53 protein-coding genes (2 of these 53 cut by a window edge) are annotated in these 56006 nt (G+C 63.8%); 22 read left to right on the top strand and 31 right to left on the bottom strand.

Going from position 1 to position 56006, the window contains the following annotated elements:
- The 4 genes from ACEN42_RS00785 to ACEN42_RS00770 all read right to left on the bottom strand — a co-directional run.
- Window positions 1-742, bottom strand: partial view of an ABC transporter ATP-binding protein gene (locus ACEN42_RS00785; protein WP_035499377.1) — the 5' portion only. It extends 20 nt beyond the left edge of the window; 742 of the gene's 762 nt are visible here — the first part of the coding sequence; its start codon is at window positions 740-742; the stop codon falls past the left edge of the window.
- Window positions 739-1518, bottom strand: a complete 780-nt coding sequence (locus ACEN42_RS00780; protein WP_035499379.1) for an ABC transporter ATP-binding protein — start codon at window positions 1516-1518, stop codon at window positions 739-741. Before ACEN42_RS00780 ends, ACEN42_RS00785 begins: the two co-directional genes overlap by 4 nt.
- A 373-nt stretch (window positions 1519-1891) precedes the next feature.
- On the bottom strand, window positions 1892-3568 hold the full coding sequence (locus ACEN42_RS00775) for a GMC family oxidoreductase (protein WP_371880418.1): 1677 nt from the start codon (window positions 3566-3568) through the stop codon (window positions 1892-1894).
- Window positions 3569-3614: 46 nt separating this feature from the next.
- Window positions 3615-5138, bottom strand: a complete 1524-nt coding sequence (locus ACEN42_RS00770; RefSeq protein WP_371880417.1) for a CoA-acylating methylmalonate-semialdehyde dehydrogenase — start codon at window positions 5136-5138, stop codon at window positions 3615-3617.
- Between the two features lie 105 nt (window positions 5139-5243).
- Here ACEN42_RS00770 and ACEN42_RS00765 point away from each other — a divergent pair, with 105 nt between their 5' ends.
- Both ACEN42_RS00765 and ACEN42_RS00760 read left to right on the top strand, forming a co-directional pair.
- Window positions 5244-6146 (top strand): LysR family transcriptional regulator, encoded by a 903-nt coding sequence (locus tag ACEN42_RS00765; protein WP_187608102.1) that lies wholly within the window; start codon window positions 5244-5246, stop codon window positions 6144-6146.
- Between the two features lie 116 nt (window positions 6147-6262).
- Window positions 6263-6793, top strand: a complete 531-nt coding sequence (locus tag ACEN42_RS00760; RefSeq protein WP_187608103.1) for a class IV adenylate cyclase — start codon at window positions 6263-6265, stop codon at window positions 6791-6793.
- Here ACEN42_RS00760 and ACEN42_RS00755 read toward each other — a convergent pair.
- Both ACEN42_RS00755 and ACEN42_RS00750 read right to left on the bottom strand, forming a co-directional pair.
- Window positions 6751-7254: an Lrp/AsnC family transcriptional regulator gene (locus ACEN42_RS00755; protein ID WP_187608104.1), complete on the bottom strand. Its 504-nt coding sequence runs from the start codon at window positions 7252-7254 to the stop codon at window positions 6751-6753. The two genes, ACEN42_RS00760 and ACEN42_RS00755, sit on opposite strands and share 43 nt — an antisense overlap.
- A 249-nt stretch (window positions 7255-7503) precedes the next feature.
- Window positions 7504-7734: a DUF3717 domain-containing protein gene (locus ACEN42_RS00750; RefSeq protein WP_187608229.1), complete on the bottom strand. Its 231-nt coding sequence runs from the start codon at window positions 7732-7734 to the stop codon at window positions 7504-7506.
- 179 nt (window positions 7735-7913) lie between these two features.
- Here ACEN42_RS00750 and ACEN42_RS00745 point away from each other — a divergent pair, with 179 nt between their 5' ends.
- Together ACEN42_RS00745 and ACEN42_RS00740 are read left to right on the top strand one after the other, a co-directional pair.
- Window positions 7914-8600, top strand: coding sequence for a response regulator transcription factor (locus ACEN42_RS00745; protein WP_035499390.1), 687 nt, complete (start codon window positions 7914-7916; stop codon window positions 8598-8600).
- Window positions 8601-8680: 80 nt separating this feature from the next.
- A complete protein-coding gene (locus tag ACEN42_RS00740; protein WP_238210493.1) occupies window positions 8681-10135 on the top strand; it encodes a sensor histidine kinase in 1455 nt (484 codons plus the stop codon).
- 54 nt (window positions 10136-10189) lie between these two features.
- On the opposite strand, the gene ACEN42_RS00735 is transcribed toward ACEN42_RS00740, so the two are convergent.
- From ACEN42_RS00735 to ACEN42_RS00700, 8 genes are all read right to left on the bottom strand, one after another.
- Entirely contained in the window at window positions 10190-10654 is a 465-nt protein-coding gene (locus ACEN42_RS00735) for an SET domain-containing protein (RefSeq protein ID WP_187608105.1), read from the bottom strand.
- Window positions 10655-10833: 179 nt separating this feature from the next.
- Entirely contained in the window at window positions 10834-11946 is a 1113-nt protein-coding gene (locus ACEN42_RS00730; protein ID WP_250482794.1) for an NADH:flavin oxidoreductase/NADH oxidase, read from the bottom strand.
- A 110-nt stretch (window positions 11947-12056) separates the two neighbouring features.
- Window positions 12057-12782 (bottom strand): glutamine amidotransferase, encoded by a 726-nt coding sequence (locus ACEN42_RS00725; RefSeq protein WP_250482795.1) that lies wholly within the window; start codon window positions 12780-12782, stop codon window positions 12057-12059.
- Window positions 12783-12915: 133 nt separating this feature from the next.
- Entirely contained in the window at window positions 12916-13560 is a 645-nt protein-coding gene (locus ACEN42_RS00720; RefSeq protein ID WP_035499399.1) for a MarR family winged helix-turn-helix transcriptional regulator, read from the bottom strand.
- A 729-nt stretch (window positions 13561-14289) separates the two neighbouring features.
- A complete protein-coding gene (locus tag ACEN42_RS00715; RefSeq protein WP_187608108.1) occupies window positions 14290-15402 on the bottom strand; it encodes a YbdK family carboxylate-amine ligase in 1113 nt (370 codons plus the stop codon).
- Window positions 15403-15444: 42 nt separating this feature from the next.
- Window positions 15445-16647, bottom strand: coding sequence for a cation:proton antiporter (locus ACEN42_RS00710; RefSeq protein WP_035499403.1), 1203 nt, complete (start codon window positions 16645-16647; stop codon window positions 15445-15447).
- A gap of 821 nt (window positions 16648-17468) precedes the next feature.
- The gene (gene mnmC / locus ACEN42_RS00705) at window positions 17469-19271 is read right to left on the bottom strand and encodes a bifunctional tRNA (5-methylaminomethyl-2-thiouridine)(34)-methyltransferase MnmD/FAD-dependent 5-carboxymethylaminomethyl-2-thiouridine(34) oxidoreductase MnmC (RefSeq protein ID WP_250482796.1); all 1803 of its coding nucleotides are present in this window, start codon (window positions 19269-19271) and stop codon (window positions 17469-17471) included.
- An 18-nt stretch (window positions 19272-19289) separates the two neighbouring features.
- Entirely contained in the window at window positions 19290-20312 is a 1023-nt protein-coding gene (locus ACEN42_RS00700; RefSeq protein WP_250482797.1) for a VTT domain-containing protein, read from the bottom strand.
- A 297-nt stretch (window positions 20313-20609) separates the two neighbouring features.
- Between ACEN42_RS00700 and ACEN42_RS00695 the strand changes: the two genes are divergently transcribed.
- Window positions 20610-20888 carry an HU family DNA-binding protein gene (locus tag ACEN42_RS00695; protein ID WP_008352404.1) on the top strand — a complete coding sequence of 93 codons (279 nt, stop codon included), beginning with the start codon at window positions 20610-20612 and terminating at the stop codon, window positions 20886-20888.
- 110 nt (window positions 20889-20998) lie between these two features.
- On the opposite strand, the gene ACEN42_RS00690 is transcribed toward ACEN42_RS00695, so the two are convergent.
- Both ACEN42_RS00690 and ACEN42_RS00685 read right to left on the bottom strand, forming a co-directional pair.
- Window positions 20999-22267: a GTP-binding protein gene (locus ACEN42_RS00690; RefSeq protein ID WP_371880416.1), complete on the bottom strand. Its 1269-nt coding sequence runs from the start codon at window positions 22265-22267 to the stop codon at window positions 20999-21001.
- A 141-nt stretch (window positions 22268-22408) separates the two neighbouring features.
- Window positions 22409-22852 (bottom strand): lytic transglycosylase domain-containing protein, encoded by a 444-nt coding sequence (locus ACEN42_RS00685; RefSeq protein ID WP_371880415.1) that lies wholly within the window; start codon window positions 22850-22852, stop codon window positions 22409-22411.
- Window positions 22853-23455: 603 nt separating this feature from the next.
- Here ACEN42_RS00685 and gspD point away from each other — a divergent pair.
- The 12 genes from gspD (at window position 23456) to ACEN42_RS00625 (ending at window position 34920) form a co-directional block, all read left to right on the top strand.
- A complete protein-coding gene (gene gspD, locus ACEN42_RS00680; protein ID WP_187608112.1) occupies window positions 23456-25858 on the top strand; it encodes a type II secretion system secretin GspD in 2403 nt (800 codons plus the stop codon).
- Window positions 25855-27342, top strand: coding sequence for a type II secretion system ATPase GspE (gspE, locus tag ACEN42_RS00675; protein ID WP_035499413.1), 1488 nt, complete (start codon window positions 25855-25857; stop codon window positions 27340-27342). The genes gspD and gspE overlap by 4 nt, the downstream gene beginning before the upstream one ends.
- Window positions 27343-27346: 4 nt before the next feature.
- Window positions 27347-28564, top strand: coding sequence for a type II secretion system inner membrane protein GspF (gspF, locus tag ACEN42_RS00670; RefSeq protein ID WP_035499414.1), 1218 nt, complete (start codon window positions 27347-27349; stop codon window positions 28562-28564).
- Entirely contained in the window at window positions 28564-28977 is a 414-nt protein-coding gene (locus ACEN42_RS00665) for a general secretion pathway protein GspC (protein ID WP_187608113.1), read from the top strand. The genes gspF and ACEN42_RS00665 overlap by 1 nt, the downstream gene beginning before the upstream one ends.
- A 157-nt stretch (window positions 28978-29134) precedes the next feature.
- The gene (gspG, locus tag ACEN42_RS00660; RefSeq protein ID WP_035499417.1) at window positions 29135-29605 is read left to right on the top strand and encodes a type II secretion system major pseudopilin GspG; all 471 of its coding nucleotides are present in this window, start codon (window positions 29135-29137) and stop codon (window positions 29603-29605) included.
- Between the two features lie 80 nt (window positions 29606-29685).
- Window positions 29686-30108, top strand: coding sequence for a GspH/FimT family pseudopilin (locus tag ACEN42_RS00655; RefSeq protein WP_222946715.1), 423 nt, complete (start codon window positions 29686-29688; stop codon window positions 30106-30108).
- The gene (gene gspI / locus ACEN42_RS00650) at window positions 30108-30494 is read left to right on the top strand and encodes a type II secretion system minor pseudopilin GspI (protein WP_187608115.1); all 387 of its coding nucleotides are present in this window, start codon (window positions 30108-30110) and stop codon (window positions 30492-30494) included. The genes ACEN42_RS00655 and gspI overlap by 1 nt, the downstream gene beginning before the upstream one ends.
- Window positions 30472-31146 carry a type II secretion system protein J gene (locus ACEN42_RS00645; RefSeq protein ID WP_187608116.1) on the top strand — a complete coding sequence of 225 codons (675 nt, stop codon included), beginning with the start codon at window positions 30472-30474 and terminating at the stop codon, window positions 31144-31146. The genes gspI and ACEN42_RS00645 overlap by 23 nt, the downstream gene beginning before the upstream one ends.
- The gene (gspK, locus tag ACEN42_RS00640; protein ID WP_371880414.1) at window positions 31143-32261 is read left to right on the top strand and encodes a type II secretion system minor pseudopilin GspK; all 1119 of its coding nucleotides are present in this window, start codon (window positions 31143-31145) and stop codon (window positions 32259-32261) included. Before ACEN42_RS00645 ends, gspK begins: the two co-directional genes overlap by 4 nt.
- A 36-nt stretch (window positions 32262-32297) precedes the next feature.
- On the top strand, window positions 32298-33644 hold the full coding sequence (gspL, locus tag ACEN42_RS00635; RefSeq protein ID WP_250482806.1) for a type II secretion system protein GspL: 1347 nt from the start codon (window positions 32298-32300) through the stop codon (window positions 33642-33644).
- Window positions 33641-34144, top strand: a complete 504-nt coding sequence (gspM, locus tag ACEN42_RS00630; RefSeq protein ID WP_250482807.1) for a type II secretion system protein GspM — start codon at window positions 33641-33643, stop codon at window positions 34142-34144. The genes gspL and gspM overlap by 4 nt, the downstream gene beginning before the upstream one ends.
- A complete protein-coding gene (locus ACEN42_RS00625) occupies window positions 34141-34920 on the top strand; it encodes a type II secretion system protein N (protein WP_187608120.1) in 780 nt (259 codons plus the stop codon). The genes gspM and ACEN42_RS00625 overlap by 4 nt, the downstream gene beginning before the upstream one ends.
- Before the next feature lie 10 nt (window positions 34921-34930).
- Here the strand turns inward: ACEN42_RS00625 and ACEN42_RS00620 are convergent, their stop codons facing one another.
- Both ACEN42_RS00620 and ACEN42_RS00615 read right to left on the bottom strand, forming a co-directional pair.
- Window positions 34931-36475 carry an efflux transporter outer membrane subunit gene (locus ACEN42_RS00620; protein ID WP_238209390.1) on the bottom strand — a complete coding sequence of 515 codons (1545 nt, stop codon included), beginning with the start codon at window positions 36473-36475 and terminating at the stop codon, window positions 34931-34933.
- 185 nt (window positions 36476-36660) lie between these two features.
- Window positions 36661-36942: a hypothetical protein gene (locus ACEN42_RS00615; protein ID WP_250482810.1), complete on the bottom strand. Its 282-nt coding sequence runs from the start codon at window positions 36940-36942 to the stop codon at window positions 36661-36663.
- A gap of 206 nt (window positions 36943-37148) precedes the next feature.
- On the opposite strand from ACEN42_RS00615, the gene ACEN42_RS00610 reads away from it, so the two are divergent.
- Window positions 37149-37643, top strand: a complete 495-nt coding sequence (locus ACEN42_RS00610; protein WP_250482812.1) for a MarR family winged helix-turn-helix transcriptional regulator — start codon at window positions 37149-37151, stop codon at window positions 37641-37643.
- A gap of 124 nt (window positions 37644-37767) precedes the next feature.
- Window positions 37768-39330, top strand: a complete 1563-nt coding sequence (locus ACEN42_RS00605) for a DHA2 family efflux MFS transporter permease subunit (RefSeq protein WP_238209393.1) — start codon at window positions 37768-37770, stop codon at window positions 39328-39330.
- A gap of 9 nt (window positions 39331-39339) precedes the next feature.
- Here the strand turns inward: ACEN42_RS00605 and ACEN42_RS00600 are convergent, their stop codons facing one another.
- The 12 genes from ACEN42_RS00600 to ACEN42_RS00545 form a co-directional block, all read right to left on the bottom strand.
- Window positions 39340-39861 carry a hypothetical protein gene (locus tag ACEN42_RS00600; protein ID WP_238209394.1) on the bottom strand — a complete coding sequence of 174 codons (522 nt, stop codon included), beginning with the start codon at window positions 39859-39861 and terminating at the stop codon, window positions 39340-39342.
- 152 nt (window positions 39862-40013) lie between these two features.
- Window positions 40014-41633, bottom strand: a complete 1620-nt coding sequence (gene gshA / locus ACEN42_RS00595; RefSeq protein WP_238209395.1) for a glutamate--cysteine ligase — start codon at window positions 41631-41633, stop codon at window positions 40014-40016.
- 216 nt (window positions 41634-41849) lie between these two features.
- Complete coding sequence (gene ada, locus ACEN42_RS00590) at window positions 41850-42932, bottom strand: bifunctional DNA-binding transcriptional regulator/O6-methylguanine-DNA methyltransferase Ada (RefSeq protein WP_035499441.1); 1083 nt, start codon at window positions 42930-42932, stop codon at window positions 41850-41852.
- A 324-nt stretch (window positions 42933-43256) separates the two neighbouring features.
- On the bottom strand, window positions 43257-44597 hold the full coding sequence (gene hslU / locus ACEN42_RS00585) for an ATP-dependent protease ATPase subunit HslU (RefSeq protein ID WP_187608128.1): 1341 nt from the start codon (window positions 44595-44597) through the stop codon (window positions 43257-43259).
- Window positions 44598-44609: 12 nt separating this feature from the next.
- Window positions 44610-45146, bottom strand: coding sequence for an ATP-dependent protease subunit HslV (gene hslV, locus ACEN42_RS00580; protein ID WP_187608129.1), 537 nt, complete (start codon window positions 45144-45146; stop codon window positions 44610-44612).
- A 374-nt stretch (window positions 45147-45520) separates the two neighbouring features.
- Window positions 45521-45937, bottom strand: coding sequence for an RNA polymerase-binding protein DksA (gene dksA / locus ACEN42_RS00575; protein ID WP_035499449.1), 417 nt, complete (start codon window positions 45935-45937; stop codon window positions 45521-45523).
- Window positions 45938-46502: 565 nt separating this feature from the next.
- A complete protein-coding gene (locus tag ACEN42_RS00570) occupies window positions 46503-47582 on the bottom strand; it encodes a GTP-binding protein (protein ID WP_238209396.1) in 1080 nt (359 codons plus the stop codon).
- Window positions 47583-47703: 121 nt separating this feature from the next.
- Window positions 47704-48903 carry a class I SAM-dependent rRNA methyltransferase gene (locus ACEN42_RS00565; protein ID WP_371880413.1) on the bottom strand — a complete coding sequence of 400 codons (1200 nt, stop codon included), beginning with the start codon at window positions 48901-48903 and terminating at the stop codon, window positions 47704-47706.
- Between the two features lie 37 nt (window positions 48904-48940).
- Window positions 48941-49900: a tyrosine recombinase XerC gene (xerC, locus tag ACEN42_RS00560; protein WP_250482820.1), complete on the bottom strand. Its 960-nt coding sequence runs from the start codon at window positions 49898-49900 to the stop codon at window positions 48941-48943.
- 2 nt (window positions 49901-49902) lie between these two features.
- Entirely contained in the window at window positions 49903-50622 is a 720-nt protein-coding gene (locus ACEN42_RS00555; RefSeq protein WP_035499455.1) for a DUF484 family protein, read from the bottom strand.
- A gap of 15 nt (window positions 50623-50637) precedes the next feature.
- Window positions 50638-51510 (bottom strand): diaminopimelate epimerase, encoded by an 873-nt coding sequence (gene dapF / locus ACEN42_RS00550; RefSeq protein WP_371880412.1) that lies wholly within the window; start codon window positions 51508-51510, stop codon window positions 50638-50640.
- Window positions 51511-51560: 50 nt separating this feature from the next.
- Window positions 51561-52445 (bottom strand): lipid A biosynthesis lauroyl acyltransferase, encoded by an 885-nt coding sequence (locus ACEN42_RS00545; protein WP_238209402.1) that lies wholly within the window; start codon window positions 52443-52445, stop codon window positions 51561-51563.
- 276 nt (window positions 52446-52721) lie between these two features.
- On the opposite strand from ACEN42_RS00545, the gene metK reads away from it, so the two are divergent.
- Both metK and ACEN42_RS00535 read left to right on the top strand, forming a co-directional pair.
- A complete protein-coding gene (gene metK / locus ACEN42_RS00540) occupies window positions 52722-53909 on the top strand; it encodes a methionine adenosyltransferase (protein ID WP_106853978.1) in 1188 nt (395 codons plus the stop codon).
- 125 nt (window positions 53910-54034) lie between these two features.
- A complete protein-coding gene (locus tag ACEN42_RS00535; protein ID WP_371880411.1) occupies window positions 54035-55150 on the top strand; it encodes an alkene reductase in 1116 nt (371 codons plus the stop codon).
- Window positions 55151-55155: 5 nt separating this feature from the next.
- On the opposite strand, the gene ACEN42_RS00530 is transcribed toward ACEN42_RS00535, so the two are convergent.
- Complete coding sequence (locus tag ACEN42_RS00530; RefSeq protein ID WP_187608136.1) at window positions 55156-55506, bottom strand: hypothetical protein; 351 nt, start codon at window positions 55504-55506, stop codon at window positions 55156-55158.
- A gap of 313 nt (window positions 55507-55819) precedes the next feature.
- On the opposite strand from ACEN42_RS00530, the gene ACEN42_RS00525 reads away from it, so the two are divergent.
- Window positions 55820-56006, top strand: the beginning of a protein-coding gene (locus ACEN42_RS00525) for a phytanoyl-CoA dioxygenase family protein (RefSeq protein WP_187608137.1). Its footprint extends 590 nt past the window's final position; only the first 187 of its 777 coding nucleotides appear in the window; the start codon lies at window positions 55820-55822; the stop codon falls past the right edge of the window.

Below are 56006 nucleotides of genomic sequence, written 5' to 3'. Positions count from 1 at the left end.
GCAGCACCGGCATCTTCGCTTCGAGTTCCCCCGCGCCGAAATGCTCGACGATGTTCCCGTGTTCCATCACGTAAAAGCGATCCGCAAGCGGCGCCGCGAAACGAAAATTCTGTTCGACCATGACGATCGTGTAGCCGCGCGACTTCAGCATGAGGATCATGCGCGCGAGTGTCTGCACGATGACCGGCGCGAGCCCTTCCGAAATTTCATCGAGCAGAAGCAGATTCGCGCCCGTGCGCAGAATGCGCGCGACGGCCAGCATCTGCTGCTCGCCGCCCGAAAGACGCGTGCCCTGGCTCGCGCGGCGCTCCTTCAGGTTCGGGAACATCGAGTAGATCTCGTCGAGCGGCATCGCGTCTTTCGCGTTGCCGATCATCGGCGGCAAAAGAAGGTTTTCCTCGCAGGACAAGCTCGAAAAAATGCCGCGCTCCTCCGGACAATAGCCGACCCCGTAATGCGCGATCTTGTGCGTGGCGAGGCCGATGGTTTCATTGCCGCTCACGCGGATCGAACCCGTCCTGCGCCCGGTCAAACCCATGATGGCGCGCAACGTGGTCGTGCGGCCCGCGCCGTTGCGGCCGAGCAGCGTGACCACTTCGCCGCGGTTCACCTTGAGGTCCACGCCGTGCAGGATGTGCGACTCCCCGTACCACGCCTGCAGACCCGATATTTCCAGCGCGGGCACATTGCCCGCCGCGCCGTTCGCCTCGCGCGAGCGGCGCTCCTCCACGATCGTACTCATGCATGCGCTCCGGTGAGCGCCGCATCGGCGCTGCCCATGTAGGCTTCCATCACGAGCGGATTCCTCGACACTTCCGCGTAGCTGCCTTCGGCGAGCACTTCGCCGCGCTGAAGCACGGTGATGGTGTCGGAGATGCCCGCGATCACGTTCATGTTGTGCTCGACCATCAGGATGGTGCGCCCCGCCGACACCTTCTTGATCAGCGCCGTCACGCGATCGACGTCCTCGTGACCCATGCCTTGCGTCGGCTCGTCGAGAAGCATCAGTTCGGGCTCCATCGACAACGTGGTCGCGATCTCCAGCGCGCGCTTGCGGCCGTATGACAGCTCGACGGTTTTCGTATCGGCGAAATCAGTGAGGCCGACTTGCGTGAGCAGGTCCATCGCGCGGTCGTTGAGCGCATCGAGAGAACGCTCGCTGCGCCAGAAATGAAACGACGTGCCCAGTTGCCGCTGCAAACCGATGCGCACGTTCTGCAGCACCGTCAGATGCGGAAACACGGCGGAAATCTGGAACGAGCGGATGATCCCGCGCCGCGCGATGTGCGCCGGACGCTCGCGCGTGATGTCCACGCCGTTGAAAACGATCTGTCCCGCGGTGGGTTCGAGGAACTTGGTGAGAAGGTTGAAGCAGGTCGTCTTGCCTGCACCGTTCGGTCCGATCAGCGCATGGATCGAACCGCGGCGAACGCGCAGGTTCACGCCATTCACGGCCGTGAAGCCTTTGAATTCCTTCGTGAGTCCTCGCGTTTCAAGAATGGTGTCGCCGAGAATCATGTCCCCTTCCATGCGAAGTGAAGCGCTGGGCAAATCCGTATTCGCCTGCGCCTTATTTTTTCTTTCCGCGCGCACCCGAACGTTGTCTCCATCCCGGTACTGCTTCGCTTCATGCATCGCTGTTGCGCCCGCACAAAGTGTGCACGAGGTATGACGAGCATCACTAATTCCGGGGCCATTGTCGCGCCAATGATGCAGCGCAATCATTGGGATTTGCACTTACTAACGAATTGCTTGGAGTTTTGGCGCGTGCACGCAATAGGGGCACGGAGAGTGCTTATTCCCTGCGCATATAAGCAATCGTTTGTGCAACGTCATGCGCGCGCCATTCACGCGTCATCCCGACATGTGAAGCGCGCGCGTCACCGATCTGTCATGCGAGCGCCGTCGCGATCACTTCTTCCGCTTCTATGCCGCGCCTGTCCTCGCGGATCATCTGGCTCGCACGCTCGGCGATCATCAGGGTCGGCGAGTTCGTGTTGCCCGATGTGATCGTCGGCATCACCGATGCATCGACCACGCGCAGGCCGCGCACGCCGATCACGCGCAGACGGCTGTCGACGACCGCGGCCGGATCGTTGTCCGTGCCCATGCGACAGGTGCCGACCGGATGGAAGATCGTCGTGCCGACCTTGCCCGCCGCTTCGACGAGTTCTTCCTGCGTCTGATACTGGATGCCTGGAAGAATTTCCTCGGGCCGGTATTGCGCCAGCGCGGGCGCGCTGACGATGCGCCGCGTGAGACGCACCGAATTCGCGGCCACTTCGCGATCGTGATCGGTCGACAGATAATTCGGCGCGATCAGCGGCGCCGCGTGCGCATCCGGCGATTCGATATGCACGCTGCCGCGCGATGTCGGCCGCAGGTTGCACACCGACGCGGTGAACGCGTTGAACGAATGCAGCGGCTCGCCGAAGCGTTCGAGCGACAAAGGCTGAACGTGATATTCGACATCGGCCCGCTTGATCGATGCATCGTCGGGATTGGACTTGGCGAACGCGCCGAGTTGCGACGGCGCCATCGACATCGGTCCGCTTCGCATCAGCGCGTATTGCATGCCGATGAAAAGTTTGCCCCACCAATGCGCCGACAACGTGTTGAGCGTGCGCACACCGTTGACCTTGTACGCCATGCGCAATTGCAAGTGGTCCTGCAGATTTTCGCCGACACCTCGCAGGCTCTTCACGACATCGATACCGAGACGTTGCAGACGCGCGCCGTTGCCGATGCCGGACAGTTCGAGAATCTGCGGCGAGTTCACCGCGCCCGCGCTGAGAATCACTTCGAAACGCGCACGCCCGACGTAATCGATATCGCCGCCGCGATACTCCACGCCGACGCAGCGCGCGCCTTCGAACACGAGGCGTTGCGTATGCGCACCGGTGATCGTCGTGAGATTGGGACGCTTCATCGCTTCGCGCAGGAATGCTTTCGCCGCGTTCCAGCGAATGCCGCCGCGCTGATTCACTTCGAAATATCCGACGCCGGTGTTGTCGCCGCGATTGAAGTCATCCGTCGCGGGAATGCCGCTTTGCTGCGCGGCTTGTGCGAAAGTCTCGAGAACTTTCCACTTCAGGCGCTGCTTCTCGACGCGCCATTCGCCGCCCGCGCCATGCCATGAATTGCCGCCGCCGTGATGATCCTCGCTGCGCATGAAGACGGGCAGCACGGAATCCCACGACCAGCCCGGATCGCCGCTGATGTGCGCCCAGTCGTCGTAGTCCTCGCGCTGGCCGCGCATGTAGATCATGCCGTTGATCGACGAGCATCCGCCGAGCACGCGTCCGCGCGGATACGCGAGCTTGCGGCCGTCGAGGCCCGGTTCCGCCTGCGTCTTGTAGAGCCAGTCCGTGCGCGGATTGCCGATGCAATACAGATAGCCGACCGGAATGTGAATCCAGTGATAGTCGTCCTTGCCGCCTGCTTCGAGCAGCAGCACGTTCACGTTCGGATCTTCGGTGAGGCGATTCGCGAGCACGCATCCGGCCGTGCCCGCCCCGACGACGATGTAGTCGAATTCGCCTTCCAGCTTGCGCGCGTTCTGTTTCATGACGTGTCTCCTGTCGATGCCGTCTTGCGCGGCTTCGATGATTCGATTACTTCGCCACCGGCATCGTGAATTCGGCGCCCTTCGCGATACTGTCGGGCCAGCGTTGCATCACGCTCTTGTAGCGCGTATAGAAGCGCACGCCTTCTTCGCCGTATGCGTGGTGATCGCCGAAGAGCGAACGCTTCCAGCCGCCGAACGAATGCCACGCCATCGGCACCGGAATCGGCACGTTGATGCCGACCATGCCCACCTTGATCTGACGCGAGAACGCGCGCGCGACGCCGCCGTCCGTCGTGTAGCACGACACGCCGTTGGCGAATTCATGCTCGTTGATGAGCTCGACCGCGCTCGCGAAATCCGGCACGCGCACCACCGATAGCACCGGCCCGAAAATTTCTTCCTTGTAGATGGTGCTGTCGGTTTTCACGTTGTCGAACAGCGTGCCGCCCAGGAAAAAGCCGTTCTCGTGACCTTCGACCTGATGCCCGCGTCCATCGACGACGAGCGTCGCGCCCGACTTCACGCCCGCGTCGATATAGCCTTCCACCTTCGCGCGATGCGCGCCCGTGACGAGCGGACCCATTTCGGCATCGCTTTCCATGCCGTTCTTGATGACGAGCGATTGCACGCGCGGCGTGAGGCGTTCGATCAGTTCATCGGCGATGTGACCGACCGCGACCGCAACCGAAATTGCCATGCAGCGCTCGCCCGCCGAACCGTACGCCGCGCCGATCAACGCATCGACGGCCTGATCGAGATCGGCATCGGGCATCACGACGAGATGATTCTTGGCGCCGCCCAGCGCCTGCACGCGCTTGCCGTGCTTCGTGCCTTCGGTGTAGATGTATTCGGCGATCGGCGTCGAGCCGACGAACGACAGCGCTTCGATATCCCGATGCGCGAGCAACGCATCGACGGCGGTTTTATCGCCATGCACGACGTTGAACACGCCATCGGGCAAGCCCGCTTCCGTCAGCAATTCCGCGAGCCGAACCGATGCCGACGGATCGCGCTCCGATGGCTTCAACACGAACGTATTGCCCGTCGCGATCGCGATGGGGAACATCCAGCACGGCACCATCATCGGGAAGTTGAAGGGCGTGATGCCCGCGACCACGCCGAGCGGCTGACGCAGGTTCCAGTTGTCGATGCCGCCGCCGATCTGATCCGTGAAGTCGGTCTTGAGCAGATTGGGAATGCCGCACGCGAACTCGACGATCTCGATGCCGCGCATCACTTCGCCCTTGGCGTCGCTGAACACCTTGCCGTGCTCGCGCGTGATGATTTCGGCGAGCTCGTCGTGATGTTCGTCGAGCAGTTGCTTGAACTTGAAGAGCACGCGCGCACGCTTGATCGGCGCGGTCTCGCTCCATTCGGAGAAAGCGGCTTTCGCGGCGGCCACGGCGGCATCGACTTCGGATGCGCTCGCGAGCGGCACGCGCGAGGCGACGACCCCCGTCGCCGGATTGAACACGTCGCCGAAGCGCCCGCTCGCGCCTTCGACCCGCTTGCCGCCGATGAAATGCGTCAACGCCGCGACCTGCGCTTCGCTTCGATGTGTCTCGCCCATGATGTCTCTCTTATATATGCGGATAGGCCGAGCGTACTGCCGGAGGCATCCCCGAATCCAATGAGATATGTTCAACTGGGATATAAGAAGCTTTAATATCAGGCGATGGACTACATTCTCTTGCGCGCCTTTATCACCGTCGCTCGTGAAGGCAATCTCACGCGCGCCGCGGCGCACCTGCATCTCACGCAGCCGGCCGTCAGCCTTCAGATCAAGAATCTGCAGGAGATGCTGGGCGTCGTGTTGTTCTCGCGGACGTCGCACGGTCTTCTGCTGACGCGCGACGGCGAAGCGCTCCTGCCGCATGCCGAACGCGCGCTCGCCGCCGCCGCCGATGTGCAGCGCGCCGCTGCCGCGCTGCGTCACGAGGTGAGCGGCACGCTTCGCATCGGCACGATTCTCGATCCCGAATTCCTGCGGCTCGGCGGCTTCCTGCGACAACTGGTGGAGACGCATCCGCGCATCGAAACGTCGTTGCGGCACGGCATGTCGGGCTGGGTTCTGGACCGCGTGAGGGCGCGCGATCTGGATGTCGGCTATTACATCGGCGATCCTGCCATCGACGGCACGCGCGACGGCGATCGCTTTCACGTCGTCAGGCTCACGCCGTTTCTGTATCGCGTGCTCGCGCCGGCGGGCTGGCACAACCGCGTGAACAAGGGCAAACGTAGCTGGGCGGCGCTCGCCAAGTTGCCGTGGATCTGGACGCCGCCCGAGTCTGCGCACAACCGGCTTCTGTCGCGCATCTTCCGCGAGGCGGGCGCGATGCCGGTGATCGTCGCGGAAGTGGATCAGGAGCCTTCGATGCTCGATCTCGTGAAATCGGGCGTCGGTCTGTCGCTTGCGCGGGATTCGATCGCGCTGGCGCAGGCGCATGCGCACGCGCTGACGATCGTCGAAGGCGTGACCGTGCCGACCCAGTTGTCTTTCGTCGCGCTTGCGGAGCGCCGTGAGGAATCGGCGATTGCCGCGGCGCTGCGGCTGATCGATGCGCAGTGGGCGGTTTGAATACACATCTAAGTGCAAATACCGAGTCCGCGCGTAAGTGCATTCAAGCGAGCTTCATCGATTATTTGCTAGTCTGAGCCCTCGCTGATCCATCCAACCGTGTTCGAGGAGCCTTCATGGCACGCAACATCGAAATCAAGGCGCGCGCGCATCAGTTCGACCAGCTGCGCGAGCGGGCGGCTTCGCTCGCCACCGACGCGCCGCTGGTTTTCCGCCAGCAGGACTTCTTCTACGACGTGCCGACCGGACGCCTCAAGCTGCGTCAGTTCGACGACGGCACGCCGTCCGAACTGATCTTCTATCAGCGCGACGACCGCGACGGTCCGAAAGTCTCCTATTACTCGCGCAGCCCGGTGACGAATCCGGAAGCGATGCACGCGCTGCTCGCCCAGGCGCTGACGACACGCGGCATCGTCTCGAAGGAGCGGCATGTATATCTCGTCGGACGCACGCGCATCCATCTGGACCGCGTGGACGGTCTGGGCGATTTCATCGAGCTGGAAGTGCTGCTCGGCCAGGATGACGACGAAGCCGGCGGCGAACAGGAAGCGCACGCGATGTTCGCGCGCCTGGGTGTGGGCGAAGCGGATCTCGTGCCGCTGGCTTATGTGGACTTGCTCAGTCCCGAGTCGTCGTCGGCCAGGTGAGCGAGCGGCAGCGGGCCGTTGCGCTTGAACGTCGTGAGCACGATGTTCGAGCGCACGCTGTCGACGCCCGGCACGCGCATCAGCTTTTTCATCACGAAACCTGACAGCGCGTTCAAATCCGGCGCGACGATGCGCAGTAAATAATCGGCGTCGCCCACGGTCGCGTGGCATTCAAGCACTTCGGGCAGCATCTCGATCTGCTGCTGAAACTGCTCGATGATCGAATCGCCGTGATGCTTCAGCTTCAAGCTCGTGAACGCCGTCACGCCCAGGCCGAGCTTCTCCGGCCGCAAGACCACGCGATACCCTTCGATCACACCCGTCGCTTCCAGCCGCTGCAGACGCCGCCCGATCTGCGACGGCGAAAGCGGCACCTGCTCGCCCAGTTGCTGATGCGTGGCGCGCCCGAACCGTTGCAGCACGTCGAGCAGGGCAAGATCGAAATGGTCGAGTTCGAGCATGAGGCGGATGTGCGCTGGAGCGATGATAGATGCGACTTTATCGCATTGACGCCCGCTTGCTCACAAACCCCTTGCGCAAAAAGGCCGTTTCGCGCGCATTTTGACGAATTGCTTACGGCAGCAAACAAGGTAACGCGCGTGTTACCAATCATGACACCGCGAAAGGCGAAAACTGCGCGCCTTTCCGCGAAAACGGGATAAATGGAAGCATTCGAACAGGAAAAAGAAAGCTTGAATGTCAGGTAGCTTTCAGTCTCGGCTACCATTCCTGAAGCGCTCGTAAGCTTCCCACGCGGCGCGCGCGTCGACGTCCAGTTGCTCGGGTAGCACGCTGGACTGACGCTGTACAATCAGCAGCGCATAGGGCCTGGACAGCGCGCTCGCCTCCTTGCAGAGGCTGAGTTCGTCGCCGCTAGACGGGGAGCGGCCGCGCCAGTAGTTGATCGCGGCTTCGAGTTCGTTGATCGAGATGACAGCCATGTCCGGGCGGAAATACATTCGGTGTACGGCTGCTCGCGGCTTCCGGGATACGGTCGCGCAACGCCGCATGAGATATGAGTTTTAAACCGGCTCGAGCCCGCGCCGCCCCGTCGTGCATGTGAGCATGTCACCGACCGCCCCGCCCGCTTGAGCTCAACCCATTGTACTTGAGCGACTCCATGCGAATCCTTCTGATCGAAGACGACCGCCCCATCGCGCGCGGCATTCAAAGCAGCCTCGAACAATCCGGCTTCACGGTCGACATGGTGCACGACGGCATCTTCGCCGAGCAGGCGCTCGCGCAGAACCGCCATGAACTCGTCATTCTCGATCTGGGCTTGCCCGGCATCGACGGCATGACGCTGCTCTCGCGTTTTCGCCAGAGCAACCGCCATACGCCGGTGATCATCCTCACCGCGCGCGACGAGCTGCACGACCGCGTGCAAGGCCTGAACAGCGGCGCCGACGACTACATGCTGAAGCCCTTCGAGCCGCAGGAACTCGAAGCGCGTATCCGCGCGGTGATGCGCCGCAGCGGCCCGCACGGCGACGTGCCGCGCCCCGAAGTGACGCTGGGCGGTCTGCGTCTGTCGGGCGTCGATCGCCGCATCTTCAACGACGAACGTCCGCTCGAACTCTCGCCGCGTGAATTCGCCGTGCTCGAAATGCTGCTGCTGCGACACGGCCGCGTCGTGAGCAAGGCGCAGTTACAGGATCACCTGACGCACTTCGGCGGCGATCTCGGCGATACGGCCATCGAAGTCTATGTGCATCGGGTGCGCAAGAAACTCGAAAACACGCGCGTCGAGATCGTGACGGTGCGGGGCTTCGGCTATCTGCTTCAGGAGATCCGGCAAGCGGCTTGACGCGCCTGCCGTAGACCGCCTTGCGACTTCCCACCCGCCGCGCGGGCGATCAGCGTTTCGCCCGCGAAGACTGGCTCGATCTGGCGCGATCGAAAGCCACCGAGACGCCGGCGCCCCCGAGTCTGCGGCGCACCCTGCTGCGCCGCCTCGCCGCGCCGCTGTCCCTGCTCGCGCTGATGAGCGGCCTCATGGCGTACTGGCTCGCCTGGCAGTACACGCAGCACGTCGTCGATCGCTCTCTCGCGGATCTCGCCACCGCCATCTCCAAGCAGATTCAGCTCGCGGGCGTCGATGCCCCCGTCACCGTTCCGCCGCTCGCGCAGGCGATGTTCTCGGACCCCGTCGAGCAGCTCATCTATCGCATCAGCACGGGCGATGACGAAATCGCCGGCGAACCCGATTTGCCGCTCACCGGCACCAACGTGCGGCGCATCCACTATGCGTATGTGTTCGAGACGCACTTTCAGGGCGTCTCCGTGCGCGCGGCGCAGGTGCGCGTGCCGCAGCCTACCGGCAATCCGATCGTCGTCGAAGTGGCGCAGCGCGTCGGCTCGCGGTATCGGATCGCGGTGGAGTTTCTGATCGCGATCATGATGCCGCTCGCGCTCTTGCTGCTCGCCGGCTGGGTGATCGTGTGGCGCGTCGTGAATCAGCAATTGAATCCGCTCACCGATCTCGCCGACGCGCTCAACCAGCAAACGCACATCTCGCTCGAACCCGTCGACGAGACTTTCGTTCCCGGCGAAATCCGTCCGCTCACGAGCGCGATGAACGCCCTGCTCGTGCGCCTGCAGACCGCGCTCGATGCGCAACGCAAGTTCATCGCCGATGCCGCGCATCAACTGCGCACGCCGCTGACCGCAGTCAAGCTTCACGCGGAGCAGGCGCTCAGCTCGCGCGATCCGAACAAAGCCATCGAGGCGGTGAAGGAGTTGCGCGCGTCGGCGGATCGCGCGGTGCGTCTTTCGAATCAGCTGCTTTCGCTCGCGCGCGCCGAGCCGGGCGAACAGGCAGCGCGTTTCGCCGATTTCGACCTCGCCGCGCTCGCCTTCGAAACCGGCGCGGAGTGGGTGCCGCGTGCGCTCGCCGCTCAGGTCGATCTCGGCTTCCAGCGTCTCGATGATCCCGAGAACGAGCATCCGCTGATCGTGCGCGGCAATGTCGTGCTTTCTCGCGAAGTGCTCGCGAATCTGATCGACAACGCGCTCAAGTACATTCCGCCGTTCCGCGTCGAAGGCGCGCGCATCACGATGACGGTCACGGAATGGAGCGACGCGAACGGCCGCCGCTTCGGCGAAGTCATCGTGGAGGACAACGGCCCGGGCGTGCCGCCGGATCAGCAGCCGGATCTCTTCAAGCGCTTTTTCCGCGGCGACGGACAGAGCGTGGAAGGCGGCGCGGGACTCGGGCTCGCGATCGTTCACGACATCATGGCGCTGCACGGCGGCACCGTGCATTACGAGGACGCGCCCGAAGGCGGCGCGCGCTTCATCGTGCGGATGCCGCTCAAGGAAGAGAAGCCCGTCGCGGAATGAAAAAGAGCCACGCTCTCTCGCGTGGCTCTTTCGAATCGAAGAAGCAGGCGCGGCCTACTTTTTCTTCTTCTCCTTCTTCACCGCGAGCATCGTGCCACGGCATTTCCTCGCGCCGCATCGGCACTCGTATTCCTTCTTGAGCTTCTTCGTAATGCGGCCTTCGATAACGAGCCCGTAGTCGTAGTTCAGCTCTTCTTCCGCCTCGATGTCGCGCAACGCGTGAATGAACACGCGCCCTTCGACTTCCTCGGCCTCGCAATTCGGCGCGCACGAATGGTTGATGTACTTCGCGCTGTTCCCTTCGATCTTGCCGTCGATTACGCGGCCGTCGTCGAGTGCGAAGTAGAACGTGTGGTTCGGCTCTTCGGGGTTGTGCGGATGGCGGCGCAGCGCTTCCTTCCATGAAATGCGCTCGCCTTTGTATTCCATCACCTGCTCGCCCGCGGCAATCCGCTTCACGGCAAACACGCCCTTGCCATGTACGCCGGAGCGGCGAACGGTGACCCTGCGTGAACTCATCGAACGAATCCTTAAATAACGCTTCGCTCCCGCGCGATCGGGATGAACATCGGGATGAAAAAAAACGCGGTGGCCTCGAAGGCGCCGCGTTCACTCGGTTGAACGCTCGCGCTCAACACACCGGTATCCTACACTCCCGGCGCGCGAATGCTCAACCGTCCGGATGATGTTCGAGCGTTTCAACGTTGCCCGATGGTGATCTCGCCGAAGAGATTCTTCTGTTCGCGCGGCTGCGAGCGCCAGTACTGGGGAGGCGCATCGACGGTCGCGCCGAGCTCGGCGGCGGCGTGCCACGGCCAGCGCGGATCGTAGAGCATCGCGCGCGCCATCGCGACGTAATCGGCCTGGCCGCTCGCCACGATCTCTTCCGCTTCCTTCGCCTCGGTGATCAGCCCGACAGCGACGGTGTTCACGCCCGTCGCTTCCTTCACGGCTTTCGCGAACGGCACCTGATAGCCCGACGACAACGGGATCTTCTGCAACGGCGAGACGCCGCCCGACGACACATCGATCCAGTCGACGCCGCGCTTCTTCAGTTCCGCCGCGAACGCGATCGTATCCTCGATGCCCCATCCGCCTTCGACCCAATCGGTTGCGGAAACGCGCACGCCGACCGGCTTGTCGGCGGGAAACGCGGCGCGCACGGCATCGAAGATTTCGAGCGGATAGCGCATGCGATTCTCGCGCGATCCGCCGTATTCGTCGGTGCGCTGATTGGCGATCGGCGACAGGAACTGATGCAGCAGATAGCCATGCGCGCAGTGCACTTCGATGCCGTCGATACCAAGCCGAGCCGCACGTTTCGCCGATGCGACGAACGCTTCCTTCACGCGGATAAGACCGGCGGCGTCGAGCGCGAGCGGCGGCGTTTCTTCCGGCTTATGCGGGATAGCCGATGGCGCGTAGGTCATCCAGCCGCCGTCGGCGACGGAGATCAACTGCCCGCCTTCCCACGGCTTGCGGCTCGATGCCTTGCGGCCCGCGTGCGACAACTGCATCGTCACCGCGATCTTCGAATACTGGCGTATCGCGGCGAGCACCGGACGTAGCGCGGCTTCGGTGGCGTCGTCCCAGAGACCGAGATCGCCCGGCGTGATGCGGCCGTCCGGCTCGACGGAGGTCGCCTCGATGAAGAGCATGGCCGCGCCCGACAGCGCGAGATGGCCCAGATGGATCATGTGCCATGCCGTCGCCTCGCCGCGCTCGGCGGAGTACTGGCACATCGGCGACACGAAGATGCGGTTGGGGAGCTGGAGGCTGCGGAGGGTCGTGGGAGTGAACAGCGCGCTCATGGCGGTGACTCGTCGCTAGAAAGGAGCGATCGAGAATAGCACCGCGATTTCTTTCGTGCAGAGACGCGCACCGCGCCAGACGCGGCGCGATGGTTCATACCATCACACGTTCAGCGCGCGTCCACCACGGCGAAGCGGTCGAGCCATTCGCCGAACATCGCACGGGCGGCGCGTTCGAGTGTCGCGCCGTGACGCATGGTGTCCTCGCGCAGCGCGGCGACCGTCGTGCCGCTTCTCGCGATATCGCCCGGATACGTGACGAGCCAGCTCTCGAAGCGCTCGACCAGCACTTCCGGATGGCATTGCAGCGCGAGAACGTGCTCGCCCCAGGAAAACGCCTGATGCGCGCACGCATCGGTGGATGCGAGCAGTGTCGCGTTTGTGGGGAGATCGAAGGTATCGCCGTGCCAGTGGAACACCGGCACGGGCGCGCCATCGGCTTCGAGATGCCGCAGCGCGGACGCGCGTCCCGCGTCGGTCAGTTGGAGCGGCGACCAGCCGAGTTCGAGCTTGTCCGACGGATACACGCGCGCACCGAGCGCCCGCGCGATCAGTTGCGAGCCGAGACAGATGCCGATCGTCGGCAAGCCCGCGGCGATGCGTTTTTCGAGCATGGAGAGCAGCGGCGCGAGATGCGGATAATGCGCGTCCTCGTAGGCGCCGATCGGGCCGCCGAGCACGACGAGCAAGGAAGGATCGAGCGGATTGGGCGCGTCGATGCGGCCGCGCCCGACGTCCAGATAGCGCACGAGATGGCCGCGATCGCCGAGCACGTGTTCGAGGCTGCCCAGATCTTCGAAATAGACGTGGCGAATCGCCAGGACTTCATGTTTCATCGGCGGCTTTCTCGGGACGGAGTAGTGACGAGCCGCGCCTCGCGGCGAGGCGCGACGGGCACAGTCTAACCGACTCGCCGCGGCCTCACAGCGCCGGATGACGCCAGAAACGCTTTTTACCCGTCGACCCGAATCAGGCGATCTGGGCAAAGACCTTCCAGCTTTTCTTCTGCGTGGCGACGTCGGCTTCTTCGTATACCGAACAGTCGAGACGCAGATCCGTGTCTGCCATGTCGATCTGCAGAAGCGCGCAGTGATGCGGCGCCTTCTTGGGATTCTTGCTCGCCTCGAAATGCGAGCAGGAGAGACACATGCGGTGCGCCGGAATCTGCTGCTGCGATTCGAGCTGACGGATCGTCTTGAGCAACGTGCGATAGAACGCCACCTGCTCGTCCTCGCGCAGCGTGCCGACCGCCTTCGCGAGGAAGTCCGGCCATTGCAGCGCCTTCTTCGCAGCCGTGCGGCCACGCGCGGTCAGCCGCACCGCGAGCGCGCGGCCGTCGTCGATCGCGCGCCGCTTCTCGACGAGACCCTTGCCTTCGAGCGTGCTCACCGCATCGCTCGTCGTGGCGGCGGTCAGCGCCGTTTCACGCGCGATCTCGCCAAGGCGCATCGGCCCCTTGCGCTGCATCAGCAGAACGAGAATTTCACCCTGGGTCGGCGTCAGCCCCGCGCCTTCCGCCCATTCCCATGCCTGGCTGCGCATCGCGGTGCTCAGCCTCAGCAGGCCGTGGGTCACCCGCCCCGTCGCCTGCTCTCCGTAAACGCCTTCACTCATAGTCTTTCGCTTGTTGTTCCGCTTATGTGTTCTGACGGCACGCTCGCGCCAACCACCGCGAACACCTCGTTCGAAACGCCGCTCGCAGAAAATACTCCGAACACCTTGCGAACTACGCTCCGTCCTCGGTCCCCGCCGTCTCAAAATTCAGGCGTGCCAAGCCAATTAGCGGTGCCTGAATGGGGACATTTGCAACCCTCTTCCTATGCGCCGTCTTATGGTCCTGCTCGTGGCGCTGTTTTCCTGCCGACTATAACGCTATGCCAGCAAAGTCGCCATTCTAAGCGACATAGAACAAACGTACACCTTAATTATCCACGCAGAACTGTGGATAACCCGTGGAAAAGCGTCTTCTTTTATGTGTGCGTATTCTTGATAACACTTGGCCTCAAGTCGAGCACCTTTCCGTTGTCCAGAATTCCCTGTCGCGACGCCTGCGCATACCGCGTGGTTATCATCGCGCTAGCGCGTTGACTCTGCACCTCTTTTTGACGTTTTCCACAGCGTCGCGCAAGACTTGTTAACTTCTATTACGTCTGTATACGGATTTCTCGAAGAAATCCTTAGGGACGTCGAATCGGTTCTTCTTCAAACGTTGCCGCGAGCGCTTTATTCCCCTTGCTCGTCAAGCACATGTTTCATACCGACCAAAGTTAAAGGCCGCTTCGCAGTGTTTCCGAAGCGGCCTTTCGCGATGATTCGCTGGCTGGTGTCAGCGTAAGCGTGATGTTATCGACGCCATTGCAAACATTGCTGCCTGACGGCCTCGTGTAGAGATTTTTCCTTGTCGACCACGCCTCGCAGCCAGGTCGCGTCATTGACGCCGCGTGCGATATCGGCCACTTCCGCGAGCGCGGCTTGCGATCCGAGCGCTTCGGCATGCGGCGCGAGCACATCGAGCGTCGCGAGAATGTCTTCGCCGATGGTCCGCCGCTCGCCCGTCTGCGGATGGATGCACGTGCCTTCCAGTCCGAAGCGGCACGCCTCGAAGCGGTTGAACGTGTAGACGAGATAATCGTCCTCGCGCGGCGTGAGCGGTTTGTCGAGCAGCAGATAGCGCGACAGCGTCTGGATGTAGCAGGCGATCGCGGCCGCCTTGTCGACGGAAAGCGGCGTGTCCATCACGCGCACTTCGATCGTTCCGAAGCCGGGCTTCGGCCGGATATCCCAGTAGAAGTCCTTCATGCTGTTGACGACGCCCGTATTGACCATCTTCGAGAAGTACTCTTCGAAGCCGTCCCAGGTCAGCACGAAGGGCGCGCGCCCCGACAGCGGAAAAGCGAATACCGAATTCAGTCGCGCCGAATGGAACCCCGTGTCGACGCCCTGGATGTACGGCGACGACGCTGAAAGCGCGATGAAATGCGGGATATAGCGCGACATCGAATGCAGCAGGAAGAGCGCGCTATTCGGATCGGGACAACCGATGTGAACGTGCTGGCCGAACACCGTGAACTGCTTGGCGAGGTATCCGTACAGTTCGGAGATGTACTGGAAGCGCGGCGCGTCGTAGATCTGCCGATCGCTCCATTGCTGGAACGCGTGCGTGCCGCCGCCCGCGAGCCCGACGTTCAGTTGATCCGCCGCGGCGACGAGCGTATCGCGGATCTTGCGAAGATCCGTGACGGCCTGCTCGTGCGTCGTGCAGATGCCGGTCGAAAGCTCGATCATGCTTTCGGTGATTTCCGGCGTGATGTTGCCCGGAATCTTTTCGTCCTTGATGAGACGCATGAGGTCCGACGCGGCGCGCGTCAGATCATAGTCGTGCGTGTTGACGACCTGGATTTCCAGCTCGACGCCGAACGTGAAGGGTTCGGAGTTGATGAAAGGTTCGAGTGCCATGACGCCTCTTGAATGATCAATGCCTGGGCAGGGCGGGCGCGATCACTCGCGCCGCTCGCCGACTGCCGACAGGCTACGGTACACCACGAAAGGCGAGACGATCTGCAGCACGACGATCGAGCACATGATGATCGCGCGCAGCGTCGGATCGTAGTCCGGATAGAGCACGTACATGTCGTCGACGAGCACGTACGCGAGCGCCGACATCGGCGTCAACGCGACGCCGAGCGCCGCGCCTTGCTTCCAGTCGAGTCCGCTCGGCTTCGCGAAAATCAGCACGCCGACGAGCTTGCCGACGAAGCGCGCGACGATCAGCCCGAGCGCCGCGACGCCGCCGAGCGCGATATCGCGCCAGTGGAACGACGTCAGCGTCAGCGCAAAGAGAATGACGGTCAGCAGCCATCCGGCGGAACCGAAATGCGACGGCCAGAGTTGCGGCCGCTCGTCAGCATTCTTCACGATGATGCCCGCGGCGAGCAGCGCGAGAATCGTCGATAGCTTGAAGATGTGCGCGACCGCGATCGCCAGGAGCACGAGCCCGAAGAGCGCGACAAACGAATGCTCGTCGTTCGCGGGCAGACGCCGGACCAGCATGTTGCAGGCACGCGCGAGCAGGAACGCGAGCACCAGCGAGCCGATCAGAAGATAGAGCGGCTGCAGGATCGTCGCGAGCGCATTGCCGTAGATTTCCTGATGCAGCACGCCCGCCGCGAGCTTCTCCACGATCACCGCGTACATGCTGTTCAGCGCCGTCAGCGTCAGGAGACGCTGCGTGACCTGGCCTTCGGCGCGCAGTTCGGTCTTCAGCTGAATGACCATCGCGGGCGACGTGGCCATCGCGATGGCCGCGACCACGACCGAGGGCATCGTCGGCACGTTGAGCAGCGTCAGCGCGATCAGCACGAGCCCGAACGTGAGCGTCGACTCGGCGATGCTCGACAGAATCAGATACGGATTGCGGCGGATCCAGCGCAGATCGAGCCGGCCGCCCAGTTCGAAGAGCAGCAGCCCGAGCGCTACATCGAGCAGCGGCCGCGACAGGCCGCCCGCGCTCGAGTCGATCACGCCGAGACCCGCGTTGCCGGCGATCAGCCCGATCACCGCGAAACCGGTGATGCGCGGCAGGCGCCACGCACGCCATAAAAGCTCTCCGGCGAGTCCCGCCGTAATGAGCGCGAGACCGGCCCAGAAAATGGCATCGGGTTCGAGCGGCCAGACGGGCAAAAATGAAAATGCCGAATTCATCGTATTGGCTTCTCCTTCGTAGCTGCAGCAGAGCGTGCACGTTCCGTTGCGTGACTCGCATCGACGGCGCGCGCTCGCGGGCGAGGCGCATCCGCCCGGCTATGCGAGCGTTGGTTCATTCAGGCGAAACGAAATGCGAACGAACACGGCGTCACGGTCGGGCCGTGCACGGATTAGACGACGCGTTCGGCTGGCTGCGATGCGCCTTGCACGCGCCCAATGTCGCACCGGAGATCTCGGATCCGTGTGACACGGGCAACACATGCGGCGCCTGCTCGAATGCCGGGCCGAACACAGCAAACGACGGCGCGGCTTCGTTGATCAGATTCTTGGCGCGCAACCATCGTTCCATTGAAGCGGTCGCCGTCCGAACGGCGCGACGCAGGAAGAAGCGCGATTGTGCCATACCTCGGTTCCCCTGACAGAAAGTCCAAGCTCATGATTCTTATGAAGTAAAAGCGACGGCTTGTTCTCGTCCCGGCTGGAAAGGCTGACCGGTTGCTGCTTTCATGGCGCTCGGAGTTTGTGTTTACGCCCGACCGATGGCCTCGCCGTCAGGTGTTTACAGGTTTACTGTATATAAACGTAGTAGTAGTTAACAAGAGGCCGCCGCTTCTGTGGATAACCTCGGTTTCGTCTTTTCATTCAATCATTTGGACAAAGCAGAAGCGAGCCGTAAACATGTTGGCGCGACGCGGTCAACCTGGAACAACTTCTGGGCGCGTAAACGTGACGGCGCAGTTGTCCCGTTTACGTGCACATCGCGTTCACAAGAGTTTCACCTGCAATTCGACGGGTTATCCACAGCACGCCGAGAACAACTATGTCGAGCCGATTTCTCCATGACGAAGTGCCCTGAGCAAAAATCGGGCGGGGTCGATGGCGTCGGCGAGTTCGCGTTCGATGAGCCACGGTTCTCCTTCGACCTGCGACGCGATCAGTTCGGCCGCGAGCGTCGCCCAGACAAGCCCGCGGGAGCCGAATGCGAACGCGCCATAAAGACCCGGCATGCGCGGCAGGTCGAGCGGCCACGCGCCCGAAAGCCGATGCGCATCGCGGCGCGCGGCGCTTTCGTCGGCGAGCTGGCCGATCATCGGCATGCGGTCGCTCGTCACGCAGCGGAACGCGACGCGGCCCGCGCGGATTTCTCCCGGCGCGCGCGCGAGATCCGGCAACATGCCCGCGACGCGCTCGATGTTCTCCCGATGCCCGGCGTCGCGGATGTCGGGGTCGGGATCGTCGATGTCATAGGTCGCACCGATGAGCGCGCCGTCCGCGCCAAGCGGCACCGCGTAACCTTCGCCGACGACGGGCGCGCGCAGGGCATCGAGCGCGGATGAATCGAGCACGGTGAGCTGACCGCGCACGCTGCGTGTCGGCGCGCCGTACAGACCGGCGAGACGCGCGGCATCGTGCGCGTTCGCGAGCACCATCACCGGCGCGCTGGCGATCTTGCCGCCGCTCGAATCGAACGCTCTCCAGACGTCGCCATCGTGCGCGATGCGCGTCACTTCGGTTTTCATGCGCGGCGTGATCCGGGCCTCGCCGTCGGCGAGTTGCGCGGCGCAAACGGCCGCGGGCGAGATCGCACCACCGCGCGGAAAGAACCATCCGCCGCGTGCGACATCGACCCCAGCGATGCGCGATGCATCGTCGCGCGTCATCGGCTGCACGTAGTCGGATGGATACGCGAAGCGCGCGATGGCGGCGGCGAGGGCATCGGCGTCGTCGGGCGAATCGGCGATCTGAAGCAGGCCCGCGTCGCTGCGCAGCAAGTCGTGATGTGCATCTTCGAGCGCTTGCCATCGGTGCAATGCGTAGAGAAAGCCCGCGCGCGTGAGGCGAGCGGCGACGCTGTCGTCGCGCCAGACGATAGGATGAAAGACGCCCGCCGGATTGCCCGACGCATCTCGCGCGGGCAACGCGTGACGATCGATCAACGTGACCTGCCAGCCGCGCCCGGCGAGCCGCGCGCTCACCGCGCAGCCCGCGAGTCCCGCGCCGATGACGATAGCCTCGCGCGTGCTCGCGTCGCAAGGAAGCGGCGGTTCGTGACGGCGCACGCGCCAGCGCGGCGCGAAGCGTGCGATGAGCGGCGTGTCCGTCGCCACCGACAGGCACTCGAAGCCCGACGATTCCATTGCGCGGCGCAAGGGCACTTGAAGCGGCCCGGACGCGTTCGCGCAGACCGTCGCGCCGTCGCCGGCGAAACGCGCGAGCGATTTGCACAGCTTGCGCGGATCGTCGGTTGCTTCGAGATGGAATGCATCGGCGCGCAACCAGAGTTTCGACAGCATCTCGTGCGCGTCATCGCCGATGGCGAGCGTCAGCACCACGCGTCCTTCGTCGAACTCCAGCCGATGCACGCCCGGCACGCGCATCGGCCACGCACGCGCGAGCTCGGTTGCGAGCGGCGATGCGCCATCGATCGAAGGGAGATCGTCCAGTGCGGTCAGCGTTGCAGTGGCCACGACATGTAGCCGGTCGCAACGTTCATCGTCGTCGCGCCAGCGCTGCCAAAGAGGAAGGAAGGCGCTGAACGTCGTATCGACGAAGGTGAAGACGCGCGTGCGCCGCCAGCGCGCGGGAAGATCGTGCGGCGCGAAAAGCAGGGATTCGGTCATGCGATAGGGAAAGACAAATCAGGCGGAAGACGACTTGGCGATGACCCGCGCCGCGCCATTCACCGCGTCTTCGATCATCAGCGGTTCGAGCGCGTAGCCCGCCGCTCGCCATGCCGCGAGTCCGCCGAGCAGCGGTGCGACATCGTGGAAGCCATGCGCGACCAGCTCCTTGGCGGCGAGCGCCGCGGACACTTCGCTCGGGCAATCGCAGTACGTCACGAGCTTGCGGTCGCGGGCGATGCCCGCGAGCTGCGTGGCGGCGTCGTCGTGGAGGAGCAGCGCGCCGGGAATCGCGAACGGGTCCATCGCGCGTCGTTCGCGGCGGCGCACGTCGATGACGAGCGGCGGCGGTTCGCCATCGAGCAGCCTGCGCAGCATCGCGATATCGATGCGCGCCATGCGCAGCCTGCGCAACAGCGACACGCGCTGCCACCAGCGCACGGCGAGATAGAGCGCGAGCGCGATGACCGCGAGCACGATCACGCCGCGTCCGAACAGGTCGAGCCAGGCGAGCGCGCGATCGACGAGATCGGCGAAGATCGCGCCGAACGCGACGCCGATGCCGGACCACAGCAGCGCGCCGAGCGCGTCATAAAAGAGAAAGCTGGACAAGCCGATGCCGGTCGCGCCCGCGACGGGAATCGCAAGCGTCGACAAGCCGGGAATGAATTTCGACAACGCAAGGATGCGCACGCCGAAGCGCCCGAAGAAGTCGAGGCTGCGGTTCACGCAGGTATCGCGCGAGATCGAGACCTTGCACATGAAGGCGAGCACGCGGCTGCCGTAACGCCGTCCGAGCCAGAACCAGAGCGTGTCGCCGATTAGCGCGGCGACGCTGGCCGTGACGACGATCGCCGCGAGCGGCTCCCACGCACCCGACGCGAAGCCCGAAACCGCACCCGATGCGAAGGTCGCGGAGACCGTGATCGCACCCGTCAAAACCAATGTGGGTAAGGCTGGGAGCGGCAGGCCGAGGCATTCGAGCAGAACGTTGGCAAAAACCAACGGCAGGCCGTATTCGATGATCAGCTCGCGTAGCATGGATCGGACCCAGTTGTTCTGCGCTGAAAAAACCGCCGGGAGCCCAAAAAATATAAGGGTAAATCTTTGAAACCCTTATCCTGATTGGGTTTGCGCTGCGCTATCATACCAAGCGCCGCGTATAGAGGCGGCGTGAAGGCGACGAAGTGGAGCAATGCCGGTGAGATGGCGCGTAACAACGCCGATTCGTCGGGCGGGCGCGCCAGAAGGCCGTCCCTACTCGACTGCACGGTTTGCGCACGTATAATCGGCGCGTTCGCGCTGTTCGTGTCAACCTAAACTGATAAAGGAACCTTAATGAACAAACAGGAATTGATCGACGCCGTAGCCGCTCAGACCGGCGCCAGCAAGGCTCAAACCGGCGAAACGCTGGACACGTTGCTCGAAGTGATCAAGAAGGCTGTCTCGAAAGGTGACGCAGTGCAGTTGATCGGCTTCGGCAGCTTCGGCTCGGGAAAGCGCGCAGCGCGCACCGGCCGCAATCCGAAGACTGGCGAGTCCATCAAGATTCCGGCCGCAAAGACGGTCAAGTTTACGGCTGGCAAGGCATTCAAGGACGCAGTGAACAAGCGGTAAGCTTCTTGCCGATTGTGCGGCTACTCGAATCGAAGTAGCCCGATATACATAACCCGCCATTGGCGGGTTTTTTTTCGGCTGTGTGTTTCGCCTTCGAAGCGGTCAAGCCTTCAGTGCCGATGATCGTCGCAATCGCAATCGGGACCATGATCGTGATCGTGGTCATGGTCATGGTCGTGTTCTTCGACTTCCCACGCGGGGAACGGATCGGCGAAGCGTTGCCAGCCATCGAGGCCGAGCGTCCATTCGTCGTCGGTCAGAAGGCATGCGTCGAACTTGTCCTGCCATGCGGTCTGATCGAGATGCTCGCCGATCAGCACCAGTTCCTGCCGACGGTCACCGATGCTGTTGTCATCCGGATCGCCATACCATTCCGCAACGATCTCCGCTTCGAGTTCGGGGTCGTCGGTCGGCCATTCGCTGCGATCTTGCGCTGCCCACCAGAGACCCGCCGGACCATGCCGGACCGTGCCGCCCGCTTCCGATAATGAGCCGCCGACATCGCTGCGCGTCGCGAGCCAGAAGAAGCCTTTCGCGCGCAGGACGCCGGGCCATTCCTGATGCAGCAGGTTCCACAAGCGTTCGGGATGAAACGGCCGGCGCGCGCGATACACGAAATGGCCGACGCCGGATGCATCGGGTTCGTCGCTCGCAGCATGCTCGCCGTTGAGAATCGCGAGCCAGCCGGGCGCGCTCGCGGTCGCATCGAAATCGAAGCGGCCGGTGTTCAGCACATCGCTGGAAGGCACGTTGCCCGATTGCGCCCGCACCTGGAGCGCGCGGGGATTGAGACCGTGCAGGACGCGCCCGATGCGTTCCACTTCGTCCGCGCTGGCGAGATCGATCTTGTTGATGACGATGACATCGCAGAACTCGATCTGTTCGATGAGCGTTTCGACGACTGTCTGATCGTCTTCGTCGTCGTGGCCTTGTTGCGCAAGACCGCGCTCGGCGAGCGAATCCGAAGAGGCATAGTCGCGCAGGAAGCTCGCGGCATCGATCACGGTGACGAAAGTGTCGAGATGCGCGCGGCCTGCGAGCGTCGCATCGTCGTCATCGCCGAACGCGAGATGCTCGGCGATCGTCATGGGATGAGCGACGCCCGGCAACTCGACGACGATCGCATCGAAGCGCTGCTGTTCCGCGATCCAGGTGATCGCGCTTTCGAGCGCTTCCATCGACTGGTCGCCGAGCGTCAGGACGAGGCAGCCGTTGGGCAGTTCGGTGGTTTCGCGATCCGCTGCGGACGCGGCCTTGCCGCATGTCACGGCGCCGATGCGGATGTCGTCGGCGTTGGCGAGCAGGGCATCGACGAGCGTGGTCTTACCCGCGCCGGTGAATCCCGATAGCACGGTAATGGGCAATGGCGTCTGGTTCATCGCAGTGGAAGCGTGGCGGGAAATGGAGCGCGCGAGCGCGAGCCCGCGCTGCCGTTAGGACGACGGCGCGGGCGATCGAATAGGGGATTTTGCATCAAATGCGCGCGGGACGCGGCGCGCATGCGTCGAGTGCGCCGGAGCTCAGCGCGTGGCCTGGAGCAGTTTCCAGCGGCGCAGGATCTCGATGATCTGTGCCGAGTACTTGTCGCGCAGCGCGGGTGTTTCGGAATGGTAAGCGCCGATTGCCTGCCACGAATTGCCGTACTTGTTCATTTTCTGGCGCAGATGCCAGGCCGCGACATACACGCTCTTGCACGGTTCCATCAGCGTGCCACTCGAAATACCGTACTGCGCCAGCGTATTGAGATGGATCGAGTTGATCTGCATCAGCCCGTAATCGGTCGAGCCATTGGCGTTCTTGTTGATGGCGTCGGGCTTGTTGTGCGATTCCTGCCATGCGATCGCGCGCAGGATGAGCGGATTGACCTTCTGGTACTTCGCTGCTTCGTCGAAGCAGTCTGCGTGCGCGGAGGCGGCCGCTGTGAGCGGCACGCATATCGCAAGTAATCGCAGTGTTCTCTTCATCTTCCTTCTACTCCATCCGCCCATGCGGAACGTCATGCCGCCGTTGCGGCGCCTTGGCGCCAACGCCAACAAATCAACGCCCGCGGCCGGACTGCATGGGGAAAACCCGCCCATTTTGCAACCGCCCGGAATGCGGAACCGACCGTATCATACCGGCTGACGAATCAGACCATAAGTTGGCTATCAGACATACGCCTCGCTGACCGACGGAAGTCCTCATACACAAGAACGCACCCGACCTGTCAATCGGACGTGTTCTAAATGTATGAATAATAAGACTTCTGGACGGGGTACAATTCGACTCCCGCGTGCATCGGCCGACCTTTGGAACCGCTCCGAGTACGGTCTATCGGCAAGTTATTCGAAAGCTTGAGAGCGCTGGATTGGTATCGAACGAAACAGCAAGGGCGACCTGATGTGGAACGAATTGGCACAATTTCGTTACATTATGCTGTTATCGTCATATTTTTTAAAATGATCGCGAGGGGGCGGAACTGTTCGTCCCACGCCGCGATAAGCAGCGCTCTCGGCTGAGGAGCGGTGCTGCCTTAGCCGGCTCCCCAGAGACCCGGCTCTGACATCACATTCATGAGAAGACAACCTATGGCACTGCGTCGTATCGCGACGGCACTGCTGGCGGCGGGACTTATCGTCGCGCAAGCCGCGCACGCGCAAGTGACGTTGAATTTCGTCAATGCGGACATCGACCAGGTCGCGAAAGCGATCGGCGCCGCTACCGGCAAAACGATCATCGTCGATCCCCGCGTGAAGGGGCAACTCAACCTGGTCTCGGAGAATTCGGTTCCCGAGGATCAGGCGCTGAAGACGCTCCAGTCGTCGCTGCGCATGCAGGGCTTCGCGCTCGTGCAGGATCACGGCGTCCTGAAAGTCGTGCCCGAAGCCGACGCCAAGCTGCAGGGCGTGCCCACGTATGTCGGCAATGCGCCGGCCGCGCGCGGCGATCAGGTGATCACGCAGGTCTTTCAGTTGCGTAACGAATCGGCGAACAATCTCTTGCCGGTGCTGCGTCCGCTGATCTCGCCGAACAACACCATCGCGGCCTATCCGGCGAACAACACGCTCGTCGTCACCGATTACGCCGACAACGTGCGCCGCATCGCGGGCATCATCGCGGGTGTCGATACCGCGGCGGGCCGCTCCGTCGATGTCGTGACGCTGAAGAACGCGAACGCCATCGACGTCGCCGAGCAGATGAACAAGCTGCTCGATCCCGGCGCGGTCGGCAGCACGGACGCCACGCTCAAAGTCACCGTCACGCCGGACGCGCGCACCAACTCGCTGATGTTCCGCGCATCCAGCGCCTCGCGCCTCGCCGCGGCGAAGCAACTCGCGCAGAAGCTCGATTCGCCCACCTCGCAGCCGGGCAACATGCACGTCGTCGCGCTGCGCAATGCCGACGCCACGCGCCTCGCCAAGACGCTGCGCGGGATGATGGGCAAGGGCAACAACAACTCGGACAATACATCGGGTTCCGGCTCGAACTCGAATTCGTTCGGCCAGAGCGGCAGCGGACTCGGCAGTTCGTCGATGTCCACCGGCACGTCCGGCACGCCGCCTCTGCCGGGCGGTCTCGGCGGCAGCACGGGCAGCAGCAACAATCCGATGTCGGGCGGCACCGGCAACCGCGACTCGAGCTTCTCGTCGAACAAGGACAACGAGTCCGGCAACGACCAGGGCGGCGGCATGATCCAGGCCGATGCCGCGACGAACTCGCTGATCATCACCGCGGCCGACCCGGTTTACCGGAACCTGCGCGCCGTGATCGACCAGCTCGACGCACGCCGCGCGCAGGTCTATATCGAGGCGCTGATCGTCGAATTGTCCGCGACCTCGGGCGCGAACCTCGGCATTCAGTGGCAGGGCGCGCTGCTTTCCAACAGCGGCAACAACGCGCTTTACGGCAGCACGAGCTTCGGCCAGGGCAACACGAATATCGTCGATCTGACCTTGCAGGGCAACGCGATCGCGCAGAATCCGTCCGCGCTCACATCGGCGACGGGCCTGCTCGCGCAGGGCGTGAACATCGGGCTGCTGCACCGTTTCGGCAACCTGTTCGGTCTGGGCGGACTGTTGCAGGCGCTGTCGACATCGGCGGATGCGAACATCCTCTCGACGCCTAATCTGATCACGCTCGACAACGAGGAAGCGAAGATCGTCGTCGGCCAGAACGTGCCGGTCGTGACGGGCTCCTACGCCACGCCGACCGCGAACGCCGCGACCTCGGTCACCGCATTCAACACGTTCGACCGGCGCGATGTCGGCGTGACGCTGCACGTGAAGCCGCAGATCACCGACGGCGGCGTGCTCAAGATGCAGATCTATCAGGAAGATTCGAGCGTCGATACCACCACGAAGAACGATCCGGGCGGCGTGACCATCAACACGCGCTCGGTGCAGTCGACCATTCTCGCGGATGACGGCGAGATCGTCGTGCTCGGCGGCCTGATGCAGGATCAGTACAACAACAACAACAGCAAGATTCCGCTGCTCGGCGACATTCCGTTCATCGGCAGCCTGTTCAGAAGCGAAAGCAAGACGCGCACGAAGACCAACCTGATGGTGTTTCTGCGCCCGGTGATCGTGCGCGATCAGGCGACCTCCACGCAGATCGCCAATACGCGCTACGACTATCTGCGTCAGCAGCAGTACGGCTCGACGACGGACAACCGTCTCATCAAGGATCAGAATGTGCCGGTGATGCCGCCGAAGCCGCTCGGTCCGAGCGAGGGCGGCGGCGCGCCGGCCCAGAATCTGCTGGACTGGAGCAACACGACGCGCGGCCCCGGACCGAGCACGACGCTGCCGCAGAATCCGGACGCAGGTCCGGCGCCGCAGCCGATGCAGTCCGCGCCGCAATCGACAATGCCGCCGCAGAGCTATCCGCTTCCCGCGAACGGCGCGACCAACGCGATGCCGGGCAACGCGGCGACCAACACCCTGCCGGGTAACGCCGCGACGAACGGCCAACAGGGAGTCCGGCCGTGAGCACGGTCAACGGTGCAGTCGAGAGCGCGAGCAGCGCGGCGTCGCCGCTGGCGGCCCGGCTCGTGCCCTACGGCTTCGCGCGCAGCGGGCAGATTCTGCTCGCGCACCAGCACGCGGACAGCATCGAGGTATGGATCAGCGAGCGCACCACCGACGCGGCGCTGGCTGAAGTCGCGCGCAATTTCGGCGCGCTGTCGATCGTGCGCAAGCCAGCCGCCGAACTCGCCGCGGCGATCAATTCGGCCTACGCGCGCAACGACGGCAGCGCGGCGCAAGTGGTCGGCGAAGTGGAAGGCGAAGTCGACCTGTCGCGCCTGATGCAGGACATTCCCGAAGTCGAGGATCTGCTCGAATCGGAAGACGACGCGCCGATCATCCGCATGATCAACGCGCTGCTCACGCAGGCGGCGCGCGAGCAGGCATCGGATATTCATATCGAGCCGTTCGAGAACGCGTCGGTCGTGCGCTTTCGCGTCGATGGCACGTTGCGCGATGTCGTGCGCCCGAAGAAAGCGCTGCACGGCGCGCTGATCTCGCGTATCAAGATCATGGCGCAGCTCGATATCGCCGAAAAACGCCTGCCGCAGGACGGCCGCATCACGTTGCGCGTGGGCGGACGTCCGGTCGATGTGCGCGTTTCGACACTGCCGACCGGCCACGGCGAGCGCGCGGTGCTGCGTCTCCTGGAAAAGGACGCGCAGCGTCTCAATCTCGAAACGCTCGGCATGGCGCGCGACACGCTCGTCCACTTCGACAAGCTGATCGGCCGCCCGCACGGCATCGTGCTCGTGACCGGTCCGACCGGCTCCGGCAAGACGACCACGCTCTATGCGTCGATGTCGCGCCTGGAAACCACGACCACCAACATCATGACGGTGGAAGACCCGATCGAATACGACTTGTCGGGCATCGGGCAGACGCAGGTGAACGAGCGCATCGGCATGACGTTCGCGCGCGCGTTGCGCTCGATTCTTCGTCAGGATCCGGACATCATCATGATCGGTGAAATCCGCGATCTCGAAACCGCGCAGATCGCGGTGCAGGCATCGCTCACCGGTCACCTGGTGCTCGCGACGCTGCACACGAACGATGCCGCATCCGCCGTCACGCGTCTCACCGACATGGGCGTGGAACCGTATCTGCTGGCGTCGTCGCTGCTCGGCGTGCTTGCGCAGCGTCTCCTGCGCCAGCTCTGCCCGGTGTGCAAGGAAGAGCGCGTCGAGGAAGACGGCACGAAGCGTTACCATCCGGTCGGCTGCGAGCGATGCGGCCAGTCGGGTTATGTCGGCCGTCGCGGTGTGTATGAACTGCTTCTGATCGACGACGCGATCCGCCCGCTCATCCATCGAAACGCGGCGGATGCCGAGATTCTCGAAGCGGGCCGCAAGCAGGGCATGCGCACGCTGCGCGAGGACGGCGAGCGCTGGCTCGCGGCGGGCGTGACGTCGCTGGAAGAGGTGCTGCGCGTGACGGGCGGAGAGTAAAGGTATGCCGGCTTTTCGTTTCGAAGCGATCGACCACGCGGGCAAGACGCAAAAAGGCGTGCTCGATGCCGACAGCGCCCGCGCCGCGCGCAGCCAGTTGCGCACGCAGGGGCTGACACCGCTCGTCGTCGAGGCGGCGGGCACGCGCACGCGCGGCGAGCGTCAGCAGCGGCTGTCGCTCGGGCGGCGTCTGTCGCAGCGCGAGCAGGCGATTCTCACGCGCCAGCTCGCGAGTCTGTTGATCGCGGGTCTGCCGCTCGGCGAAACGCTCGCGGTGCTGACGGAGCAGTCCGAACGCGATTACATCCGCGAACTGATGGCCGCGATCCGCGCCGAAGTGCTCGGCGGCCATTCCTTCGCCAACGCGCTCGCGCAGCATCCGAAGGACTTTCCGGAGATCTATCGCGCGCTCGTCGCGGCGGGCGAGCATACCGGCAAGCTCGGCCTCGTGCTGTCGCGTCTCGCCGACTACATCGAACAACGTAACGCGCTGAAGCAGAAGATCATTCTGGCGTTCACGTATCCGGGCATCGTGACGCTCATCGCGTTCGGCATCGTCACGTTCCTGCTGAGCTATGTCGTGCCGCAGGTCGTGAACGTGTTCGCGAGCACGAAGCAGGCGCTGCCTTTCCTGACCGTCATGATGATGGCGCTCTCGTCCTTCGTCCGGAGTTACTGGTGGGCGATGCTGATCGGCGTCGTGATTTTCGCGTGGCTCGTGAAGACCATCCTCGCGCGGCCCGGGCCGCGCATGTCGTTCGACCGGTGGCTGCTCGGCGCGCCGCTCATCGGCAAGCTGGTGCGCGGCTACAACACGGTGCGCTTTGCCAGCACGCTCGCGATCCTGACCGCCGCCGGCGTGCCGATCCTGCGCGCGCTGCAGGCTGCCGGCGAAACGCTCAGCAACACGGCGATGCGCGAGAACGTCGACGATGCGATCGTGCGCGTGCGCGAAGGCTCGTCGCTGTCGCGCGCGCTCGGCAACACGAAGACGTTTCCGCCCGTGCTGGTTCACCTGATCCGCTCGGGCGAAGCGACCGGCGACGTCACCACGATGCTCGACCGCGCCTCCGAAGGCGAAGCGCGCGAGCTCGAACGGCGCACGATGTTCCTCACGAGCCTGCTCGAGCCGCTGCTGATTCTCGCGATGGGCGGCGTGGTGCTGGTGATCGTGCTCGCGGTGATGTTGCCGATCATCGAACTGAATAATCTGGTGCAGTGATGAACGCCCTTCAAACTCGCTTACTGACGCTCGCCGCGCTCGCGCTCTTTTGCGTGACGGTGACGTACTGGGTCGTCACGCTGACCGCGCGGCAGACCGCGCCGCTGCCCGCCGCGGCCGCGACGCGCACGCCGTCGGTGGAACAGGCGGCGACCATTTTCGGCGGACGGCTTGAGCGTCAGGCCAATTCGGACGTGCATCTGTTCGGCATTCTCGCGTTGCAGGGCGGCGCGGCGGCCATCGTGAGCTACGGCGGCGAAGCGGCGAAGGCCGTGTCGCTGGGCGGGCCGCTCACGCAGGGCGTGAAGCTCTCGGAAGTGCGCGCGCGTTCGATCATCATCGAGCGCAACGGCGTGAAATCGGAGATCTTCCTGCCGCAGAATCCGCCCGGACCGACGATCTGGGTGCGCTGAGCGTGACGCGATGCCTCGCACGGGCATGAAGCACGCGACGAAAGCGGATCGATAGAATGACCGGCGGCTTCCGAAAGACAGGAAGCCGCACGATTTTTCCAATCATCACCGGGCGTGAGGCCCGGAAACGATATTTTCAATTCAAGAGGTAGCAGTCATGCAATTGTGGACACAACGCCGCATGCGAATTCAACAGGCTCAGGCGCAGGGACGCCGTCAGCGCGGTTTCACGCTGATCGAAATCATGGTCGTGATCGCGATTCTCGGCATTCTCGCCGCGCTGATCGTGCCGAAGATCATGAGCCGCCCGGACGAGGCGCGCCGCGTCGCCGCGAAGCAGGACATCGGCACCATCATGCAGGCGATGAAGCTGTATCGCCTCGATAACGGCCGCTATCCGACGCAGGAGCAGGGTCTGCGCGCGCTGGTCGAAAAGCCGACGACCGAGCCGGTGCCGAACAACTGGAAGGACGGCGGCTACCTGGAACGCCTGCCGGCGGATCCGTGGGGTGCGCAGTATCAATATCTGAATCCAGGCGTGCACGGCGAAGTCGACGTGTTCAGCTACGGCGCGGACAACAAGGCGGGCGGCGAAGGCAACGATGCCGATGTCGGCTCGTGGCAGTGATCGTCGCACGGTAGACGAAGGACAGCGGCGTGAACAGGCACCGACATACGCGACGCAACGCGGGCTTCACGCTGCTCGAAATGCTCGTCGTGCTGGTGATCGCGGGTTTGCTGGTGTCGCTCGCGTCGCTGCAACTGACGCGCAACCCGCGCACCGATCTCAACGAGGAAGCGCAACGTCTCGCGCTGCTGTTCGAATCGGCGGGCGACGAGGCGCAGGTGCGCGCGCGGCCGATCGCGTGGCAGCCGCTCGACGGCGGCTTTCGCTTCGACATCCGCACGGAAGACGGCTGGCGGCCGCTGCGCGACGACCTCCTGCGCCAGCGCCGCTGGGAAGGCGGCGTGACCGGCGTGTCGATCCAGTTCCTCGACTCGGACAAGACGGTGAGCCGGCTCGTGTTCGGCACCGAGGCCATCGACGCGCCGATGGAAATCACGCTGTTTTCGGCAGTGGGGCGCGTGACCATCGTCGGGAGCGGCAACGGCCGCTATCAGGTGCGGTGATGCGTGAACGTCGACATCAGCGCGGCTTCACGATGATCGAAGTGCTCGTCGCACTGGCGATCATCGCGGTGGCGCTCGCCGCATCGGTGCGCGCGGTCGGCTCGCTCGCGACGGGCGAAGCGGACCTGCATCGGCGGCTGCTCGCGGGCTGGAGCGCGGACAACGAACTCGCGCAACTGCGGCTCTCACGTCAGTTTCCGCCGATCGGCTCGCGCACCTTCGACTGCTCGCAGGGCAATCTGAAGCTCGTATGCACGCAGCGCGTGAGCCAGACGCCGAACCCGATTTTCCGGCGCGTCGAGATGTTCGTCTCGACGCCGGGCCGCTCCGGCAATCTGGCGCAAATGGTCACGGTGGTGGCGAATGAAACGAACCGCTCGCTCTGACCGGCGCGCCACGCAGCGCGGCTTCACGCTGCTGGAGATGCTGATCGCCATCGCGATTCTCGCGGTGCTCGCGGTGTTGTCGTGGCGCGGGCTCGACTCGGTGATCCGCGGCCGCGCGACGATCGAAAACGCGATGGAAGACGAGCGCGTCGTCGCGCAGTTGTTCGACCAGATGCGCATCGACGCGCGCCAGGCCGCCACCGACGACGAAGCCGGCCAGCCCGCCGTGCAGGTCGGCAATGGCTCGCTGCAGATCGTGCGCGGCGTGTTCGCGCCGGGTACGCCGCCGCGGCTTCAGGTGGTGCGCTACCGGCTGTCGAACGGGCGCATCGTGCGCTTTGCCTCGCCGCCGCTTTCGAATGTCGGCGAAGTGCGGCGCGCGTTGTCGTCGGGCGATACGGGCGACGGCTGGAGCTCGATTCCGCTGATGGGCGGCGTAGCCTCGCTCGCGACGCGCGTCTATATCCCGGAAAAAGGCTGGTCCACGCGCATGAGCGACGTGCTCGCGCAGATCAACCAGAACGACAACAACCTGAAGGTGCCGCAACTCGGCAACGCGCCGCTCGCGCGCGCGGTGTCGGGCATTCAGATCGCGGTCGGCGCGCGCACGCTCGCGACGCCGCTCACGCGCGTGTTTCTGGTCGGAGAATGAGCATGCGCGCCCAGAACCCGAAAAGGCAACGCGGCGTCGCGATCATCAGCGCGCTTCTGGTCGTATCGCTCGCAGCGATTCTCGTGTCGGGCATGCTGTGGCGTCAGCAGGTGCAGATTCGGCGCATCGAGAATCAGCGGCTGCTTGCGCAGGCGCAGTGGATTTCGCGCAGTGCGCTCGACTGGACGCGCCTCATCCTGCGCTCGGAAGCCGATACCTCGCCGACGGTCACGTACCTCGGCGGCGTGTGGGGCGTGCCGATCGCGAAGACGAAGCTGTCGGATTTCCTCGGGCAGATCGGCGAAGTGCGCGCGCAGCAGGGCGCATCGACGTATCTGTCCGGCTCGATCGAGGACGCGCAGGCGAAGTTCAACCTGCGCAATCTGGTCTCGACGCCGACGCCCGGCGTGCTGACCATCAACGTCGCGCAGATTCAGGCGTTCCAGCGGCTGCTCACGATGCTCGGCATCAACGGCTCGCTCGCGAAGACGGTTGCACTGCAGATGCGCGCGGGCCTCGCGCGCTCCGCGACGCGCTTTCAGACGCAGACGGGCGCGAGCGCGACCATGGCGACCGGCGCGAACAACGAAGCAACGACGCTCGCGGCGATCGCGCAGGGCGGCGGCACGGGCGGCGGCAACTTCACCGACGATCCCGGCATGAAGGACGCGGACAGCAACGCGCCCGTCGCGCCTTTGCAGATGATCACGGTCGATTCGCTGCTCGATGTGCCGGGTTTCTCGCCGGAAGCGGTCGCGAAGCTGCGCCCGTTCGTGACCGTCCTGCCGACGACGACCGCCGTGAACATGAACACCGCGCCCGCCGAAGTGATCGCGGCCGTGGTGCCGGGGATGAATCTGTCGCAGGCGCAGGCGTTCGTCGCGCGCCGGGAGACGGTGTTCTTCCACGATGTCGGCAACGTGCAGCTCGCGCTCACGGGCGCGGGCGTCAAGACGGTGACGATCGATCCGAACGAGATGGACATCACCACGAAGTATTTCGTGATCCGCGGAAGCGTCGAACACGAGCGCGCGCAACTGGAGCGCACGACGCTCGTGTATCGCGATCCGACGACGCATACGACGCGCATCGTCTACACGCGCGACGCGCTGTAAAGACGTGCCGCAGTCATTGATGAGAGGAAGTGGCCATTGAGCACACTGATCGTTTTATTACCACCGCGTGATCCCGCGGTGCGCTCGGAAGAGTGGCATCTGCCGGACATGCCGTTTCTGCTGCTCGACAAGCGCGGCGAGCCGCAACGCATCGGCCGCTCGGCGCTCGGGCTTCTGCCGCGTGCGAGCGCGACGGTGCTGATCGTCGCCGCGCGCGACACGCTCCTGCTCGCCGCTTCCTTGCCGCCGCTCAAGGGCCCGCGCTTGCGGCAGGCGCTGCCGAACGTCGTCGAGGATCAGCTGATTCAGGATCCGCAGACGTGCCATATCGCGGTCGACCCGGTCGCACTCGCCGATGGCAAGCGCGTGGTCGCCGTGATCGATCGCGGCTGGTTCCGCTTCGTCCTGGGCGCGTTTTCGGGCGCGGGGCATCGCAATGTGAAGGCCGTGCCCGCGATGCGTTGCTTGCCGGCTCCCGTTGCGGCGCCCGTCGAGGAAGGCAAGGAAGCCGAGGAAACGGAAGCGCCGCCGACGCCGTTCATCGCGGGTCTGCTCGGTCAGGTCGTATCGACCGCGCCCGCGCTGATCGGCGAGCTGGCCGCGCCGTCGCCCGCCACGTTCGGCGCGCCGCGCATCGAAATCGCGATCGCGCGCGGCGAGCGTGCGGCGCTCGGCGAAGGCCTCGCGCTGCCCGCCGATTCGATTCCCGCGACGCTCGCGGCGCTCGCGGGCGATCATCCCGCGACGCTCTATTCGCTCTCCGATCTTCCCGGCGACGAGCCGCGCCTGTCGGGTTCGCGCAATGCCGCGGCAGCGGTCGCCGGCGCGTTGCCGCTCACGTTCGAGGCGCTCGCGCGCAACGCCGTCGCGAGCCGCTTCGACCTGTGCCAGTTCGAATTCGCCGCGCAGCCGTGGCGCCTCGACCGCGCGACGATGCGTCGTCTGCGCGTGCCGATCGCGCTCGTGGCGGCGTCGATCGTCGTGTCGATCATCGGCGTCAACGTGCAGTGGCTGCAACTCTCGCGTCAGCGCGACGCGATCAGCGCGCAGGAAACCGAACTGCTGCTCAACGCGTTTCCGAAGACGACCGTCGTGCTCGACGCGCCCGATCAGATGTCGCGCAATCTCGACCGGCTGCGGGTGGCGTCGGGCGAACTGTCGCCGTCGGACTTTCTGTCGCTCGCGGACGGGCTTGCGCGCTCGCTCGGTCCCGTCCCGGTGAACGGCGTCGCGGGGCTCGACTATCGCGACCGTCGTCTGGAAGTGACCTTCAAGCCGGAAACGAAGGTCGATCCCGACCTGACGAAGCGCCTCGCCGCGAACGGCCTGAACGGTGCGATCGATAGCAACACCGGCAAATGGACGATCAGGAGCGGCCAATGAAAACGGAAATCGCACGTTCACTGTCGGAATTCTGGGAAGTGCGCACGCCGCGCGAGAAGACGCTGCTGATGTGGGGCGGCCTCGCGCTCGGGCTCGTGCTCGTGTATCTCGTGCTGTGGGCGCCTGCCTACGAAGGCCGCGCGCGCTTGCGCGAAAGCCTGCCCGCGATGCAGCGCCAGCTCGCGACGATGACCGCGCAGGCCAACGACGCGCGCTCGCTCGCGCCTGCCGCCGAAGGCGTGATGCCGACGGGCGGCGCGTTGCGCGACGCGCTCGCGAAGTCGCTCGCCGACAACGGCATGCAGCCGACGCAGGTCCAGGTGATCGGCGCAGCGGTCCAGATCCAGTTGAAGAACGCGTCGTTCCCGAACTGGACGATGTGGCTCGACGACGCCCGCAAGCAGTTCAAGGTGCAGGTGTCGGAGGCGCATGTGACGGCGCTCAAACCGGATGGTCAGGTGGATCTGACCGCGTCGCTGCAACCGGCCGGCGCGAAATGAGTTACTGGACGCGACGTTTCCGGCTCGCATTGCCGGCGCTTTTCGTGATCGTGATATCGGTCGCCGGCACGCTGCTCACGATGATGCCCGCTGCGTGGATCGTGCCGCAGTTCTCGAAAGCGACGGGCGGCCACGTGAATCTGGTCGATCCGGCGGGATCGCTGTGGAGCGGCTCGGCCACGCTGATGCTCGCCGCGGGCACCGACGGCGCGGGCGCGACGCTGCTGCCGGGGCGCATCGAATGGACGACGGCTTTCCTGCCGCTCTTTACCGGCCGCGTGCACATGACGATGCGTCAGACCGACGCGATGCCCGATGCCGTGACCGTCGATGCCACCACGCGCGGCGCGACAGTCACGGCAGGCCAGATTGCCGTGCCCGCGACGCTGCTCGCGGGGCTGGGCGCGCCGTTCAACACGCTGGACTTCGATGGCAGCGTGCGGCTTTCGTGGACGGAATTCCGCTTGCTGAACCGCAACACTTACGGACAAGTGGTCGTCACGCTCGACGACATGGCTTCGCGCGTGTCGCGTGTGAAGCCGCTCGGGTCGTATCGCGTCGCGCTGCAGGCGCAGGGCGCGTCCGCGACGATCGATCTTTCGACGAGCAAGGGGCCGCTCATGCTGACCGGCAACGGCGCGATCTCGCAGGAATCGACGTCGTTTCAAGGCACCGCGACGGCCGCGCCGGATCAGCGCGAAAACCTCGCCGGTTTGTTGAACCTGCTCGGCCGCCATACCGATCCGGATACGGTCGCGCTGACCTTCATGCGCTAAGAATCAGCGATCAGCGATTGGCGGTTTGCGTCGCGCTCGCGGCGGACGCAGCCGCGGCGGGCGCTTCGACGCCGCCCGTCTCGCGATCCATCTGCGCGACATCCCAGCCGCCGCCGAGCGCCTTCACCAGTCCCACCGATGACACCATCCGCTGCCCCGCGATATTCGCGAGCTTCTGCTGCGCGGTGAACGCGGTGGTCTGCGCGGTCAGCACGCTGATGAATGCGACCGTTCCCGCCTTGTACTGATTGTTGATGATCGCGAGCGCCTGCTGCGCCGATTCGACGGCCTGCTGCTGCACGACGATTTCCTTTTCCAGAATGCGCAGCGACGCGAGATTGTCCTCGACGTCCTGAAACGCGGTCAGCACCGTCTGCCGATACGTCGCGACGTTCTGATCGTAGGCAGCGCGCGCGGCTTCGGTGCGCGCGGAACGCAGGCCGCCGTCGAAAATGGTCGCTGCGATGTCCGGTCCGAGCGTCCAGAAACGCGACGGCGCGCGCAGCAATTGCGACAGCACCGAGCTTTCGAAGCCGCCCTGCGCGGAGAGCGTGACCGTCGGGAAATAGGCGGCCATCTCGATGCCGATCTGCTCGTTCGCCGCGGCCGCCTTGCGCTCCGCCGACGCGATATCCGGCCGCCGTTCGAGAATCGCGGACGGCATCTGCACGGGCACGGTGGGCGGCGTTGCGTCGAGCGGGATCGGCGGAACGGAGAAGGTCGAAGCCGGCTCACCGACGAGCACCGCGATCGCATGCTCGAACTGTGCGCGCGCGACGCCGTTATCGATGGCGGATGCCTGCGCGGATTGCAATTGCGTCTGCGCCTGAATCACATCGGAGCGCGCGACGATGCCCTGCGCGTACTGATTCTGCGTGAGCTTGAGCGATTGCTCGTACGCAGCGACGGTCTCGTCGAGCAGCTTCTGTTGCGCGTCGAGCGAGCGCAACTGGAAATAGCTTTGTGCGAGCGTGGCCTGCGCGGACAGCCGCGCGTTGGCGAGATCGGCGGCGGCGCCCTGTTGACCCGCTTTCTGCGCGGTGACGGTGCGTGACACGCTGCCCCACAGGTCCGGTTCCCAGGACGCATCGAGCGAAAGGCTGAACTGGTTGTTCACCGAGCCCTGCTGGCCGAAGCTGGAACTGTTGGTCGACCGGTTGCCCGCGCCGGTTCCGGAGCGCGCAGCCGATGCCGCCGCGCCGATCGTCGGGAAATACGCCGCCCGCGCTTCGCTGACGAGCGCACGCGCTTGCCGGTACGCGGCCGCGAACTGCGCGATGCTCTGATTCGATTGATTCAGTCGCGTTTCGAGCTCGTTGAGGCGCTCGTCGTTGTAGACGGTCCACCAGGTGCCGCGATCGGTCTGGTCGGCAGGCTGCGCGACTTTCCAGCCTTCGGGCGCTTCCTTGTAGCTGGCCGGGACCGTTGTCGTGGGGCGCTGATAATCGGGGCCGACCGCGCAACCGGCGATGAACATCGCAAGCGCGGCGGCGAGCGCCGTGGCGGTCAGCGGGCGCGTGACGGTGAAAGCGGGAAAGGCGGGGCGATGCGGCATCTGCTTGTCGGGATTCCTGTCGGCGCCGCGCAGTCCGAAGCGACAGACGCGGCAAGCCGAAATGGTAACGGAACGCGACGGGCGCTTGTTTCGCGCGCTCGTCAGGCAGACGTTAGCGTAACGGGTTCGCCGTAAGGCGGGTGTTACGCCGCAGCAGGAATCGGTTACGACGCGTTACGGGGTCGTCACGCGCCGCCGGCGCCACCGCCGCCGTGGCAGGGTGCGGCGAGCAAGGGTCGGGAGGGCGACTTCTTCGGTGCGGAGGCTGCCGTCTTGCGCCGGTTCCGATTTTCGAACCATCCCATGCCCAGCACGACGAACGAACCGCCCGGCAGCAGGAACACGATCAGATACAACGCAAGTTTCCACGAACTCAGCTTCGGCGGGACGAAGTGACGGGAAGCGTTGGCGATCAGGCTGCTGATGGGGCCGAAGCGTCGGCGAGCGGTGCGAACAAAGCGGGTCATTGGAAGGTCCTTCGGGCGTCGCGAACGACGGCAGGCGGTCAGAACATGGTCTCGGGCGGCGCATCTCGCGCGTAACTCGTTGCATAGAATAATATTGACTGTGCAACTATTTTTCAAGATACTGCTGATTGCTTTTTCGGTATTGTTGCCTAATCGAGACGCGACGTGGTGTCGCACTTCCGCATCAGCCGTTTGACCGATGTCGCATGAACAGCGAACCGCTTTACGATCCAGCCACGATTCAACTCGAAACGAGCCTCGGCTATTACCTCGCCAGGGCGCGCAACGTGCTCGTCATGCGCACCGACCAGGCGCTGAAGCCGCTCGACCTCACGTCGCAGCAAATCGGCGTGATGCTGCTGCTTGCGTCCGGTCGGGCGCGCACGCCGCTCGAGTTGTCGCGGGAAATGTCGTACGACAGCGGCTCGATGACGCGCATGCTCGACAGGCTCGAAAAGAAGGGCTTCGTGAGCCGTGCGCGCAGCGAGGCCGACCGACGAATCGTCGAGCTTAGTCTGACGGAGCGCGGACGCGACGCGGCGGGGCGCTTGCCTGTCATCGGCGCGGCGGTGCTCAACGAGCAGTTGCGTGGTTTCAGCCGCGCTGAGCTGGATCTTTTGATCGCGATGCTCGCGCGCATCATCGGCAATACGCCGGCGGGAGATTGCGCGCCATGCTCGTTCGATGAAGCATTACCCTGAATAATCCGACGAAAGCGATGTTTTCTTGCGCAGATTTCACTGTCTGGGCAGAGAATGCCGCGACAAGAAATAGTTTGCATGCGATGCGCGCTTTGAGCGCCGTCCACGCGCCGGAGAACCAACGATGTCCACATCCGCGACCAGCACGCCCGACGCGCCGCCCGCGCCCATGCCGCTCAAAGGCGGCATCCTCGCCCTGTTGACGATGGGCCTCGCGCTCGGCACCTTCATGGAAGTGCTCGACACGTCGATCGCGAACGTCGCGGTGCCGACCATCTCCGGGAACCTCGGCGTGGCGACGAGCGAAGGCACGTGGGTGATCTCGTCGTACTCCGTCGCGTCCGCGATCGCGGTGCCGCTGACCGGCTGGCTCGCGCGGCGCGTCGGCGAAGTGAAGCTGTTCACCATTTCCGTGCTGCTGTTTTCGATCGCGTCGGCACTCTGCGGCCTCGCGCACAACTTCGAATCGCTGATCGCGTTCCGGCTGCTGCAAGGTCTCGTCTCCGGCCCGATGGTCCCGCTGTCGCAAACCATCCTCATGCGCAGCTATCCGCCGGAAAAGCGCGGCCTCGCGCTCGGTCTCTGGGCGATGACCGTGATCGTCGCGCCGATCTTCGGCCCGGTGATGGGCGGTTACATCACCGATAACTACACCTGGCCGTGGATTTTCTATATCAACGTGCCGATCGGCGTGTTTTCGGCGGCGATCGCGTACTTCCTGCTGCGCGGCCACGAGACGAAGACGACGAAGCAGCGCATCGACGGCGTCGGGCTCGCGCTGCTCGTGATCGGCGTCGCGAGCCTGCAGATGATGCTCGACCTCGGCAAGGACCGCGACTGGTTCAGTTCCAGCTTCATCGTGACGCTGGCGATCGTGTCGGCGGTGTCGCTCGCGTTCATGTTCGCGTGGGAGCTGACCGAGAAGGAGCCGGTCATCGACCTTTCGCTGTTCCGCGACCGCAATTTCGCGATGGGCGTGCTCATCACGTCGCTCGGCTTTCTTGCGTTCTTCGGCTCGGTCGTGGTGTTGCCGCTATGGCTGCAAACGGTGCTCGGCTACACGCCGTGGCTCGCCGGCCTCGCGACCGCGCCGGTCGGCATTCTCGCGCTGGTGCTGTCGCCGATGATCGGGCAGAACATGCATCGCATGAATCTGCGCGTGGTGGCGAGTTTCGCGTTTCTCACGTTCGCGTTCGTGTCGCACTGGAACTCGACCTTCACGCTCGACACGCCGTTCCATCAGATCATCTATCCGCGACTGATTCAGGGCATCGGCGTCGCGTGCTTTTTCGTGCCGATGACGACGATCACGCTGTCCAGCGTATCCGACGAGCGGCTAGCGGGAGCGGCAGGTTTGTCGAACTTTCTGCGGACCTTGTCGGGCGCGATCGGCACGGCGGTCAGCACGACCTTCTGGGAAAACGACATGATCCGCCATCACGCGCGGCTCACCGAGTCGGTCACGCCTTATTCGGCGGGCACGACGGCATACTCGGATCTGCTTTCGGGGCTCGGTTTGTCGGGACAGGCGCTGACGGCGCAACTGGATCGCGTGGTGTCGGCGCAGGCGTACATGATGTCGACCAACGACTTTTTCCGCATTTCGTTCTATGCGTTTCTGGTGCTGGCCGCGATGGTCTGGCTGACGCGGCCGAAGAAGGGCGCGTCAGCCTCGATGGGACACTAGATTACTCAATTACTGAGGCGTGAGGGGCGTCGCCGACTGGCCCGGCTCGTCCAGCGGGATGACCTGCACTCCGCCGGGCGCGGAGGGCGGCATTGCGCCTGCCTGCGGCGTCGCCGATTTCCGCAGCCCTGGACCGTTTCGGATGAACTGCTTGAAGTCGGCGCCCGCTTCCCACGGATTCGGCTGGCAGCCGAGCGGATTGTCGCAATGCGCGGCGAAACCGATGGTCGCGGTGCCTTCGTTGGTCGGCGTCTTGGTGATCTGATACGCGAGCGCGCGCTTGCCGCTCGACGGTCCGGCGGTCTGAATGATCGAATCCGTCACGGTCTGCAGCTTGTACTCCGAATGATTCGTGACCCAGACTTGCGCGCGCGCCCACCACGCGTCGCATTCGGCCTTGCTCATGCAAGTGAGCGGTTGGGTAGCCTGTTCCATGACGGTGCTGCTGACCTGATCCTGCACCGCGCAGCCGCCCAGGAGCGCGAGCGACGTCGCCCCCAGCGCGAGCGCGCCGAAGAACTTCTTTTTCATTGCTCCCTCGATCGTCGAAAAGTCGGCCATATTTTGCCCCGCCAAACCGGATGACGTTGTGACGCGTTTCCCTCTGTTGCATAAGCCGGTAAGCATTGCCAGCGGGCAAAGGCGGCGGCCCGGAAAAACCTGCTTGATAGAGCAAAGACCGATCACGCGCTCGCGGGATTCAGCGTGTAGACCTGATATGCCGCGATGAATGCATCGAAAGATTCGGTGTCGCTGCTTTCCACCACGGTCTGTTCCACCAGCGATTTCGCCGCCAATTCTTCCATCGCTCGTTCTTCATCGACGGAAAGCGGGCGCGCGCGAAAACCTTCCGCGTGACGCGCGCTGAGTTCGAGCGCGAACTCGTCGAAGGTCTGCTGCTTGTCGCGCATCGTCTGCAGCACGCGGGCGGACGGCGTGAGCGATGCATCGGCGATGCGCGGCCGCAGTGCAACGAGCGCGCGCGTGTGCTCGTCATTGCCGTTGAGCGCGTCGAGTGTCTTCGCGACGGGTTCGATCGCGTCGAACAGCTCTTCGGCCCATTGCTGCATCGGCACGTTCGCGCCGTCGCGTTGCAGCGTGAGGCCGGGCTTGCGTCCTTCCTTCGCCACCGTGCTGAAATTGCCGTTCGCCTCGATGTTTGCGTCGAACGGCAGCAATGGGCTGTCCTCCAGTGCGCAGTAGAGGAGATAGGCGTCGAGAAAGCGCGCGGTTTCGAGCGAGATGCCGGTCGGCACAAACGGATCGATGTCGAGGCAGCGCACTTCGATGTACTGCACGCCGCGCTGCGCCAACGCGTGCAGCGGACGCTCGCCCGAATGCGCGACGCGTTTCGGGCGGATCGTCGAGTAGAACTCGTTTTCGATCTGCAGGACGTTCGCGTTGATCTGCACCCATTCGCCGTCGCGCCGCGTGCCGATGGCTTCATATGGCGCATACGGCTGACTCACGGCTTTGGCGAGCACGTCGAGATAGGCGTCGAGGTTGTCGTAGCTCGGCAGCAGATCCGCCTGCGCGGGATTGTTCGCATAGCCGAGATCGCTCATGCGCAGGCTGGTCGCGTGCGGCAGATGGAACGTGTCGGCATCGAATTGTTCGAGATGATGCGTCTTGCCTTCGACAAAGCGCTTGTTCAGCGCCGGCGACGCGCCGAACAGATACATCAACAGCCAGTTCGTGCGGCGAAAGTTGCGGATCAGCGCGAAATAGCGTTCGGACTGGAAATCTTTCGCGGACAGCGTGCTCGACTTGTCGAGCGCCTGCCACGCGCGCCAGACATTTTCGTTGAGCGAATAGTTGTAGTGAATGCCCGCGATGCATTGCATCGTGCGGCCATAGCGCAGCGCGAGGCCGCGCCGGTAGACGGTCTTCAACCTGCCGATATTCGACGTGCCGTAGTAGCCGAACGGAATCTCGTCCTCGGGCGGCAGCGAGTTGGGCATCGAGTCGTTCCACAGCAGCTCGTCGCCCATGTGCGCGTAGGCGAAGCGATGCAGCGCGTCGAGGCGATCGAGCGTGATCGAGATGTCGGATTCGGCGGGCGTGATGAGCTCGACCAGCGCTTCGGAGTAATCGGTCGTGATGAGCGGATGCGTCAGCGCCGACCCGAACGCACGCGGATGCGGCGTCATCGCGAGCTTGCCTTGCGGCGTCACGCGCAGGCTTTCCTTCTCGATGCCGCGCAAGCCTTGGCGCAACGCATCGGCATGCGGGCCGGACGCGAGCGCGGCAAGCCTGCGCTCATAAGCACCGGCCTTGGAGTGAGCGGAATTCTTGTTTGTCATTAAAGCAATCTGCGAGGAGCGCGAGCGCGAGCGGCGTGCGCCCGATCGTATTTTTAGGGTAGCGGGCACTTTAACATCTCGGTGTCAGGCGTGCTTGAACCCAGACCAGGCAAGGGATTGCGGGGTTTTCGGGCGTTTCGCGGAGTGCGTTCCGGAGCCGGTTCGCGAGAGAAATCGAAGCGCTCGCGCGTCATGCCGACGGCGAGCGCCCGTGCTTCATGCGACCTTGTTGGTTTCGTTGCGAGTGCGCTCGGTTTCGAGCAAGGCTTCCTTGCGCGGCTTGCCCCAGCGATAGCCCGAGATCGCGCCGTCCTTGCCGATCACGCGATGGCACGGAATCGCGAGCGCCACCGGATTCGACCCGCACGCATTCGCCACCGCCCGCACCGCGCGCGGCGAACCGAGCGATTCGGCGATATCGCTGTAACTGCGCGTCTGCCCGTACGGGATGGAGCGCAGCGCGTCCCACACGCGCCGCTGAAACGCGGTCGCGCCGATGTCGAGCGGCAAGTCGAATCGCTCGCGCGTGCCTTGCAGATAAGCGCGAATCTGCGCGATGAACGGCTCCATTTTCGCGGCATCCTCGACGCGCTCGGCCTGGGCAAAGTCGGCGGCGAGTTGTTCGGCGAGCGTGTTCGCATCGTCGCCGAATGCGATCTTGCAGACGCCCTTGTCGGTGGCGGCGACGAGCACCGTGCCGAGCGGCGTCGTGGCGGTCGCGTAGCGCACGGTCAGTCCCGCGCCCTTGCGCTTGTACGCCGACGGCGTCATGCCCAGTTCGGTCGGCACCGCTTCATACATGCGCGATGGCGATCCGAAGCCAGCGTCGTGAGTTGCGCGCGTGACGTCGCGGCCGCGCTGCAACGCGTCGCGCAGCACGCCCGCGCGTTGCGCCGCCTGATACTGCCGCGGCGAAATGCCGACGATCCGCGAAAACAGGCGCTGCAGATGGAACGGGCTCACGTGCACGGCGTCGCTCAGTTGCGCGAGTGTGACGCGCTGCTGCGGATCGGCGTCGAGCACCTTGCACGCGCGCTCGACGATCGCCAGTTCGCGCGGCAGGCTCGTCGGCTGGCAGCGCTTGCACGCGCGGTATCCGGCTGCTTCGGCTGCGTCTGTAGTCGGGAAGAATTCGACGTTTTCGCGACGCGGCGCACGCGACGCGCACGATGGCCGGCAAAACACGCCGGTCGTGCGCACGGCGAAGAAGAAGGCGCCGTCGGCGCGCTCGTCCCGATCGACGACCGCCTGCCAGCGGCATTCATCGGACGAAAAGACAGAATCTGCTACGGTTTTCATGACGACCTCGATGGCTCTTGGGTACGGGACCACTGTAGAGCCGTGCAGATGAGGTTACGCGCCGTTTCTTGCTCTGTCATCGGCGGGCGGAATCCGAAAAATGACGCGCAGATACCACAAATGGAAGCTATAGGGGTTTTTACCGAAATTTCTATTGCGTCGCATCAAGTGCCTGTGTATTATTGGAACTGTCTCCTCCATGTCTCCTCCTGATATGGATTCAGCCCGCCAACTAGGCGGGCTTTTTTTCGTCCGTTGCATTTGCGTCAGACGAAAAAAACCGGGCTCTTCAGCCCGGCTCTTTCCTGGACAACGCCGCCGCCGTTACAGCACGTAGCGCGACAAGTCCTCGTCCTGCGCCACATCGCCGAGCGCGCGGTCCACGTAAGCCGCATCGATCCGCACCGGCTGGCCCGCATGATTGCCCGCCGCGAACGACACTTCCTCCAGCAGCTTTTCGATGACGGTATAAAGCCGCCGAGCGCCGATGTTCTCGGTCTTTTCGTTCACCGAGTACGCAATCTCCGCGAGACGCCGGATGCCTTCGTCGGTGAAATCGAGTTCGACGTCTTCGGTCGCGAGCAGCGCCTTGTACTGCTTGACGAGGCTCGCGTCGGTCGAATTCAGAATCGACTCGAAGTCCCCGACGGAGAGCGAATCCAGTTCGACGCGAATCGGGAAACGCCCTTGCAGCTCGGGAATCAGATCGCTCGGCTTGGCGAGATGGAACGCACCGCTCGCGATGAACAGGATGTGATCCGTCTTGATCATCCCGTACTTCGTGTTGATGGTCGTGCCTTCGACGAGCGGCAGCAGGTCGCGCTGCACGCCCGCGCGCGACACCTCGGCGCCGCCCGCCTCGCTGCGCGACGCGATCTTGTCGATTTCATCGAGGAACACGATGCCGTTCTGCTCGACGTTCTGCACCGCCTTGCTCTTGACCTCTTCGTCGTTGAGCATCTTGCCGGCTTCTTCATCCGTGAGGAGCTTGAGCGCTTCCTTCACCTTCACCTTGCGCCGCGTCTTCTTGCCGCCGCCGATGTTCGCGAACATCGAGCGGATCTGCTCGGTCATGTCTTCCATGCCCGGCGGCCCCATGATGTCCATCCCGACTTGCGGCATTTCCACATCGAGCTCGATTTCCTTGTCATCGAGTGCGCCTTCGCGCAGGCGCTTGCGGAAGGTCTGACGCGTGGCGTTGTCGCCCTCGCTGCTCGACGACTCGGCCGCGCCGAAGCCGACCGGACGCGCGCTCGGCAAGAGGATGTCGAGAATGCGGTCTTCGGCGCGATCTTCCGCCTTGGTACGCACCTTCTTCATCTCGGATTCACGCGTCTGCTTGACGGAAATCTCGATCAGATCGCGCACGATGCTGTCCACATCGCGCCCAACGTAGCCCACTTCGGTGAACTTGGTCGCTTCGATCTTGATGAACGGCGCATCCGCGAGCTTGGCGAGACGGCGCGCGATCTCGGTCTTGCCGACGCCCGTCGGCCCGATCATCAGGATGTTCTTCGGCGTGATTTCCTGGCGCAGCGGCTCGGCGACCTGCTGACGGCGCCAGCGGTTGCGCAACGCGACGGCAACCGCCTTCTTCGCGCGTCCTTGGCCGATGATGTGCTTGTCGAGTTCGGAGACGATTTCGGAGGGAGTCATGGTGGTCATCGCTTGGGTCCTTTATTCGATCGTCTCGATGACGCGGTTGTGATTGGTGTAGATGCACATGTCGCCGGCGATGGTGAGCGCCTTTTCGACGACTTCGCGCGGCGCGAGATCCGTATTCTCGACGAGCGCCTGCGCCGCGGCTTGCGCGTATGCGCCGCCCGAGCCGATCGCGGCGATGCCGTGTTCCGGGTCGAGCACGTCGCCATTGCCGGTGATGACGAGCGTCGTGTCCTTGTCGGCCGTGATCAGCATCGCTTCGAGCCGGCGCAGCATGCGGTCGGTGCGCCAGTCCTTCGCCAGTTCGACGGCGGCGCGCGTCAAATTGCCCTGATGTTTCTCGAGCTTCGCTTCGAATCGATCGAGCAGCGAGAACGCGTCGGCGGTGCCGCCGGCGAAGCCGACCAGCACCTTGCCGCCATAGATGCGGCGCACTTTCTTCGCGCCCCCTTTCATGACGATGTTGCCGAGCGTCACCTGACCATCGCCGCCCAGCGCGACCTTGCCGTCGCGGCGCACGGAGACGATGGTCGTGCCGTGAAATTGTTCCATGTGCGTTCCTTGTGAAAACCAGAAGGACGCGGGGCGGTTTCGTCGTCGAGCGACCGGCCGCCGCGCAGTCGAGAATTCGATGGAGTGCACGGCGCGGGGTTCCGTCCAGGCTCGAGGCCTCGGGCGGACGGCGCCGCGCGCGCGCCCGTCGCGATGATGCTTTTGCGGGGCGCGTCGAAAGCATTTTAGGGCGGCGCGAGATTTATCAAGACATACGGTGCCGGCGCTCGCCGTTTTTACCTGTCGGAAAGCAAAAAAGGGCACCCGTTCGATGGGTGCCCTTTTCCTGATGCGAATGCTTATGTGCAGCTTTTTGCGGCGGCGTCTTCCCCGTGGCGGGCCGGTCCCGCGACGCTCGCCTGCCAACGGCGATTTCAGTCGCCGAAAAGCTTCTGGCGCAGTTCGCGGCGTTCCTGAGCTTCGAGCGAGAGCGTGGCCGTCGGACGCGCGAGCAGGCGCGGAATGCCGATCGGTTCGCCGGTCTCTTCGCACCAGCCGTAATCGCCCGAATCGATGCGCGCGAGCGACTGCTGCACCTTCTTCAGAAGCTTGCGTTCGCGATCACGCGTGCGCAGTTCCAGTGCATGTTCTTCCTCGATGGTCGCGCGATCCGCCGGGTCCGGCACGATCACCGTTTCCCGCAGATTTTCGGTCGTCTGGCCGGCATTCTTCAGAATGTCCGCTTGTAACTGCTCGAGCCGGTTTTTGAAGAAGGCGAGTTGATCCTCGTTCATGTAGTCCTTCTCGCTCATCTTCAGGATTTCGGCTTCGGTCAAGAGTTTCGTTGTCATCTGCTTGCTTCTTCAATGTAAGGCGATGTCTTCGCAACGCCCGCACTTGCGTTGCCCGCATGCAGCGCATCAGTGCGCTTGGGCTGCGCGATGCGCCGATGCGGGGCCGAACTCCTCTGGAAACCGATCTTGGATGATGCTCCGGATGTCCGGGCGCATTCGCATGGCCCGGGATTTCCGGCCCCGGTGCTTTGTCTTGATTTGCCTTCCCCCGGCAAATCGAGGCATCGTCCCGACGGGACATCCCTTCTCCTGACTTCCGCCGAGCGAGCGTTTGATAGACGCACATCCGGCGAAACTGCCCTTCTCCAGTGGGGCTGTATTGTAACTGAACCGCAAATTCCGACGATAACGAGGAAAACCCTGTCAATTCGCGACGGAATTTCAAAAATATAACGCCTGGACGTGCAAAAAGCGATGTCGGTTCGTGGCCGCGACTACATACGCGCATCGAAAGTCAATCGTGAAAAACGCCGCACGCGAGGCATTCGCGTGCGGCGTTTTATTTCGATGCCCGTTTTTCGCCCCGCGTGAATTGCTCGATCCAAGCGAGATACGTGCCGGATTACTTCACGAGGCAGGCGTCGAGACCGTCGGTGATCAGATCCTGCGGCAGCTCGATGCCGATGAACACCATCTTGCTGTTCTTCTTCTCGATCGGCATCCACTTGCCGGCGAGGTCGCTGCCCATCATCTGATGCACGCCCTGGAACACGACCTTGCGATCGACGCCCTTCATATACAGCACGCCCTTGTAGCGCAGCAGGCGCTCGCCATAAATCTGCAGAATGCCGCCGAGGAAGTCTTCGAGGCGGTTCGGATCGAACGGCTTGTCGCTGCGGTACACGAACGACTTGATCTTGTCGTCGTGGTGCGCGTGATGGTGATGATGATGCCCGTGTTCGTGATCGTGGCTGTGATCGTGGCCGCAGGTCGAATGATCGTGATCGTCGTCATGCGCGTGGTCGTGCGCGTGATCATGATCGTGGTCGTCTTCCGCGAGGAAGTCCGGATCGATTTCGAGCTTCGAATTCAGATTGAAGCCGCGCAGATCGAAGATTTCCTTGATGTCGGCGTCGCCGAAATTCACGACCTTGATCGCCGCGCGCGGGTTCATGTGCAGCAGTCGATGCTTCAGCGCTTCGAGCTCGTCCGCCGACACGAGATCGGACTTCGTGACGAACAGGCGATCTGCGAAACCGACCTGACGCTGCACGACTTCGTGCTGATCGAGCTGCGAATTCGCGTGCTTCGCGTCGACGAGCGTGATGATCGCGTCGAGCAGGAATTCGTCGGCGACGGTGTTGTCCATGAAGAACGTCTGCGCGACCGGACCCGGATTCGCGAGGCCGGTGGTCTCGATCACGACGCGGTCGAAATCGAGCGTGCCCGCCTTCTTGCGGTTGGCGAGATCTTCGAGCGCGCGCGCCAGATCGCCGCGAATCGTGCAGCAGATGCAGCCGTTGCTCATCTGGATGATCTGCTCGTTCGTTTCCTGCACGAGAATTTCGTTGTCGATATTCTCTTCGCCGAATTCGTTCTCGATCACGGCGATCTTCATGCCGTGCTGCTCGTTCAGGATGCGTTTGAGCAGCGTGGTTTTGCCGCTGCCCAGAAAGCCGGTCAGGATGGTTACGGGGATCATGGTGTCGCCTGTGTCCTTGTCTGTAATACGTAGATCGCACTGAATCGGCTATTGAAACATATTTGTCAAGCCGACGCTTCCGTGCTCCGCGCGGCAGTGCATCGCGCGCAGATTAGGCCGATCAGGCGATTTGCAACAGCAGCCCTTTCAGGTATTCGCCTTCCGGAAACGCCGTCAGCAGCGGATGATCGACGCCCGCGCCCAGCCGTTTCAGGATCCGCGCATCGACGCGCGCGTCGGCGGCCGCGCCCGCGACGATCTTCTGGAACAGATCCGCATCGATCGCGCCGGAGCATGAATACGTGAAGAGCAGTCCGCCCGGACGCAGCAACTTGAAGCCGCTCAGGTTGATGTCCTTGTACGCGCGCGCGGCGCGATCGACGGTTTCCTTCGACGGCGCGAACTTCGGCGGATCGAGCACGATCAGGTCGAAGCGCTGACCTTCGTCGTAGAGACGGCGCAGCGTTTTGAACGCGTCGGCGTCGAGCCATTCGGCTTTTTCCGCGTCGAAGCCGTTCGCCGTGACGTTTGCGCGTGCGAGCGCGAGCGCTTCGCCGGACGAGTCGACGGAAACTACGCGCGTCGCCCCGCCTTTCAGCGCGGCAAGCGAAAAGCCGCCGGTATAGCAAAAGCAGTTCAGCACTTCGCGGCCTTGCGCGTTCTGCGCGACGAGCACGCGGTTGTCGCGCTGATCGACATAGAAGCCCGTCTTGTGGCCGTTACGCACGTCGACGTGATAGCGCACGCCGCATTCGTTCGTGATGAGCGTCTCGGGCGGCGCTTCGCCGGCGAGCACGCCGGTCGTCTGTTCGAGGCCTTCCTTCTGGCGGATCGACACGTCCGAGCGCTCGTAGACATTCGGGCAGCCGGTTGCCGCGATCAGCGCCTGCACGATCGCTTCCTTCCACGACTCGACGCCCGTCGCCATGAACTGGCAGACGAGCTGCGCGTGCGAACCGACGTCCGCGACGTAGTAATCGACGATCAATCCCGGCAAGCCGTCCGCTTCGCCGAAGATGAGGCGCGTGGCGCCGGTGTCCTTCACCATCGTCTGACGATGCCCGACGGCGCGCTGCACGCGGCGCTTGAAGAACGCGTGATCGACAGGTTCGCTTTCGTCGAACGTCCAGACGCGCGCGCGAATCTGCGAGTGCGGGCTGTACGACGCGCGCGCGAGAAAGCGCCCGTCGGCGGCGCGCACGGTGACGGAGGCGCCAGGCGCGGGATTGCCGTCGATGCGCGCGATGGCGTTCGCGTAGATCCACGGATGGCGGCGGACGAGCGATCTGTCCTTCGCCGGTTTGAGCGTGATGGTGTTCATTGCAGTGACAAGTGCAGCGCGCGGGGCGCTGTCGGGATCAATCGCGCTTCTTTGCGCGCGGGTGCGCCGCATCGTAGACGCGGGCGAGATGCTGAAAATCGAGCGACGTATAAATCTGCGTGGCCGTGATGCTCGCGTGGCCGAGCAGTTCCTGCACCGCGCGCAGATCGCCGCTCGATTGCAGGACATGGGTGGCGAAGGAATGCCGCAGCACGTGCGGATGCACGTTCGACGGGATGCCGGCCTGCAACGCGAGCCGCTTCACGCGCTCGCGCACCACGCCGGGCGACATGCGATTGCCGCGCACCGAGACAAAGAGCGCGTGCGGATCGAGCTTGACGAACTCGCCGCGCACGGCGATCCACGCGCGCAATGCATCGATCGCCTTGCTGCCGACGGGCACTTTGCGCATGCGCTTTCCCTTGCCCAGAACCGTGACTTCCGCGCTCTCCAGATCGATCCAGCCCTCGGACGTGTGTTCCTTGGTATCGACGTGACGCACGTCCAGCCCGACGAGCTCGGCGAGCCGCAAGCCCGACGAGTAGAAGAGTTCGAGAATGGCGTGATCGCGCAGCGCTTCGGTCGTGCCGGCTTGCGGCGCGTCCATGAGCCTCATGGCGTCATCGACGGAAAGTGCCTTCGGCAGCGTCTTGTCGCGTTTCGGGGCGCGCACGGTCGCGACGGGATTCGCGGGCATCTCGACGCGCTCGGCGAGCCATCGATAAAACGCGCGCCACGCCGACAGCCGATGCGCGATCGAACGCGACGACAGCCCGCCCGAGTGCGCCCGCACGACCGCGCCGCGAATATCGGCGGTGGTCAGCGATTCCAGCGGACGGCCTTTGGCGAGCGCGCGAAGCTCGCTCAACTCGTGCGTGTAGCCGCGCAGCGTGTGCTCGGACAGATGCCGCTGATGCTCCAGCATCGCGAGATAGTCGGCGATCGCGCCGTCCAGCGGGACTTCCTTCGGAGCGTCGGCGGCGGCGTCGGCGTTCATGTTCAGTACGGCAGCAAGCGAGACAGCGCGGCGCTCGCCAAGGCGCCGATGTGCGTCAGGAAGTCCGTCGCCATTCCGTCGTGGAAGCGTCGCGGATCGGGCGAGCCCATCACGAGCAGGCCGAAGCTCGGCGCATCCGGTCCGGCTTGCGGATCGCGCAGCGCGATCAGCGACACGGATTCGATCTTGCGGTCGGTGTCGGGCGGGCCGTCGCTCGGCGGGACCGTCGCCGATGCCGAGTTCGCCGCGCCAAGCCACTGCGCCGCCGCGAAACCCGTGTTCGCGCCGCAGTACGGCGCGGCGAGACTGCTCGTGAAAATGCGCACTTCTTCGCCGACCTGACGCGCGAAATCCGCCTGCCGATACGCTTCGTCGATATCCCACACGCGCAGCGCGGCGTGCGGCACGTCGAAGACTTCGCACAGACCCTTGCTGATCGTCGCGGGCAACGCGTACGGATCGCGCTGCGAAATCACGCGCACGGTCCAGCGGTTGAACTTGGTCGAGATGCTGTCGTTCTCGTGGCCGTAGCGCAGCAGCTCGGCGAGACGCCGTTCGAGTTGCTTGTTCTTGTCGCGCAGCATTTCCATCTGGCGTTCCTGAAGCGACACGGCGGCTTTGCCGTGCGGATTCGAAAGCCGGATGGTGCCGAGCAGTTCCGCGTGCTCGGCGAAGAAATCGGGGTTGTCGAGCAGGTAGTCGGCGACTTCGCGTGGATTCATGGTGACGTGTGTGCGTTATACGATGCGATCGAGCTCGATTTCGCCCTCGAAAACGGTCGCTGCGGGCCCCGCCATGAAGAGCGCGGAGGATTCGTCGCGCGCGCCGTTCCAGCTTATCGTGAGCGTGCCGCCATGCGTTTCGACGCGCACTGGCGTGTCGAGCACGCCGCGGCGGATGCCGGCGGCCACGGCCGCGCACGCGCCCGTGCCGCACGCGAGCGTTTCGCCCGCGCCGCGTTCGTAGACGCGCAGTTTCACCGAATGGCGATCGACGATCTGCATGAAGCCCGCGTTGACGCGCTTCGGAAAGCGCGCGTGACGCTCGACGAGCGGGCCTTCGATCAGCACCGGATACGCCTCGACATCGTCGACGATCTGCACCGCGTGCGGATTGCCCATCGATACGACGGAGATCAGGCGCGTCTCACCATTTACTTCGAGCGGCCAGAGCGTATCTTTGCCTTCGTTCCGGCCTTCGAGCCCTTGCGCGTCGAACGGTACGCGCGGCGGATCGAACATCGGCGTGCTCATGTCGACGACGACTTCGCCGTTTTCCTCCATCGTCAGCGTGATGATGCCGTTCTGCACCTGCACGCGCACGGTGGACGCGTCGGTCAGCTGGCGATCGCGCACGAACTTCACGAAGCAGCGCGCGCCGTTGCCGCAGTGCTCGACCTCGCCGCCATCGCAATTGAAGATGCGGTACTTGAAGTCGACGCCGTCGATCGTCGGCTTTTCGACGAGCAGCAACTGATCCGCGCCCACGCCGAAATGGCGGTTCGCGAGCGCGCGCACTTGCTGCGCGGTCAGATCGAGCGCCTGCGTGTAGCCGTCGAGCACGACGAAGTCGTTACCCGCGCCTTGCATCTTGGTGAAATTCAGTTTCATGGCGCTATTGTATGTGACCCGCAAGTGCGGCGTTTCGCACCGCGCACGCCTTAGTAAAAGCTCGGCTCGCCCGGCGGCCGCGTCTTGAAGCGCTTGTGCACCCAGTAGTACTGCTCGGGCATGTGCGGAATCTGCTCTTCCAGGAACGCGTTCATGCGGCGCGCGTCGGCTTCGTCGTCGCCGGTCGGATAGTTGTCCCACGGCTCGAAGATCTTCAGCCGATAACCCTTGTAGTCCGGCAGCACCTCGCCGATGAACGGCACGACCTGCGCCTTGCCCGTCTTGGCGAGCCGGCCGACGGCCGTCAGCGTGCAGGTCGGGACGCCGAAGAACGGCACGAACGTGGAGTTGCGCATGCCGTAGTCCATGTCCGCGCCGAGCATCACGGGCTTGCGGTCGCGCAGCCAGCGCAGCACGATACGCGCGCTGTCGGCGCGGCTCGCCATGTCGGCGCCGAAGCGGGCGCGCTGCGTCTTCGCGAGTTCCTCGATCTGCGGATTCGAAAAAGGCTGATAGAGCGATCCGCATCGCCGATGCAGCGAATAGTTCAGAAAGATCGACCCCGCTTCGATGCCGACGAAGTGCAGGCCGAGAAAGAGCGTGGGCGGCAGATCGGGATCGGTGAGATCGACGGCGCTGTCCACCTGGATCAGCTTTTCGAGCTTTTTCGCCGAGCCGAACCATTGCACGCTGCGCTCGACGTAACTGCGGATCGCGTGCCGGAAGTGCTTCTGCGCGATGTCCTCGCGCTTTTCGTCGGACCACTCCGGAAAGCACAGCTTCAGATTCGTGTGGACGATGCGCTTGCGCCGGCTCGGAATCTGATAGAGCAGCCAGCCGAGGCCGTCGCCGAAACGCGCGGTGATGCCGTAAGGGATGAGCGCCAGAAACTTGAGAAAGCCGATGGCGAGCGCCACGCCGATACGCCCTAGCATGAGCGGCTCCAGCGAGCGATGGGACGACCGCGACGTGCGGATGATTGATGCGTGGCGGGTAGCGACAAAAGCGTTCGGCTCTGTGAAAACAAGGGAAACCGGTATAATAGAACCTTCGCCGAGTTAATGGACAACTTGCGGGGCGAAGCGGGCTGGAGACTTCTGAACTTCTGGAAGTCGCCGGCCTGGAAAGACATCCGCTAAAGCGTCGCCGCTTCAGACTCCAAACGAAGACGGCTACGTGAATATCAACCGTACTCAAATGGAGTCTGAAGCGTGTCAAACGACTATCTCTTTACTTCCGAATCCGTTTCCGAAGGCCACCCGGACAAGGTCGCCGATCAAATCTCCGACGCCATCCTCGACGCCATCTTGTCGCAGGACAAATATTCGCGCGTCGCGGCGGAAACGCTCTGCAACACCGGTCTCGTCGTCCTCGCGGGCGAAATCACGACCAGCGCCAATGTCGATTACATCCAGGTCGCGCGCGACACCATCAAGCGCATCGGTTACGACAACACCGACTTCGGCATCGACTATCGCGGCTGCGCGGTGCTCGTCGCGTATGACAAGCAATCGCCGGATATCGCGCAAGGCGTGAACAAGGCGCACGACGACAACCTCGATCAGGGCGCAGGCGACCAGGGTCTGATGTTCGGTTACGCGTGCGACGAAACGCCCGAACTGATGCCGCTGCCGATCCACCTTTCGCACCGCCTCGTCGAGCGTCAGGCCGATCTCCGCCGCGACGGTCGTCTGCCCTGGCTGCGTCCGGATGCGAAGTCGCAAGTCACCGTGCGTTACGTCGACGGCAAGGCGCATTCCATCGACACCGTCGTGCTTTCCACGCAGCACTCGCCGGACATCGATCTCTCGCAGTTGCGCGAAGCGGTCATCGAGGAAGTCATCAAGCCGACGCTGCCGAAGGAACTCATCAAGGGCGACATCAAGTTCCTGGTGAATCCGACGGGCCGTTTCGTCATCGGCGGTCCGCAAGGCGACTGCGGTCTGACGGGCCGCAAGATCATCGTCGATACGTACGGCGGTGCAGCTCCGCACGGCGGCGGCGCGTTCTCGGGCAAGGATCCGTCGAAGGTCGACCGCTCGGCGGCTTACGCAGGCCGGTATGTCGCGAAGAACATCGTCGCGGCCGGTCTCGCATCGCGCGCGCTGATTCAGGTGTCGTACGCGATCGGCGTCGCGCGTCCGACTTCCGTGATGGTGAATACGTTCGGCACGGGCCGCGTGTCGGATGCCGAGATCACGAAGCTCGTCCAGGAGCACTTCGATCTGCGTCCGAAGGGCATCATCCAGATGCTCGATCTGCTGCGCCCGATCTACGAAAAGACGGCGGCATACGGCCACTTCGGCCGCGAAGAGCCGGAATTCACGTGGGAAGCCGCGGACAAGGCGCTCATCCTGGCGGAAGCGGCGGGCACGGAACCGGTCGCAAGCGTGGCGTAACGCCATTCGTTGAACGGGCGGAACAAGAACCGGCGAGCATCGCGCTCGCCGGTTTTTTTTTGCGCCTTCGCGGCGCGATTTTTGCGTGATCCTGGGGCAATATCACCGCCGCCGATGGAACCGCCATGCCGTACGACACGCTTCTCTCACCTGTCTCCATCGGCAATCTTCAACTGCCGAATCGCGTCGTGATGGCGCCGCTCACGCGCAACCGCGCGTCGCAGCCGGGCGACGTGCCGTCCGAAATGAACGCGCACTATTACGCGCAGCGCGCGAGTGCGGGACTCATCGTCACGGAGGCGACGCAGGTTTCGCGGCAAGGTCAGGGTTACTTCGCGACGCCGGGCATCTATTCGGATGCGCAGGAAGCCGGATGGAAGTCCGTCGTGGGTGCGGTTCACGCGCGGCACGGACGCATCGCGTCGCAATTCTGGCACGTGGGGCGCGTGTCGCATCGATCGCTTCAGGAAGGCGGCGCGCCGCCTGTAGCGCCGTCCGCAATCCGCGCGCGCAATACGCAGGTGTTCGTGAAAAACGATGACGGCTCGTACACCATGACCGACGCCGACGACCCGCGCGCGCTCGAAACCGACGAGCTACCGGGCATCGTGTTGCAGTTCGTCGATGCCGCGCATCGCGCGCAACGCGCCGGTTTCGACATGATCGAGGTGCACGCGGCCAATGGCTATCTGCTGCATCAGTTCATGGCGACGGGCACCAACCGGCGCACGGACGACTATGGCGGCGGCATCGAAAATCGCGTGCGGCTGGTCGTCGATGTGCTGGAGGCGGTGGCCGGCGTGATGGGCGCGAATCGCGTGGGCATTCGCATTTCGCCGAACTTCACAGGATTCGATCTGCAAGACGATGAAGGCGAGGCTTCATCGTTGTATCTGGCGCAGGAGTTGAAGCGCATCGGCATCGCGTACCTGCATCTGGCGGAAGGCGACTGGACCGGCGGCGCGCCGCTTTCGGAAGACTATCGCCGCGCGCTGCGCAAGGCTTATGACGGCGCGATCATCGTGTGCGGCGAGTACACGGCGGAGGAAGCGAACGCGCGCATCGAACAAGGCGATGCCGATGCCGTGGCTTTCGGTCGCGCGTATATCGCCAATCCGGATCTGGTCGAGCGTTTCGCCGCAAACGCGCCGCTCAACACGCCCGACGAGGCGACGTTCTACGGCGGCGGCGAAAAAGGCTACACCGACTATCCCTCACTCGACGACGCCAAATCCGGTTGAGCGCGTCAGCGCGCAGCGAACGCGTACCAGCCGGCGCTGCTCGCCGACACGCGACGCGGACGGCGGCTCGTCAGCGCGGCGGCCTTCGGTTTGGGCGATGGGGCGCGCAACTGCACCGGACGGCGCAGCAGCGCACGCAACGACACCCGGCGCGAAGCAGCGCGCACGCGCAAATTGAAGAAGAAACCACGGAACCACGACCGGATGCCGTCGACCGGATGCACGTTCTTTAATTGCTCGGCAAGCACCTGCGTGCGTGCGGAGTGATGGCGCAACGCGCGGATCATGCCGCGGCGGGCAGGGCGCGCCGCTCGCGAGGCAACGCGAGTCAGGCCAATAGCGATTCGGTGGTTCATGTCAGCGGAAGGTCGGTTGCGTGGAAGCAAACTCGACGATAGTCGTCTCAAAATTAGCGTTCAAGGCTTCGATTCAACGGCGTTTGCTTAGTTGCACCGAAATGACGCGCCCAATGTACAAGACCTTTATTACCCGGGTAAGTCCGCGTTTTCCCTGCCGTTTTATGAAGCGTTTGCTGATAAAAATCAGCCGATGCATTGCCGCACGGGCCTTCGCGCGCTGCCGGATTTACAATCGTCGTATTCGCCCCAATTCTAGGTATAGCGTCGACGGCATGAATAAAATCGAAAGCCGTTGGAGGCAAGAACTGAAATGTCAGATCAAAACGCATTGAAATCGAAAAAGGAACAAGTGCGCGAGTTGCGCGAAAAAGGCTACGTGATCGTGAAGGGGCTCGTCACGAAAGAACGTTGCGACGCGATGCGCGAGGTGGCGCGTCAGCAGCTCGCCGACGCTGCCGCGCCGCTGGAGTTCGAGGCCGATCTGAAATATCCCGGTG

The organism is Caballeronia sp. S22, assembly GCF_964261745.1.
Taxonomy (GTDB): Bacteria; Pseudomonadota; Gammaproteobacteria; order Burkholderiales; family Burkholderiaceae; genus Caballeronia; species Caballeronia jiangsuensis.
This window is presented reverse-complemented; position numbering and strand designations above follow the sequence as displayed.

What these genes read in the sequence shown, in the direction of transcription:
- ada (WP_035499441.1), bottom strand. Translation starts at nt 42,932, where the DNA reads ATGAAAACCGTAGCAGATTCTGTCTTTTCGTCCGATGAATGCCGCTGG.
- ACEN42_RS00760 (WP_187608103.1), top strand. Translation starts at nt 6,263, where the DNA reads ATGGCACGCAACATCGAAATCAAGGCGCGCGCGCATCAGTTCGACCAG.
- ACEN42_RS00545 (WP_238209402.1), bottom strand. Translation starts at nt 52,445, where the DNA reads ATGCTAGGGCGTATCGGCGTGGCGCTCGCCATCGGCTTTCTCAAGTTT.
- gspI (WP_187608115.1), top strand. Translation starts at nt 30,108, where the DNA reads ATGCGTGAACGTCGACATCAGCGCGGCTTCACGATGATCGAAGTGCTC.
- ACEN42_RS00655 (WP_222946715.1), top strand. Translation starts at nt 29,686, where the DNA reads ATGCTCGTCGTGCTGGTGATCGCGGGTTTGCTGGTGTCGCTCGCGTCG.
- ACEN42_RS00645 (WP_187608116.1), top strand. Translation starts at nt 30,472, where the DNA reads ATGAAACGAACCGCTCGCTCTGACCGGCGCGCCACGCAGCGCGGCTTC.
- mnmC (WP_250482796.1), bottom strand. Translation starts at nt 19,271, where the DNA reads ATGACCGAATCCCTGCTTTTCGCGCCGCACGATCTTCCCGCGCGCTGG.
- ACEN42_RS00695 (WP_008352404.1), top strand. Translation starts at nt 20,610, where the DNA reads ATGAACAAACAGGAATTGATCGACGCCGTAGCCGCTCAGACCGGCGCC.
- ACEN42_RS00755 (WP_187608104.1), bottom strand. Translation starts at nt 7,254, where the DNA reads ATGCTCGAACTCGACCATTTCGATCTTGCCCTGCTCGACGTGCTGCAA.
- ACEN42_RS00720 (WP_035499399.1), bottom strand. Translation starts at nt 13,560, where the DNA reads ATGAGTGAAGGCGTTTACGGAGAGCAGGCGACGGGGCGGGTGACCCAC.
- ACEN42_RS00725 (WP_250482795.1), bottom strand. Translation starts at nt 12,782, where the DNA reads ATGAAACATGAAGTCCTGGCGATTCGCCACGTCTATTTCGAAGATCTG.
- xerC (WP_250482820.1), bottom strand. Translation starts at nt 49,900, where the DNA reads ATGAACGCCGACGCCGCCGCCGACGCTCCGAAGGAAGTCCCGCTGGAC.
- ACEN42_RS00555 (WP_035499455.1), bottom strand. Translation starts at nt 50,622, where the DNA reads ATGAATCCACGCGAAGTCGCCGACTACCTGCTCGACAACCCCGATTTC.
- ACEN42_RS00765 (WP_187608102.1), top strand. Translation starts at nt 5,244, where the DNA reads ATGGACTACATTCTCTTGCGCGCCTTTATCACCGTCGCTCGTGAAGGC.
- gspG (WP_035499417.1), top strand. Translation starts at nt 29,135, where the DNA reads ATGCAATTGTGGACACAACGCCGCATGCGAATTCAACAGGCTCAGGCG.
- gspM (WP_250482807.1), top strand. Translation starts at nt 33,641, where the DNA reads ATGAAAACGGAAATCGCACGTTCACTGTCGGAATTCTGGGAAGTGCGC.
- dksA (WP_035499449.1), bottom strand. Translation starts at nt 45,937, where the DNA reads ATGACAACGAAACTCTTGACCGAAGCCGAAATCCTGAAGATGAGCGAG.
- hslU (WP_187608128.1), bottom strand. Translation starts at nt 44,597, where the DNA reads ATGACCACCATGACTCCCTCCGAAATCGTCTCCGAACTCGACAAGCAC.
- ACEN42_RS00770 (WP_371880417.1), bottom strand. Translation starts at nt 5,138, where the DNA reads ATGGGCGAGACACATCGAAGCGAAGCGCAGGTCGCGGCGTTGACGCAT.
- ACEN42_RS00535 (WP_371880411.1), top strand. Translation starts at nt 54,035, where the DNA reads ATGCCGTACGACACGCTTCTCTCACCTGTCTCCATCGGCAATCTTCAA.
- ACEN42_RS00565 (WP_371880413.1), bottom strand. Translation starts at nt 48,903, where the DNA reads ATGAACACCATCACGCTCAAACCGGCGAAGGACAGATCGCTCGTCCGC.
- ACEN42_RS00600 (WP_238209394.1), bottom strand. Translation starts at nt 39,861, where the DNA reads ATGAAAAAGAAGTTCTTCGGCGCGCTCGCGCTGGGGGCGACGTCGCTC.
- ACEN42_RS00530 (WP_187608136.1), bottom strand. Translation starts at nt 55,506, where the DNA reads ATGAACCACCGAATCGCTATTGGCCTGACTCGCGTTGCCTCGCGAGCG.
- ACEN42_RS00710 (WP_035499403.1), bottom strand. Translation starts at nt 16,647, where the DNA reads ATGAATTCGGCATTTTCATTTTTGCCCGTCTGGCCGCTCGAACCCGAT.
- ACEN42_RS00750 (WP_187608229.1), bottom strand. Translation starts at nt 7,734, where the DNA reads ATGGCTGTCATCTCGATCAACGAACTCGAAGCCGCGATCAACTACTGG.
- ACEN42_RS00735 (WP_187608105.1), bottom strand. Translation starts at nt 10,654, where the DNA reads ATGAGTTCACGCAGGGTCACCGTTCGCCGCTCCGGCGTACATGGCAAG.
- ACEN42_RS00745 (WP_035499390.1), top strand. Translation starts at nt 7,914, where the DNA reads ATGCGAATCCTTCTGATCGAAGACGACCGCCCCATCGCGCGCGGCATT.
- ACEN42_RS00780 (WP_035499379.1), bottom strand. Translation starts at nt 1,518, where the DNA reads ATGATTCTCGGCGACACCATTCTTGAAACGCGAGGACTCACGAAGGAA.
- ACEN42_RS00730 (WP_250482794.1), bottom strand. Translation starts at nt 11,946, where the DNA reads ATGAGCGCGCTGTTCACTCCCACGACCCTCCGCAGCCTCCAGCTCCCC.
- ACEN42_RS00775 (WP_371880418.1), bottom strand. Translation starts at nt 3,568, where the DNA reads ATGAAACAGAACGCGCGCAAGCTGGAAGGCGAATTCGACTACATCGTC.
- ACEN42_RS00700 (WP_250482797.1), bottom strand. Translation starts at nt 20,312, where the DNA reads ATGCTACGCGAGCTGATCATCGAATACGGCCTGCCGTTGGTTTTTGCC.
- ACEN42_RS00605 (WP_238209393.1), top strand. Translation starts at nt 37,768, where the DNA reads ATGTCCACATCCGCGACCAGCACGCCCGACGCGCCGCCCGCGCCCATG.
- ACEN42_RS00620 (WP_238209390.1), bottom strand. Translation starts at nt 36,475, where the DNA reads ATGCCGCATCGCCCCGCCTTTCCCGCTTTCACCGTCACGCGCCCGCTG.
- ACEN42_RS00615 (WP_250482810.1), bottom strand. Translation starts at nt 36,942, where the DNA reads ATGACCCGCTTTGTTCGCACCGCTCGCCGACGCTTCGGCCCCATCAGC.
- ACEN42_RS00610 (WP_250482812.1), top strand. Translation starts at nt 37,149, where the DNA reads ATGAACAGCGAACCGCTTTACGATCCAGCCACGATTCAACTCGAAACG.
- ACEN42_RS00715 (WP_187608108.1), bottom strand. Translation starts at nt 15,402, where the DNA reads ATGGCACTCGAACCTTTCATCAACTCCGAACCCTTCACGTTCGGCGTC.
- ACEN42_RS00625 (WP_187608120.1), top strand. Translation starts at nt 34,141, where the DNA reads ATGAGTTACTGGACGCGACGTTTCCGGCTCGCATTGCCGGCGCTTTTC.
- hslV (WP_187608129.1), bottom strand. Translation starts at nt 45,146, where the DNA reads ATGGAACAATTTCACGGCACGACCATCGTCTCCGTGCGCCGCGACGGC.
- ACEN42_RS00570 (WP_238209396.1), bottom strand. Translation starts at nt 47,582, where the DNA reads ATGATCCCCGTAACCATCCTGACCGGCTTTCTGGGCAGCGGCAAAACC.
- dapF (WP_371880412.1), bottom strand. Translation starts at nt 51,510, where the DNA reads ATGAAACTGAATTTCACCAAGATGCAAGGCGCGGGTAACGACTTCGTC.
- ACEN42_RS00690 (WP_371880416.1), bottom strand. Translation starts at nt 22,267, where the DNA reads ATGAACCAGACGCCATTGCCCATTACCGTGCTATCGGGATTCACCGGC.
- gspK (WP_371880414.1), top strand. Translation starts at nt 31,143, where the DNA reads ATGAGCATGCGCGCCCAGAACCCGAAAAGGCAACGCGGCGTCGCGATC.
- gspF (WP_035499414.1), top strand. Translation starts at nt 27,347, where the DNA reads ATGCCGGCTTTTCGTTTCGAAGCGATCGACCACGCGGGCAAGACGCAA.
- gshA (WP_238209395.1), bottom strand. Translation starts at nt 41,633, where the DNA reads ATGACAAACAAGAATTCCGCTCACTCCAAGGCCGGTGCTTATGAGCGC.
- gspD (WP_187608112.1), top strand. Translation starts at nt 23,456, where the DNA reads ATGGCACTGCGTCGTATCGCGACGGCACTGCTGGCGGCGGGACTTATC.
- ACEN42_RS00665 (WP_187608113.1), top strand. Translation starts at nt 28,564, where the DNA reads ATGAACGCCCTTCAAACTCGCTTACTGACGCTCGCCGCGCTCGCGCTC.
- ACEN42_RS00685 (WP_371880415.1), bottom strand. Translation starts at nt 22,852, where the DNA reads ATGAAGAGAACACTGCGATTACTTGCGATATGCGTGCCGCTCACAGCG.